Source organism: Mesorhizobium sp. WSM3873 (assembly GCF_001672445.1).
Taxonomy (GTDB): Bacteria; Pseudomonadota; Alphaproteobacteria; order Rhizobiales; family Rhizobiaceae; genus Mesorhizobium.
The window spans coordinates 1-44,465 of sequence record NZ_LYTM01000029.1 but is presented as its reverse complement, the minus strand read 5'-3'; the positions used below and the strand labels follow the sequence as shown (position 1 = coordinate 44,465).

General features: G+C 64.7%; 45 protein-coding genes. 25 read left to right on the top strand and 20 right to left on the bottom strand.

Translation table 11 applies throughout. The features are described 5' to 3' along the window. Positions 1 to 281 precede the first annotated feature (281 nt). The 3 genes from A9K71_RS18880 to A9K71_RS18870 all read right to left on the bottom strand — a co-directional run bounded on the left by A9K71_RS18880 (position 282) and on the right by A9K71_RS18870 (position 2,963). The gene (locus tag A9K71_RS18880; RefSeq protein ID WP_066999070.1) at positions 282 to 629 is read right to left on the bottom strand and encodes a DUF488 domain-containing protein; all 348 of its coding nucleotides are present in this window, start codon (positions 627 to 629) and stop codon (positions 282 to 284) included. Between the two features lie 22 nt (positions 630 to 651). Beyond that, the gene (locus tag A9K71_RS18875; protein ID WP_066999089.1) at positions 652 to 1,908 is read right to left on the bottom strand and encodes an aminopeptidase; all 1,257 of its coding nucleotides are present in this window, start codon (positions 1,906 to 1,908) and stop codon (positions 652 to 654) included. 140 nt (positions 1,909 to 2,048) lie between these two features. Next, entirely contained in the window at positions 2,049 to 2,963 is a 915-nt protein-coding gene (locus tag A9K71_RS18870) for a LysR substrate-binding domain-containing protein (protein ID WP_066999068.1), read from the bottom strand. A 93-nt stretch (positions 2,964 to 3,056) separates the two neighbouring features. Between A9K71_RS18870 and A9K71_RS18865 the strand changes: the two genes are divergently transcribed. The 3 genes from A9K71_RS18865 (at position 3,057) to sbmA (ending at position 5,869) form a co-directional block, all read left to right on the top strand. After that, the gene (locus tag A9K71_RS18865) at positions 3,057 to 3,254 is read left to right on the top strand and encodes a hypothetical protein (RefSeq protein WP_066999065.1); all 198 of its coding nucleotides are present in this window, start codon (positions 3,057 to 3,059) and stop codon (positions 3,252 to 3,254) included. 72 nt (positions 3,255 to 3,326) lie between these two features. Then, entirely contained in the window at positions 3,327 to 4,487 is a 1,161-nt protein-coding gene (locus A9K71_RS18860; RefSeq protein ID WP_066999062.1) for a YbfB/YjiJ family MFS transporter, read from the top strand. 122 nt (positions 4,488 to 4,609) lie between these two features. Beyond that, on the top strand, positions 4,610 to 5,869 hold the full coding sequence (gene sbmA / locus A9K71_RS18855) for a peptide antibiotic transporter SbmA (protein WP_066999060.1): 1,260 nt from the start codon (positions 4,610 to 4,612) through the stop codon (positions 5,867 to 5,869). A 69-nt stretch (positions 5,870 to 5,938) separates the two neighbouring features. On the opposite strand, the gene A9K71_RS18850 is transcribed toward sbmA, so the two are convergent. Then, positions 5,939 to 6,943: a polysaccharide deacetylase family protein gene (locus A9K71_RS18850; RefSeq protein ID WP_066999058.1), complete on the bottom strand. Its 1,005-nt coding sequence runs from the start codon at positions 6,941 to 6,943 to the stop codon at positions 5,939 to 5,941. A 201-nt stretch (positions 6,944 to 7,144) separates the two neighbouring features. Here A9K71_RS18850 and A9K71_RS18845 point away from each other — a divergent pair, with 201 nt between their 5' ends. Both A9K71_RS18845 and der read left to right on the top strand, forming a co-directional pair. Then, on the top strand, positions 7,145 to 7,810 hold the full coding sequence (locus A9K71_RS18845; RefSeq protein WP_066999055.1) for a tetratricopeptide repeat protein: 666 nt from the start codon (positions 7,145 to 7,147) through the stop codon (positions 7,808 to 7,810). A 6-nt stretch (positions 7,811 to 7,816) separates the two neighbouring features. Next, positions 7,817 to 9,244 carry a ribosome biogenesis GTPase Der gene (der, locus tag A9K71_RS18840; protein ID WP_066999051.1) on the top strand — a complete coding sequence of 476 codons (1,428 nt, stop codon included), beginning with the start codon at positions 7,817 to 7,819 and terminating at the stop codon, positions 9,242 to 9,244. Between the two features lie 108 nt (positions 9,245 to 9,352). Here the strand turns inward: der and A9K71_RS18835 are convergent, their stop codons facing one another. Further along, on the bottom strand, positions 9,353 to 10,270 hold the full coding sequence (locus A9K71_RS18835; RefSeq protein WP_066999086.1) for a LysR substrate-binding domain-containing protein: 918 nt from the start codon (positions 10,268 to 10,270) through the stop codon (positions 9,353 to 9,355). A gap of 118 nt (positions 10,271 to 10,388) precedes the next feature. Here A9K71_RS18835 and A9K71_RS18830 point away from each other — a divergent pair, with 118 nt between their 5' ends. From A9K71_RS18830 to A9K71_RS18800, 7 genes are all read left to right on the top strand, one after another. Further along, the gene (locus A9K71_RS18830; protein ID WP_066999083.1) at positions 10,389 to 11,663 is read left to right on the top strand and encodes an MFS transporter; all 1,275 of its coding nucleotides are present in this window, start codon (positions 10,389 to 10,391) and stop codon (positions 11,661 to 11,663) included. A gap of 140 nt (positions 11,664 to 11,803) precedes the next feature. Next, positions 11,804 to 12,985: a cell wall hydrolase gene (locus A9K71_RS18825; RefSeq protein WP_066999048.1), complete on the top strand. Its 1,182-nt coding sequence runs from the start codon at positions 11,804 to 11,806 to the stop codon at positions 12,983 to 12,985. 290 nt (positions 12,986 to 13,275) lie between these two features. Next, complete coding sequence (locus A9K71_RS18820) at positions 13,276 to 13,668, top strand: AtpZ/AtpI family protein (RefSeq protein WP_066999046.1); 393 nt, start codon at positions 13,276 to 13,278, stop codon at positions 13,666 to 13,668. A 65-nt stretch (positions 13,669 to 13,733) separates the two neighbouring features. Further along, a complete protein-coding gene (locus A9K71_RS18815; protein WP_066999043.1) occupies positions 13,734 to 14,495 on the top strand; it encodes a F0F1 ATP synthase subunit A in 762 nt (253 codons plus the stop codon). Positions 14,496 to 14,574: 79 nt separating this feature from the next. Next, complete coding sequence (locus A9K71_RS18810) at positions 14,575 to 14,799, top strand: F0F1 ATP synthase subunit C (RefSeq protein ID WP_066999040.1); 225 nt, start codon at positions 14,575 to 14,577, stop codon at positions 14,797 to 14,799. Positions 14,800 to 14,861: 62 nt separating this feature from the next. Then, on the top strand, positions 14,862 to 15,443 hold the full coding sequence (locus A9K71_RS18805; RefSeq protein ID WP_066999038.1) for a F0F1 ATP synthase subunit B: 582 nt from the start codon (positions 14,862 to 14,864) through the stop codon (positions 15,441 to 15,443). A 10-nt stretch (positions 15,444 to 15,453) separates the two neighbouring features. Then, positions 15,454 to 15,945, top strand: a complete 492-nt coding sequence (locus tag A9K71_RS18800) for a F0F1 ATP synthase subunit B (protein WP_066999035.1) — start codon at positions 15,454 to 15,456, stop codon at positions 15,943 to 15,945. A gap of 220 nt (positions 15,946 to 16,165) precedes the next feature. On the opposite strand, the gene A9K71_RS18795 is transcribed toward A9K71_RS18800, so the two are convergent. Next, entirely contained in the window at positions 16,166 to 16,864 is a 699-nt protein-coding gene (locus A9K71_RS18795) for a ribonuclease HII (protein WP_066999032.1), read from the bottom strand. 254 nt (positions 16,865 to 17,118) lie between these two features. After that, positions 17,119 to 18,273: a PA0069 family radical SAM protein gene (locus A9K71_RS18790; RefSeq protein ID WP_066999029.1), complete on the bottom strand. Its 1,155-nt coding sequence runs from the start codon at positions 18,271 to 18,273 to the stop codon at positions 17,119 to 17,121. A 148-nt stretch (positions 18,274 to 18,421) separates the two neighbouring features. Here A9K71_RS18790 and A9K71_RS18785 point away from each other — a divergent pair, with 148 nt between their 5' ends. After that, complete coding sequence (locus tag A9K71_RS18785) at positions 18,422 to 18,925, top strand: glycosyltransferase (protein ID WP_066999026.1); 504 nt, start codon at positions 18,422 to 18,424, stop codon at positions 18,923 to 18,925. Positions 18,926 to 19,120: 195 nt separating this feature from the next. Next, positions 19,121 to 20,095 carry a hypothetical protein gene (locus tag A9K71_RS18780; RefSeq protein ID WP_066999080.1) on the top strand — a complete coding sequence of 325 codons (975 nt, stop codon included), beginning with the start codon at positions 19,121 to 19,123 and terminating at the stop codon, positions 20,093 to 20,095. Positions 20,096 to 20,109: 14 nt separating this feature from the next. Here the strand turns inward: A9K71_RS18780 and moaB are convergent, their stop codons facing one another. From moaB to A9K71_RS18750, 6 genes are all read right to left on the bottom strand, one after another. Further along, positions 20,110 to 20,658, bottom strand: coding sequence for a molybdenum cofactor biosynthesis protein B (gene moaB, locus A9K71_RS18775; RefSeq protein ID WP_066999023.1), 549 nt, complete (start codon positions 20,656 to 20,658; stop codon positions 20,110 to 20,112). Beyond that, the gene (locus A9K71_RS18770; RefSeq protein WP_066999020.1) at positions 20,658 to 21,539 is read right to left on the bottom strand and encodes a 4-(cytidine 5'-diphospho)-2-C-methyl-D-erythritol kinase; all 882 of its coding nucleotides are present in this window, start codon (positions 21,537 to 21,539) and stop codon (positions 20,658 to 20,660) included. The genes moaB and A9K71_RS18770 overlap by 1 nt, the downstream gene beginning before the upstream one ends. Positions 21,540 to 21,565: 26 nt before the next feature. Beyond that, the gene (locus A9K71_RS18765) at positions 21,566 to 21,751 is read right to left on the bottom strand and encodes a hypothetical protein (protein ID WP_066999017.1); all 186 of its coding nucleotides are present in this window, start codon (positions 21,749 to 21,751) and stop codon (positions 21,566 to 21,568) included. 83 nt (positions 21,752 to 21,834) lie between these two features. Beyond that, positions 21,835 to 22,692 carry a S49 family peptidase gene (locus A9K71_RS18760; protein ID WP_066999014.1) on the bottom strand — a complete coding sequence of 286 codons (858 nt, stop codon included), beginning with the start codon at positions 22,690 to 22,692 and terminating at the stop codon, positions 21,835 to 21,837. Positions 22,693 to 22,800: 108 nt separating this feature from the next. Then, complete coding sequence (locus tag A9K71_RS18755; RefSeq protein WP_066999011.1) at positions 22,801 to 23,595, bottom strand: methyltransferase; 795 nt, start codon at positions 23,593 to 23,595, stop codon at positions 22,801 to 22,803. After that, entirely contained in the window at positions 23,595 to 23,819 is a 225-nt protein-coding gene (locus A9K71_RS18750) for a DUF2007 domain-containing protein (RefSeq protein ID WP_066999078.1), read from the bottom strand. The genes A9K71_RS18755 and A9K71_RS18750 overlap by 1 nt, the downstream gene beginning before the upstream one ends. A 162-nt stretch (positions 23,820 to 23,981) precedes the next feature. On the opposite strand from A9K71_RS18750, the gene A9K71_RS18745 reads away from it, so the two are divergent. From A9K71_RS18745 to A9K71_RS18725, 5 genes are all read left to right on the top strand, one after another. Next, a complete protein-coding gene (locus A9K71_RS18745; protein ID WP_066999009.1) occupies positions 23,982 to 24,995 on the top strand; it encodes a polyprenyl synthetase family protein in 1,014 nt (337 codons plus the stop codon). A gap of 107 nt (positions 24,996 to 25,102) precedes the next feature. Beyond that, entirely contained in the window at positions 25,103 to 25,768 is a 666-nt protein-coding gene (locus A9K71_RS18740; RefSeq protein ID WP_066999005.1) for a GntR family transcriptional regulator, read from the top strand. Positions 25,769 to 25,980: 212 nt separating this feature from the next. Beyond that, complete coding sequence (locus A9K71_RS18735) at positions 25,981 to 26,589, top strand: biotin transporter BioY (RefSeq protein WP_066999003.1); 609 nt, start codon at positions 25,981 to 25,983, stop codon at positions 26,587 to 26,589. Continuing rightward, positions 26,586 to 27,002 (top strand): DUF1284 domain-containing protein, encoded by a 417-nt coding sequence (locus tag A9K71_RS18730; protein WP_066999000.1) that lies wholly within the window; start codon positions 26,586 to 26,588, stop codon positions 27,000 to 27,002. The genes A9K71_RS18735 and A9K71_RS18730 overlap by 4 nt, the downstream gene beginning before the upstream one ends. Before the next feature lie 187 nt (positions 27,003 to 27,189). Beyond that, positions 27,190 to 28,965 carry a tetratricopeptide repeat protein gene (locus A9K71_RS18725; protein WP_066998997.1) on the top strand — a complete coding sequence of 592 codons (1,776 nt, stop codon included), beginning with the start codon at positions 27,190 to 27,192 and terminating at the stop codon, positions 28,963 to 28,965. A gap of 50 nt (positions 28,966 to 29,015) precedes the next feature. Here A9K71_RS18725 and A9K71_RS18720 read toward each other — a convergent pair whose 3' ends face one another. Next, positions 29,016 to 29,477: a GNAT family N-acetyltransferase gene (locus A9K71_RS18720; protein ID WP_066998995.1), complete on the bottom strand. Its 462-nt coding sequence runs from the start codon at positions 29,475 to 29,477 to the stop codon at positions 29,016 to 29,018. A 172-nt stretch (positions 29,478 to 29,649) separates the two neighbouring features. On the opposite strand from A9K71_RS18720, the gene A9K71_RS18715 reads away from it, so the two are divergent. Beyond that, positions 29,650 to 30,594, top strand: coding sequence for a glycine--tRNA ligase subunit alpha (locus A9K71_RS18715; protein ID WP_082980591.1), 945 nt, complete (start codon positions 29,650 to 29,652; stop codon positions 30,592 to 30,594). Here the strand turns inward: A9K71_RS18715 and A9K71_RS18710 are convergent. Then, complete coding sequence (locus tag A9K71_RS18710) at positions 30,591 to 30,773, bottom strand: hypothetical protein (protein ID WP_066998989.1); 183 nt, start codon at positions 30,771 to 30,773, stop codon at positions 30,591 to 30,593. The two genes, A9K71_RS18715 and A9K71_RS18710, sit on opposite strands and share 4 nt — an antisense overlap. Before the next feature lie 218 nt (positions 30,774 to 30,991). Here A9K71_RS18710 and glyS point away from each other — a divergent pair, with 218 nt between their 5' ends. Further along, entirely contained in the window at positions 30,992 to 33,304 is a 2,313-nt protein-coding gene (gene glyS, locus A9K71_RS30620; RefSeq protein ID WP_082980589.1) for a glycine--tRNA ligase subunit beta, read from the top strand. Between the two features lie 57 nt (positions 33,305 to 33,361). On the opposite strand, the gene A9K71_RS18695 is transcribed toward glyS, so the two are convergent. Further along, entirely contained in the window at positions 33,362 to 33,844 is a 483-nt protein-coding gene (locus tag A9K71_RS18695) for a hypothetical protein (protein ID WP_066998986.1), read from the bottom strand. 276 nt (positions 33,845 to 34,120) lie between these two features. Between A9K71_RS18695 and A9K71_RS18690 the strand changes: the two genes are divergently transcribed. The 3 genes from A9K71_RS18690 to A9K71_RS18680 all read left to right on the top strand — a co-directional run bounded on the left by A9K71_RS18690 (position 34,121) and on the right by A9K71_RS18680 (position 37,343). Next, the gene (locus tag A9K71_RS18690; protein ID WP_066999076.1) at positions 34,121 to 35,083 is read left to right on the top strand and encodes an L-threonylcarbamoyladenylate synthase; all 963 of its coding nucleotides are present in this window, start codon (positions 34,121 to 34,123) and stop codon (positions 35,081 to 35,083) included. 78 nt (positions 35,084 to 35,161) lie between these two features. After that, positions 35,162 to 36,592 carry an FAD-binding oxidoreductase gene (locus A9K71_RS18685; protein ID WP_066998984.1) on the top strand — a complete coding sequence of 477 codons (1,431 nt, stop codon included), beginning with the start codon at positions 35,162 to 35,164 and terminating at the stop codon, positions 36,590 to 36,592. 184 nt (positions 36,593 to 36,776) lie between these two features. Then, positions 36,777 to 37,343 (top strand): DUF6101 family protein, encoded by a 567-nt coding sequence (locus A9K71_RS18680; protein WP_066998980.1) that lies wholly within the window; start codon positions 36,777 to 36,779, stop codon positions 37,341 to 37,343. A gap of 163 nt (positions 37,344 to 37,506) precedes the next feature. On the opposite strand, the gene ubiA is transcribed toward A9K71_RS18680, so the two are convergent. Continuing rightward, positions 37,507 to 38,490: a 4-hydroxybenzoate octaprenyltransferase gene (gene ubiA, locus A9K71_RS18675; protein WP_066998977.1), complete on the bottom strand. Its 984-nt coding sequence runs from the start codon at positions 38,488 to 38,490 to the stop codon at positions 37,507 to 37,509. A 404-nt stretch (positions 38,491 to 38,894) separates the two neighbouring features. Between ubiA and purD the strand changes: the two genes are divergently transcribed. Further along, positions 38,895 to 40,175 carry a phosphoribosylamine--glycine ligase gene (gene purD / locus A9K71_RS18670; RefSeq protein WP_066998973.1) on the top strand — a complete coding sequence of 427 codons (1,281 nt, stop codon included), beginning with the start codon at positions 38,895 to 38,897 and terminating at the stop codon, positions 40,173 to 40,175. 101 nt (positions 40,176 to 40,276) lie between these two features. Here purD and A9K71_RS18665 read toward each other — a convergent pair whose 3' ends face one another. The 3 genes from A9K71_RS18665 to A9K71_RS18655 are packed head-to-tail and all read right to left on the bottom strand — an operon-like array spanning position 40,277 to position 44,431. Further along, positions 40,277 to 41,644 carry an alpha-glucosidase/alpha-galactosidase gene (locus tag A9K71_RS18665; RefSeq protein ID WP_066998970.1) on the bottom strand — a complete coding sequence of 456 codons (1,368 nt, stop codon included), beginning with the start codon at positions 41,642 to 41,644 and terminating at the stop codon, positions 40,277 to 40,279. Between the two features lie 20 nt (positions 41,645 to 41,664). Next, the gene (locus tag A9K71_RS18660) at positions 41,665 to 43,335 is read right to left on the bottom strand and encodes an ABC transporter ATP-binding protein (protein ID WP_066998967.1); all 1,671 of its coding nucleotides are present in this window, start codon (positions 43,333 to 43,335) and stop codon (positions 41,665 to 41,667) included. A gap of 10 nt (positions 43,336 to 43,345) precedes the next feature. Then, a complete protein-coding gene (locus tag A9K71_RS18655; protein ID WP_066999072.1) occupies positions 43,346 to 44,431 on the bottom strand; it encodes an ABC transporter permease in 1,086 nt (361 codons plus the stop codon). Between the last annotated feature and the right edge of the window lie 34 nt (positions 44,432 to 44,465).

Here is a 44,465-nt window from a genome sequence, read left to right as displayed (position 1 = left end):
CAGGGACCATGATGACGTCGGGCGTTACCCGATCCTAGGGACGGTCGCCTGCCGCCGGGACTGCTGGCTGTGATGGGCCGCAGTCCCGGCCGCCAAACTACCCGATCCTTCTCAAACAATCCTAGGGCGGAGCAAGGAGCGAAGCGGCGCGCGCAGACCCTAGGATCCATGCCGCGACGCTAGAGCGTTGTGCGGTTAAGAGTTCTGCTCCGTTGCGTCCTTCGGTGACAGTCACGGCATGGATCCTCGGGTCAAGCCCGAGGATGACGACGAGAGAGAGGTTACTCCCTCCGCAAATACCCCATCAACGCCACCGCATTGTTATGCGCCTCGTCATGCGCGCCGAAGAGCAGCGTCACCTTGCCGTGGCGCAGCAGTTCTCGCAGCTGCGCCACAGCCTCCTCGTTGCCGTCCAGCTCGGCGCAGTACCGCTTCTGGAACTCCGGCCATCGTTCGAGATCATGCCCGAACCATTTGCGCAGTTCGGTGCTCGGCGCGATCTCCTTCAGCCAAAGGTCCAGCGCGGCGTCCTTCTTGGAGACGCCGCGCGGCCAGACGCGGTCGACAAGCACCCGCTGGCCGTCGCTCCTCTCCGACGCGTCGTAGACGCGCTTTACCGCTACGTCCAAGGCTGTCTCCGCGTCGGGTCTCTCAGGCCCACTCGCCCTTGCGCATCACCGGCACGCGGCTGCCGTCCTTGCCGACGCCGTCGATGTCGATCTTGTCCGAGCCGATCATCCAGTCGATGTGGATGAAACTCTTGTTGCCGCCGCGCTCGGCAATCTCGTCCTGGCTGAGCGAGGCGCCGTTGACGAAGCACTTCGAATAGCACTGTCCCAGCGCGATGTGGCAGGCGGCGTTCTCGTCGAACAGCGTGTTGAAGAACAGCAGCCCGCTCTTCGAGATCGGCGAGGAATGCGGCACCAGCGCCACTTCGCCGAGCCGGCGCGCGCCCTCGTCGGTGTCCAGCACCTTTTTCAGAACGTCCTCGCCCTTCGAGGCCTTGGCCTCGACGATCCGACCGACCTCGAAGCGCACCGAGATCTCGTCGATCAGCGTGCCCTGGTAGGAGAGCGGCTTGGTCGAGGAAACATGGCCTTCGACGCGCCTCGCATGCGGCGTGGTGAAGACTTCCTCGGTCGGGATGTTCGGATTGCAGGTGATGCCGTTCTTCGCCGTCGAAGCGCCGCCCATCCACTCATGACCTTCCGCCAGGCCGACGGTGAGGTCGGTGCCCGGTCCGGTGAAATGCAGTGCGTCGAAATTGTGCTCGTTCAGCCATTTCGTGCGCTCGGCCAAGGCCGCGTTGTGCGCCTTCCAGTTGCCGATCGGATCCTCGACATCGACGCGCGAGGCCGAGAAGATCGCGTCGGCGAGCCTCACCACCGCAACATCGTCGGGCTCGCCCGGGAACACTTGGCGAGCCCAGGCAACATCCGGATATGCGACGATGTTCCAGTTGATGTCGAAACCGGTGATTTTTTCGAGCGCCGGCTGGTACGCCATCGAATTCGCCTTGTTGGCGCGCGCCACCCTGGCCGGGTCCTGCGCCGACAGCAGAGACGGATCCTCGCCGCGCACCGCAAGCCGTGCCGCATTGTTGGCAAAGGCTTTCGCCATGCCTTCGTAAAGCCAGCCGGCGGCGCGGTCGAAGCCGGCGTCGGCGCCATAGCGGAAACGCGCCAGCGTGATCTCGTCGTCGTTGAAGATCGGCGTCACCAGCCCGGCGCCGGCCTTATAGGCATGCTCGACGATGCGCCGGGTCAGCGGCAGCGCCGCGATCGAGGACGTCAGCACCAGGTCCTGTCCCGGCTGCAGCTGCAGCCCGACCTTGACGGCGACTTCGGCCAGCCTGTCGAGCTTCACCGGGTCGATGGTTGCCGAGACGCCGCGCGAATGTGTGGTCATGATCCTGCCTGCCATGTTTTTGGGGTCTGGTCCTTACATAGACCGCTGCGCCTGGCCTTTCCACCGCGATCAACTGGGCCTCCAGGCATGATCGCGAAAAGTGCATGGCGGTGTTCGGACAAGATCATGCTCAAACGAGCTCAGGCGGCGCTGTCGAGCGCCCGGATCTGCGCCATGGTCGCTTCGATCTCCTCGCGGACCCAAGCCTTGAAGTCGCGCACCTTTCGGCTTTCGCTTTTGGTGGCCGAGGTCACCATCCAGTAGCCGAGCCCGCTTTCAGCTCGCACCCCGAAGGGGGCGACCAGCCGGCCATCGGCCAGCGCATCGGCGGTCAGCAATTGCCAGGCGAGCATCACGCCATGGCCGGCGATTGCAGATTCCAGGCAGAGCATCGGATCGGTGAAGCGCGCGCCTTTTTGGAAAGTGACCGGGTCGACGCCGGCCGCCTTGAACCAGCTATCCCAGCTGATCATTGCCCGCTCGTCGGTGATGGCGCAGGTCCGCGCCAGGTCCTCGATCGAGTTCAGCTTGGCCGCGATCGCTGGTGCGCAGACCGGAAACACTTCCTGCGCCAAAAGCAGTTCCGCGTTTACTCCCGGCCAAGCGCCGTCGCCCATCCGAATCGCAATGTCGATATCGGAATGGTCGAGATCGGCGAGCCTGCCTGAAGCGTCTATGCGCAAGAGCACGTTGGGATGGCGGGCAAAATGCCGCGACAGCCTGGGCAACAGCCATTTCGAGGCGAAGGCGGGCGCCACCGACACAACCAGGGTGCATTCCGTTGCCTCGCCGGCCAACGCCACCGCTTGCGCAAGCTCGCGGAAGCCGGCGCTCAGCCGGGCCGTGAAAACGACCCCGAATTCCGTCGGCACGAGTCCGCCGGACGTCCGCTCGAACAGCGCCTGCCCCAGCTGGTTTTCCGTGCGCTTGATCTGCTGGCTGACGGCGCTGACCGAGACATTGAGTTCGGCAGCCGCCGCGGCAAGCGATCCAACGCGGACAACGGTTTCGACGGCACGCAAGCCATTGAGGTGGACACGGTTCAGGATCGTCATCCAGTTTTTCTAAACTGGCTGGTTCCAAATCTCAATTGAAACGTGCCAAAAAAGCGGATTCTAGCGAGGCAAACCGGGCTTTGGAACAGGTCGATGAAGATTTTCTCTTTGCTGAAGGGGCTTTCCGGCGCTGAGCCAAGACAGGCTTGGCAGGAGGACGGCGAGATCGCCCGCTGGACGGTCGATCCTCTGTCGCATCCGGTGCTGGACGCCATGTCGGAGCGCGAGCTCGGCGATATGCCGTTCCGGCTCACGGCCGGCCGCACGGTGTACGAGACGGCTTGCCGCTGAAGGCGGGCCAAGCCGGCCTGGCCCAACGCAATCGCATTGTTTCGCACGTGCACACATTTATGCTGCGCTGCAATGAAAGCCGCTTCGCCATCTCCCTTGCGCCTTGCCCTCGCCGGCATGACGGCTCTCGCCGTCGCCATGGGCATCGGCCGCTTCGTCTACACCCCGATCCTGCCCGGCATGATGGAAGAGTTGCACCTGACGCCGGCAGACGCCGGCTGGATCGCTTCCGCCAACTATCTAGGCTATCTCATTGGCGCGCTTGCCGCAGCCGGCGGCTGGGCGCATGGCCGCGAGCGTCTGCTGATGTTCGCAAGCCTTGCCGCGAGCGCCGTGCTCGCAGCTCTGATGGGACTGAACGAGACGATGGCCGCTTTCCTCGCCATTCGTTTTCTCGCCGGCCTGGCCAGCGCCTTCGTCATGGTTTTCATGTCGTCGATCGTCTTCAGCCATCTTGCAAAGGCAGGCCGCGGCGATCTGCAAGCGCTGCATTTCGGCGGTGTCGGCCTGGGCATTGCGGCGTCCTCGGCGCTGCTGGCCATCCTCGTCACGGCCCATGCCGGCTGGCCCGCGGGCTGGCTATGGTCGGGAGCAATTTCCGCTGTCGGCCTGCTCCTCGTCGCGATCCTCGCGGGCTCCGCCACGCCCGCCAATGGCGTCGATGGGCCTGAACCGGCGTTGCCGAAGGATAGATCGCTGACGAAGATAATCCTTGCCTATGGGCTGTTCGGCTTGGGCTATGTGGTGACGGCCACTTTTCTGGTCGCCATCGTTCGCCAGGACGGCGGCGGACGTGTCTTCGAGGCCTCGGTCTGGATGATCGCCGGTCTTGCCGGCTTCCCCTCGACCTGGTTCTGGCAAAAGCTCGCCGGCAGGATCGGGCTTTATACGGCCTATGCCGTGAGCTGCATGGTCGAAGTGGTCGGCGTCATCGCCAGCGTCGTCATCAAAGGTTTCAGTGGGCCGCTTTTGGCTGCTATATTGCTCGGCGGCACGTTCATCGCCATCACCGCGTTCGGCCTGCAGGCGGCAAGGCAGCTTGCGCCGCAGGCGCCGCGCCGCACCTTCGCGGTGATGACCGCCGCCTTCGGCCTCGGCCAGATCATCGGTCCGATTGCCGCCGGCTTGCTCGCCCAGGCCTCGGGCAATTATGTGCTCGCCTCGACGATGGCGGCTGCCGCTCTGCTGGTCTCCGGCGTCGTTGCCTGGTCGGCTGCACCAAAATCGCCATGATTTGTGGTCTTGTTCGGTGCCGGGCGCCGGGCCGGGCATTTTCTTTCCCAGTAATGTGTGACCTTATGCCCGCCGAACAGCAACGCCGCTGATTTGCGGTCAGACCGAGGAAACCCGCCACAGTGTTCGTATCCTTCTTCCCGCAGCCGAAGCTTTTCTTCACCTCGGCCGCCCTCTGGAGCCTTGCGGCGATCCTGTTCTGGTTCTTCGGCGGCGAACAGCTGGGCGCCATCCTCGGCATGCCGCCGGCGGCTGCGGGTGCGCCGCCCATCATCGGCATCGCGGTTCTATGGTCGAAGCCGTTCTTGTGGTTCTACATGTACTTCGTGGCCTGTGTGGCGATCTTCTACGCGTTCTGGAGCTGGTATGCTCCGCATCCGTGGCAGAACTGGTCGATCCTGATGACCGCCGTCATTCTCTTCTTCATCTATTTCAACGTGCAGGTCAGCGTCGCCGTCAACAACTGGTACGGACCTTTCTTCGATTATGTCCAGGGGCTGATGTCGGGAACGACGCCATCAACTGACATCGAGTTCTACAGGGGGTTGGCCGACTTCTCCTGGCTGGCGCTGGTCGGCATGAACGTGCAGGTGGTCAACGCCTTTATCGTCAGCCACTGGATCTTCCGCTGGCGCACGGCGATGAACGACTACTTCATGGCGAACTGGGGCCGGCTGCGCCACATCGAGGGCGCTTCGCAGCGCATCCAGGAAGATACGATGCGCTTCTCGCAGATCATGGAGGACCTGGGCTCGAGCTTCGTCCAGTCGATCATGACCCTCATCGCCTTCCTGCCGGTGATGATCCAGCTGCAAGCGCACATCACCGAGTTGCCGATCCTGGGCGCGGTGCCGCAGCCCCTGGTCGTTGCCGCGCTGGGGTGGTGCATATTCGGCACGGCCTCGGTGATGCTCGCCGGCATCAAGCTGCCGGGCCTCCAGTTCCGCAACCAGCGCGTCGAGGCCGCCTATCGCAAGGAACTCGTCTACGGCGAAGATCATCCCGACCGGGCGCAGCCGGCGACGACGACGGAACTGTTCGACAATGTGCGCCGCAACTACTTCAGGCTCTATTTCCACTACATCTATTTCAACGTCGTCCGGTACACCTACCTGCAGGCCGACAACATCTTCTCGCTGCTGATCCTCGGGCCCTCGCTGGTTGCGCACAAGATCACCTTCGGTGCGCTGAACCAGATTTCGAACGCCTTCGGCAAGGTGACGAATTCGCTGCAGTTCCTGTTGAATTCCTGGTCGACCATCGTCGAGCTGCAGTCAGTGCACAAGCGCCTGCGCGCCTTCGAGGCGACGCTGGAAGGTGAGCCGCTGCCAGACATCGACCAGCGTTATCTCGCGCGGCAGAGCGCGGAGGATCCGGCCTGAACTCGGAACAATTGCGGAGCGCCTTTCCGTCCGGAATTGCGCCCAGGCAAGAGATTGGAAGTGGGCGGCTCAGCCGCCCACGGCAACCCGTGCATCGCCGCCGCGCTGCCGCTCGATATAGTCGCGGAAGCTGATGCATTCGACCTGCTCCATGACGCAGACTTCACCGGCAAAGCGCTCCAGCGCGTTCCAGTAGGCGCCGGCATTCATCTGCGTGAAGTGGAAGCCGAGCTCCAGCGGAAGTCGTTTGCCGTTGTATTGCGCATCGAAGGCTGCGCGGAACGCCCGATAGGCGCGGTCGGCGAACTCGCCCGCCATCGACGGCTTCTCGAAGCCGCCCGAATGGCGGACATAGAGGTTGTAGTCCATCGCTACCACCGGCTTCGACTTCGGCCCTTCCGGAATCTGCGGCAATGCAAAGCGGGTGGTGCCGTTCTTTGCGCGCGGCAGGGCAGGGCCGTTCGAGACACCGCTTGCGTCATATTGGAAGCCCGCCTCGGGCAGCGCTTCGTAAAGCGCCTTGCCGGTCGAGAGGTACGGCGCGCGAAAACCGATCACGGCATGGCGGGCGAATTCACGCCAGCCAGAGGGCTCGGGCGAAATGCCGTTGATCGCATAGGCGTTTTCGAGGACGCGGCGGAACGCCGAGAACTCGGCCAGCCAGTCGGCCTTGCTCCAGCCCTTGCCGTCGAAATGTCCGCAGGCATGACTGCCGATGTCGTGACCTTCGGCGGCCGCGAGCCGGATCTGTTGCAGCCGGTCCGCGACATCCTGCTCCGAGGCGGCGAAGCCGATATTCGATTTGCCGGCACCCTTGCCGGGCGCGACGTACTCGGCGCGCGTTTTCGGCGAGAGCAGGAAGACGCAGGACAGAAAATACGTGAAATGCGCGCCGGTGCGCTTTGCCAGCGCGCGGCTGCGCTCCCATTGCGAGATCTCGCGTGCGCTGTCGAAGGAGATAAGCACGATCTGCTTTGGTTTCGCCGCCATCGGTTTCGGCGGATCGGCAAGCGCCGTGCCAACGGAGCCAAGCCAGGCGAGGCTGAACGCAAGGACGCGGAACGAACGTGGCACTGGCAACCTTTTGGGCAACCTTGGGGCTGTAGGAAAGCCGTCTATCGCCCAAATGTAGCATCGATGCGTTCCGGCAAGGCCTGTGGGGCACTGGGAGCCTCCGCCGATTTTCCGGCGATCCCCCTTCCATGCCGACGAAATTTCGCTAAAACGCGGGGCTCAAGAAGCGCTCCGTTCCGGGGCCGCAATGGTTTTTGATTGATGTCGGACGACAGTTTTATCCGCGAAGTCAACGAAGAGATTCGTCGCGAGCAGGCGCAGGCGCTGTGGGACCGCTTTGGTCCGGCCCTGCTCGGTGCCGCGATCCTGATCGTGGTGGCGACTGCCGCCTTCGTCGGCTACCGCTACTGGGACGAGACCCGCGCCAACCGGTCGGGCGATGCCTTCTCGCAGGCGCTCAAGCTCGCCAATGACGGCAAGAACGACGAGGCGATCGCCGCTCTCGATCAGCTGGAAAAGGATGGCTATGGCGCCTATCCGCTGCTCGCCCGCATGCGGGCGGCGACCGTCAAGGCCGACAAGGGAGACGTCGACGCCGCCGTCAAGGATTTCGATGCGGTCGCGGCCGACAGCGCCATTCCCGCAGGCATCCGCGACATGGCGAGGCTGAGAGCGGCGCTGCTGCTGGTCGACCACGGCTCGTTTGCCGATGTCTCCAGCCGTGTCGAGGCGCTCACCGCCGACACCAATCCGCTGCGCAGCTCGGCGCGCGAGGCGCTCGGCCTTGCCGCCTGGAAGGAAGGCAAGTCGGCGGATGCGCTGAAACTGTTCGACCAGATCGCTTCGGATGACGGCGCCCCGCGCAATGCGCGCCAGCGGGCGCAGTTGATGTCCGAGCTGATCCGCGGGTCGGGCAACGCTTCGTGACCCCGGATGACGTTCAAAGTCGCCATCATCGGCCGGCCTAACGTCGGCAAATCGACTCTTTTCAATCGGCTGGTGGGAAAGAAGCTGGCGCTTGTCGATGACACGCCGGGCGTGACGCGCGATCGTCGCGTCCATGCCGCCAAGCTTTACGATCTTCACTTCGACGTCATCGACACCGCCGGCTTCGAGGATGCGGCGGCCTCGACGCTGCCCGGCCGCATGCGCCAGCAGACCGAGATCGCCATCCGCGAGGCCGACCTGATCTTCTTCACTGTCGATGCCAAGTCGGGCCTGATGCCCGACGACCGCACCTTCGCCGACGTGGTCCGCAAATCCGGCAAGCCGGTGGTGCTGGTGGCCAACAAGGCGGAAGCGCGAGGCGCGCAAGGCGGCATGCTGGAAGCCTGGGAGCTCGGCCTCGGCGAGCCGATCCCCGTCTCGGCCGAGCATGGCCAAGGCATGCCCGATCTGCGCGATGCGGTGATCGCGGCACTCGGCGAGGAACGCGCCTTCGGCGACGCGCAACAGCCGGGCGATGAGATCGCCGTGAGCGAGGTGCTTATCGGCGAGGATATCGCCGACCCCGACGCCGAGCCGGCCTATGACGAGACCAAGCCGCTGCGCATAGCCGTGGTCGGCCGCCCCAATGCCGGCAAGTCGACGCTGATCAATGCGCTGATCGGCGAGGAGCGGCTGCTGACCGGACCCGAGGCCGGCATCACCCGCGATTCCATCTCGGTCGACTGGGACTGGCGCGGCCGCCGGATAAAGCTGTTCGACACCGCCGGCATGCGGCGCAAGTCCAAAGTCCAGGAAAAGCTCGAGAGGCTTTCGGTGCAGGATGGCCTGCGCGCCATCCGCTTCGCCGAGATCGTCATCATCGTGCTCGACGCCACCATCCCCTTCGAGAAGCAGGACCTGCAAATCGCCGACCTGATCATTCGCGAGGGCCGCGCGCCGGTGATCGCCTTCAACAAATGGGACCTGATCGACAACCCGCAGGAGCTTCTGGCCGAGCTGCGCGAAAAGACCGAGCGGTTGCTTCCCCAAGTGCGCGGCATTCAGGCGGTGACGGTCTCTGCCGAGACCGGGCGCGGCCTCGATCGGCTGATGGACGCCGTCATCAAGACGCACAAGGTCTGGAACAGCCGCGTCTCGACCGGCAAGCTCAACCGCTGGCTGGAAGGCATTCTGGCGCATCATCCGCCGCCCGCCGTCGCCGGCCGCCGGCTGAAGATCAAATATGTCACGCAGGCAAAAACCCGGCCGCCGGGTTTCGTCGTCTCCTGCTCGCGCCCGGACGCGATGCCGCAATCCTATGTCCGCTACCTGTCGAACAGCCTGCGCGAGGCTTTCGACATGCCCGGCGTGCCGATCCGCATGGCGCTGCGCACGTCGGAGAATCCTTTCGCGGGTCGGGCGAAGAAGCGCTGAGCCCTTTGTGGGAAAGGGTCGGCAGCGCCCCCTCCCGTCGTCATCCACGGGTCTGTGCCGTGTCGCTTCGCTCCTTGCTCCGCTCGAGGATGAAGAATGGCTTGGAACCTACGCGACCGCTCGCAACCCCTTACCGATTCGCGCTCCCTCCGGCAGCGTATCCAGCGCCGCCTCCAGCAATATCTCTGCCAGCCGTGCCGCCACCGGATCGAGCTCGGCATCCTTCTGGTGCAGATGCAGCGCCATCATCGGCAGGGGCGGCAGGCCGAGCACGCCCGGCGCGATCGCCCTGACAGTGGCCGGCAGGCCGATATCGGTGCGGATCGTCAGCCCGAGACCCGCCGCGACCGCCGCCCAGATGCCGCCGAGGCTGGGACTCGAGAACGCCATGCGCCAGGCGAGGCCGGCGCGGTCGAGCGTCTCGGTCGCCACGGTGCGCAGCAGGCACGGCGCCTCGAACAACACCAGCGGCAGCGCTTCACCATCTTGGCCGGCTTGCATCGGTTTCGCCGGGCCGATCCAGCGCGCCTGCACCTCGGCGACATGCCGGCTGTAGGGCAGGATCGTGCCGTCGTGCCAGGCCAGCGCGATGTCGAGGCTGCCTGAGACGACGCGCTCGGCGAGCTCATGGCTGCGTCCGATCCGCGCTTCGATCCGGACCTTGGGATGCGCACGGGCAAACCGGCCGAGCACCTCCGGCAGCACGGCCTCGCCGAAGTCCTCCTGCAGGCCGAGCCGCACCCAGCCTTCCAGCTCGACGTCGCGGATAGCTGAGGCCGCCTCGTCATTGAGCTCGATGAGACGCCGCGCATAGCCGAGCATCGTTTCACCAGCTTCGGTAAGCGCCAGGCCGCGCCCCGCCTTGCGGAAGACCGGGGTCGCCGCCTGTTCTTCCAGCTTCTTCAGCTGCGCGCTGACGGCAGAGGTCGAGCGGCCGAGCCGCTCGGCCGCCTTGGCGAAACTGCCAAGCTCCATGCCGGTGACGAAGGTTCTGAGCACGTCGAGGTCGAATGTGACACGTCGCATGAGATCGTCCTTATTTTCAGGATAATCGATCAAAAACTTGCTGATTTTCTGGATGAAGCTATGGCGCTACATCCGACCGGTCAAGACCGATCGACCGGCGCAGAGGGAATACGAGATCATGTCCGCCATCGTAACTCGCAACGATTGCCGGCGGCCCGCGGCAGGCGCCGCCGCTTCGGCTGGCCGCGCCTTCGGGCCCACCCATCGATGGAAAGTGCTCGGCATCGGCGTCGCCGCCAATGCCGGCTTCTCCGCTACCTTCTCCGGCATCCCGGCGATGGCTGTGGTGATGCGCCAGGGTTACCATCTCGACAATGCCTCGCTCGGCGCTGCGCTCGGTCTGCTCGGCCTCGGCGTGGCGCTCAGCGAACTGCCCTGGGGCGTGCTTACCGACCGCTGGGGCGACCGCCGCGTGCTGCTGACCGGGCTCGGCGCGACCGCCATGTGGCTTTTTGCCATGGCAATCCTCGTCGTGCCGACGAAAACAGCCGCTCCCGGTGTCGTGCTGCTTTCGGCCAGCCTGCTCGTTGCAGGCCTGCTCGGCGGCAGCGTCAACGGCTCCAGCGGCCGCGCCATCATGGGCTGGTTCGGCGAAGACGAGCGCGGCTTCGCCATGAGCATCAGGCAGACGGCGGTGCCGCTTGGCGGCGGGCTCGGCGCGCTCGTCCTGCCGTGGCTAGCCTTGGGCTTCGGCTTCGCCGCCGTCTTCGGCCTGCTGGCGGCTCTCTCCGCGCTCTCGGCTTTCTTTGCCTGGCGCTGGCTGCACGAGCCGCCGACGCAAGGCGACGCGCATGCCGCCGCCGTCACGAGCGGCCCGGCGCCGCTGCGCAACATCGAGGTCTGGCGCATCTCGGCAGCTATCGGCCTGCTCTGCTTCCCGCAGGTGGCGGTGCTCACCTTTGCCTCCGTCTTCCTGCACGACTTTGCCGGCATGGGCACATGGGTAACCAGCGCCACCCTCGCCGCCGTGCAGACTGGCGCCATGGCGACGCGCGTCTGGAGCGGCCGCTTCACCGACCGCCACCGCAACCGAAGGCCGTTCCTGAGGTTCTGCAGCGCGCTGAGCGCGCTGGCCTTCCTGGTGCTATGGATTCTGGCCATCGCTGCGGCCAGGCAGCCGTCGCTGCTGTTGCTCCTGCCCCTTATGGTGATCGTAGCCGGCATCTGCGTCTCGGCCTGGCATGGAGTTGCCTATACCGAGCTTGCGACACTTGCCGGAGCCGGCCATGTCGGCACCGCGCTCAGCCTCGCCAACACTCTGGTCTTTGTCGGCTTCTGCCTGGTGCCGATCGCCATTCCCTGGCTTCTGCTTCTCTTCGCATGGCCGGGCGTGTGGCTGGCGGCGGCGATCTGCGCGGCGATCGCATGGCCGATTTTTCTGCGCGCGGCCTGACGTTTTCGCCGGCTTTCCACAGCTGGCGGAGGCCGGCTTATCTGCAACATGAAAAAAACACGATCGGTGCCGTTAACCCCCCATCAAGGTTAATGCTTCATTTTGGCTCTCCGGGGTCAGTAGCGTTTCTGGAGAGTTCCGTGCATCGACGCGTTCTCACGCGGCTCGTCGCCGCCGCCGTTGCGAATAAACGTTCCTTCCTTCCTCCTTTGGTTCTGGGGCTCGGCTTCTGGGTCGGCTTTCCGTCCGTCGTCGCTTACCAGGATATGGCAAGCCTCGTGTCCGGGCTGGAGTCGCCCAGCCATCGCTGGAATGCCTATGTCGAAAAATCCGTCGCCGGCTCGGTGCACGCCGCCGAGATGCCGTTCGTCGATTCGGCCGCCACGGGCTCGATCTCCGGCTCCGGCGTGGACCTGCCTGGCGTTGGCACGGTGGCGCTCCGCGGCAAGGGCAATGTCGCCGGCGCTACGCCCGATGAGGACCGCGTCGTGCGCGCCGACAAGAAGGGCCGCCTCGTCCAGGTGTCGCCGGTTGCGCCGCCGAAGAATTTCAGCGCCGGCTCCATCTTCGAGCGTACCTCCTCGCTGCTCCGTCCGGCGATGGACAGCGGCCTGAAGCTGACTTTCGCCAAGCCCGGCATCAAGGGCAAGGAAATCCAGATCGCCCAGGCCTTCCACATCCGCGAGGACAAGAAGCCCGATCCGGATCTGCCGGCGGCTCTCATCGCTCTCGTCAACAACGACAAGCCGGACATCCTCGCCACCGCCTATGCCCAGTCGGCGCCGGACTATGCCAAGGCCTCGCCCTTTGAGGCTCTGCTGCAGGACGATCCGAATGACGGCCGCTTCATTCCGCCAATGGGCAAGGGGGATCACGCCTGGATGCAGAATCCGCTGCCGGCGGCCGTCTTCTCCAAGCCGGAACAGGAATGCCTCGCCAAGGGCATCTATTTTGAGGCGCGCAGCGAACCGGTGCGCGGCCAGGCCGCGGTGGCGCAGGTGATCCTAAACCGCGTCCGCAACCCTGCCTATCCGAAGACGATCTGCGGTGTCGTCTACCAGAACGACAACTGGTTCAACCGCTGCCAGTTCTCCTTCGCCTGCGACGGCAGGAAGAAGCGCATCAACGACGCGGTCGCGTACAAGACCGCCCAGGATGTCGCCATGGCGGTGACCGCCGGCAAGATCTTCATCCCCGAGGTCGGATCCTCGACGCATTACTACGCCAACTACGTTCATCCGGGCTGGGCGCGCGCCATGCAGCGCATGACCAGGATCGGCCTGCATATCTTCTATCGCACCTATGGCGGCGGCTGGAGCTGAGCCGTTTAGGCGGCTCGAACTGAGCCGCTTGATCGGCACCCCGCGGCAACGCTCTTTCTCGTTTGCTGCGCGCACCGATCGGAGCGGCTTGCCGCCCGGATTCGCGCCGAGTCCTCGCACAGGCGTGACGGGCACGATGTCGCACCCGAATAAGCCGTTGATTTGAAACGGAAAAATACATCGCCTTGAAGTTCGGCCCGTGGCTTGACGGGCGCGGACCCGCTAACTATGTTGCCGGCGACTTTAGAAGCGGACGGGCGGTGATCGTCTGCCCGGGCAGGGGGGTTGCGATGGCCGACAAAAACGGGCCAGACGGAACCGGAGAAACCGGCCGCGGCAGGCAGCCAGAAGCCACCATCCGCGACGACGAACTTGAGCGCCGCCGGCGCGAGCTTGAAGCATCGCTTGCATCAAGACGCACGGACCGGCTCGAGGGGAAAGACGAAGCGAAAGCTGCGACCGGTTACGGTCAGGCCCTGAAACTGTCCAGCGAGTTCATCGCCGGAGTGGTGGTTGGTGTCGGCCTGGGCTGGATCATCGACCGCTTGGCGGGAATCGCGCCCTGGGGTCTGATCGTCGGCCTGCTGCTGGGTTTTGGCGCCGGTATACTCAATGTCCTGCGTTCGTCGGGACTTGCATCGGAATTCGGCCAGGGCGGCAAGCCGCCCGAACCGAAGGACTGAAGTAAGGCGCCGCAAGGCGCGAAAGAAACTTAAGAAGCCGGTTGTGGCTTTGACGGGGATTTAAAGTGGCTGCTGCTGACCAGGTCGATCCGATCCACCAGTTCCAGATCCATCCGATCATCCCGCTTCATATCGGCGGCTACGACATTTCTTTCACCAACTCCGCTCTGTTCATGGTCGTGACGATCGCCGTCGCTTCCGCTTTCCTCTATATGAGCACCGCCAGCCGCGCCCTCATTCCGGGACGCCTGCAGTCGGTCTCGGAAATGGCCTATGAGTTCGTCGGCAACATGCTGCGCGATGCGGCGGGCAAGCAGGGCATGCAGTTCTTCCCGCTGGTGTTCTCGCTGTTCATGTTCGTGCTGGTCGCCAACCTGATCGGCCTGTTCCCTTATTTCTTCACCGTCACCAGCCACATCATCGTCACCTTCACGCTGGCGATCCTGGTCATTGGCACCGTCATCGTCTACGGCTTCGCCAAGCACGGCCTCGGCTTCCTCAAGCTGTTCGTGCCGCATGGCGTGCCTGGCTATCTGATGCCGCTGGTGGTGGCGATCGAAGTCATTTCCTTTGTCTCGCGTCCGGTCAGCCTCTCGGTTCGTCTTTTCGCCAACATGCTGGCCGGCCACATCACGCTGAAAGTGTTTTCGGGCTTCGTCGTCAGCCTCAGCGCACTGGGTGCGGTCGGCATCGCCGGCTCGGTCCTGCCGCTCGCCATGGCGGTTGCCCTGACGGCGCTGGAACTGCTGGTCGCCTTTCTGCAGGCCTACGTCTTCGCGGTGCTGACCTGCATGTATTTGAACGACGCTCTGCACCCGAGCCACTGATCGATTTTCACCGGCGCCCCGGCGCCAGCATACCCAACGTACCAACCGCAACGATTACGAAAACCACAGGAGTTTTGAAATGGACGCAACTGCAGCAGCTGCTATCGGCGCTGGTATCGCCTGCATCGGCATGGGCGGCGCCGGCATCGGCCTCGGCAACATCTTCGGCAGCTATCTCTCGGGTGCGCTCCGCAACCCGTCGGCCGCTGACGGCCAGTTCGGCCGCCTGATCTTCGGCTTCGCCGTGACCGAAGCGCTGGGCATCTTCTCGCTCCTCATCGCGCTGCTGCTGGTCTTCAGGTAAGAACCACGCGCTGACGAAAGGGGCCGCATGGTGCGGCCCCGCCGTATGGACAGGGGAATGAGATGTTCGTGACATCTGCCTTTGCGCAAGAATCCGCGCCGGCCACGGCCGAGGGCGATACGCATGCGGGCACCGCCGTGCCTGCCGAGGAGCATGGCACGTTCCCGCCGTTCAATGCCGAGACCTTCCCGTCGCAGATCCTGTGGCTCGTCATCACCTTCGGGCTCTTCTATCTGTTCCTGAAGCGGGTTGTGATGCCGCGCATCGGCGGTATCATCGATGTCCGCAACGATCGCATCACCCAGGATCTCGACCACGCCGCCAGGCTGAAGGGCGAGGCGGACGCTGCCGTTGCCGCCTATGAGCAGGAATTGGCGGAAGCCAAGGCCAACGCCAACAAGATCGGCCAGCAGGCGAGCGACGCCGCCAAGAGCGAAGCCGAAAGCACGCGCAAGAAGCTCGAGGCGGAACTCGAGAAGAAGCTCGGCGAGGCCGAGGCGAGCATCGCCTCGATCAAGGCCAAGGCGATGAAGGAAGTCGGCACGATCGCCGAGGACACCACGTCGGCCATCGTCGAGGCGCTGGTCGGCGGCAAGACCGACAAGGCCGAGATTTCGGCCGCGGTCAAATCCGCGACCCGGTGAGGAGGCCATCATGGACGCCACATCACTTGCCACGCTCTGGGCCACCATTGCCCTGATCATCTTCCTCGGCGCCGTCATCTATCTGAAGGTGCCGGGCATGCTCGCAAAGTCGCTCGATTCCCGCGCGGCCAAGATCAGCAGCGAGCTCGAGGAAGCGCGCCGCCTGCGCGAAGAGGCCCAGCAGCTGCTCGGCCAATACCAGCAGAAGCGCAAGGAAGCCGAGAAGGAGGCCGCCGACATCGTCGCCGCCGCCAAGCGCGAGGCCGAGCTCCTTGCTTCCGAGGCGCATAAGAAGACCGAGGACTACGTCGCCCGGCGCACGGCGCTTGCCGAGCAGAAGATCAGCCAGGCCGAGCGCGAAGCGATCGGCGAGGTGCGTGCCAGCGCCGTCGACATCGCCGTCGAGGCCGCCCGTGCGCTGCTTGCCGCCAAGGTCGACGCCAAGGCCGGCGCCGATTTGTTCAAGTCGGCGCTGCAGGACGTGAAGGCCAAGCTGAACTGAGCGGCTCTGCCGTTGCTGACATGAAGCCGCCTGGGCAACCCGGCGGCTTTTTTGTTTTGGGCGCGAATAATCTCCCCTCTTGAGGGGGAGATGTCGCCGAAGGCGACAGAGGGGGTCGTTGCGCGTAGAGCTCAACCCCTTGTACGACCAAAGAGGGCGTCGGTGCTTCACGCGCGACGACCCTCTCCGCCAGCCGGCCATTTCCCCCCGACGGGGAAGATTAATCTATTCCCTCGAAGCTCTCTTCCGCTTCCGCCACCTCGACGCCGCCAAACCGGAACGGTGCGAACGACGCCCTGTGCAGTCGCGCCACCGGGCCATGCGCCTCGATCGCGGTCCGGTGGCGGACCGTCGCGTAGCCCATATGCATTTCGAAGCCGTAATGCTCATGATGGCCGCCGCAGCCGCACATCATGCGGTCGCGCATCACCTTGGCGACGATCGAGGCGGCGGCGATAGATTGCGAGCGCTGGTCGCCCTTGATCAGCGCGCGTCCCTCGCAGGTGAGCCCTGGCGGCACGTCGCGGCCGTCCGCCAGCGCCAGTTTGGGCGGCAGCGACAGTCCGGCGGCGGCGCGGCGCATGGCTTCCAGGCTGGCTTTCAGAATGTTGCTGTTGTCGATGCCTTCGGCGCTGATCGAGGCCATCGAGACGCTGAGCGCCGAGCCCAGGATTTTGAGGAACAGCGCCTCGCGCTGCAGATGGGTGAGGCGCTTGGAATCGTCGAGCCCTTCGGGAATGTTGGCCGGGTTGAGCACCACGGCCGCAGCCACCACCGGACCGGCAAGCGGCCCGCGGCCCGCCTCGTCCATCCCCGCTACCGGCCACAGCCCCTCGGCCATCGCTTTCGTTTCAATCGAAAAGTCGGGCTTCTCGACCATTTCGAAGAGAAGCGGAGAATCGGAACGCGCGCGAGCCATGGTGCGGCGAGGTTCGCATCGGCTCCGATTCTCCGCAAGTCCCTCCGGGTCGGATGGGGCGTCGGACCGGGAGGGCACCGTCTCACGGCCGGGGGACTGGGCCGGACGGGATTCTTGAGCAATTCCAGCAAAAGTGCGTAGCGGGCTTTCCGTACGAAGTTACATCAAAACAGAGGGTTAGCGGATCGCAATCCGCGCGCAAAACTCTGCCTCCCGAGTTGCCTTGGCGCCGGCCTTCGCGGCCGGCATTGTCTTCACAGCAGCATCAACTGCTCGACGACGCCGGAGCCTGCGACGAATTGGTCGGTCCGAAGCTGCCGCCGCTCGGCATTGAGTCCGAGCCGCTTGGCGGCGATCTCGAAGCGCCGGCCGATCTGCCAGGCATAGGGTCCGGCGCCCTTCATGCGCTTGCCCCATTCCGAATCGTAGTCCTTGCCGTCGCGCATCGAGCGGATCAGCGACATCACATGCCGGTAGCGATCCGGATAATGGCGCAAGAGCCAGTCCTTGAAGATCGGCGCCACCTCGAGCGGCAGACGCAGCACGACATAGCCTGCCTCCCTGGCGCCGGCGGCGCGCGCCGAATCGAGGATGCGCTCCATCTCCGGATCGGTGAGGCCGGGAATGATCGGCGCCACCATCACCGAGGCGGGGACGCCGGCATCCGAAAGCTGCCTTATCGCTTCCAGCCGCTTTGTCGGCGTCGAGCCGCGCGGCTCCATGGTTCTCGCCAGCATGCGGTCGAGCGTCGTCACCGACAGCGCCACCTTGGCGAGGCCGCGTTCGGCCATGCGCGACAGGATGTCGATATCGCGCGTCACCAGTGCCGACTTGGTGACGATGCCGACCGGATGGCCGCGCGCCTCCAGCACCTCCAGGATCTCGCGCATGATGCGGTATTGCTTTTCGATCGGCTGATAGGGATCGGTGTTGGTGCCGATGGCGATGGTGCGCGGCTGGTAGCCGGGCTTCGACAATTCCCTGTCCAGCATTCGCGCCGCATCCGGCTTGGCAAAGAGCTTGGATTCGAAATCGAGCCCCGGCGACAGGCCCATGAAGGAATGCGTCGGCCTGGCAAAGCAGTAGACGCAGCCATGCTCGCAGCCGCGATAGGGATTGATCGAACGATCGAAGGAAATGTCCGGCGACTCGTTGCGCGTGATGATGGTGCGCGGCTTCTCGACCTGCACCTCCGTCTTGAACGGCGGCAGTTCCTCCAGCGAGTTCCAGCCATCGTCGAACACATGCCGGCTGACCGGCTCGAAGCGGCCGGACGGATTGATGCCCGCGGAGCGTCCGCGATTGCGGTCCGGCCGCACGCGCATGCCGCTCTGTTCTATCATTGCATTTGCCATCTCGGCTCTGCCTGCTCCGAAAGCGGCAATGTCGGCGCGCACGATCTGTTCCATTTTCGCCCTCTCCCAGGGACTGTCGGCAGGCTGTCGAATCGCTCTGTTCATGAAACTATTCCTATTTTACCAATGAGAACAAAGCAAGAACTTTCTCGTTCAGAACGCGCAACTGGCGCAGCGCCGCGCTTTCCGCTATTCGGCTAAAATGCTCAGCGTCCTCATCGAAACCAGGAACGACGAAGAAGGCCTTGCCCGCACGCTGGCCTCGCTGATCGGCGGCGCGGTCGAGGGCGTGGTGCGCGACGTCATCGTCTGCGACACCGGCTCGACCGACCAGACGCATCGCGTCGCCGAGCATGCCGGCTGCCACCTTGTCGCCGGCGGCATCGCAACGGGCATCGGCCAGGCCAAGGGCGATTGGCTGCTGCTTCTGGAACCCGGCGCCCGGCTCGCCGAAGGCTGGATCGACGACGTCGTCGCTCACGCGGCGAGGCAGACGATGCCGGCGCGTTTTTCACGCGCCCGCGGCAATCGCACGCCGTTTCTGGTCCGGGTTTTTTCGGGCAACCGGGCTCTGGAGGAGGGGCTTGTCATCAGCAAGCTCCAGGCCACGGCGCTGGCGAAAAGCGCCCGCAGCGCCGAAGCCCTGGCGCGCGGCCTCGCCACCAGAAGGCTGAATGCCGAAATCTGGGTGGCGCCGCCGAAGTGAGCGCACGCCCTCCTCCTCTCCAGAAGGCGAGAAGATAGAAGAGGTCGCCAAACTTTTGCCGGCCCATTCTATTGTGCATTGCACAAAAAACTGCGGTGAATTAGCATCTGCTTGAAGCGGGACAATCGGGATTGGGTGACGATGAAGCGGCAGACGGCTGGCGCTTCGATGGACGCCATGCATACGAGGAACCCGATGAACCTTGGTACTCCAGACAATTCAGGCGCGGCCAACCTCGAGGCGATCGCCCGCAATGGCAGCCTGTTCAGGCGCATCGCCGTGCGCATCCCAACCTATCTGAAAGATCTACGCGAAAATCCGGCTTGGCTGCCGATGTTCGTGCTGGCGCGCACCATGCCGGGGCGCCGCATGCACTGGCTAGTCGCCAGACGCGTCCGCCCGCTCGACAATGCGGGAGAGACGATGTTTGCCGGCGTCGATCGCGAGGCGGTGGTCGCGGCGCTTCGCTCCGATGGACTGTTTTCGGGGTTCACGCTGCCGTCGGCGATCCATGAGGAGATCGCCGTTTTTGCGCAGCGCACGCCCTGTTTCGGCAATTTCGACCGCCGTCTCGAATTCATGCCGGGCGACCATGCCGAGGCGGAGAAGCGTTTCGGCCGCTCGCTGCTCAGCGGGCATTATTTCGAACGCATTCTCGATTGCCCGGCGGCGCTTGCCATCCAGCGGGATCCGCTGCTCCTCGAGGTCGCGCAGCACTATCTCGGCGGCCAGGCGAAACTGATCACGACGCGCGTGTGGTGGAGCTTTCCGACCGGCAAGGCCTCGGATGCCGACAAGAATCTCGCCTCGCTCGGCAAATACCATTTCGATCTCGACGATTGGCGGATGCTGAAATTCTTCTTCTATCTGGTGCCGGTCGACGCCGGCACCGGCCCGCATGTCTATGTCCGCGGCAGCCACAGGCGCCGCGCGCTCAAGCACCAGCTCACGCTTCTGGTCGGCCACCCCGCGGAAGACGTGCTGGACGTCTACGGTCCGGAAAGCCCTGTGACGCTGACGGGCGAGGCGGGCCTCGGCTTCGTCGAGGATCCGTTCGGCTTCCATATGGGAACGGTGCCGGCGCATACGCCGCGGCTGATGATGGAAATCGGCTTCGGCGTCTCGCGGCCGTCGCGCCGCCGCTTCCACGGCGAGCCGGTCATCCGCTGAGCCGGACGGGGCCGCTACTCCGGCTTGCCGCGGCGCCTGAGGTGCTCGTCCAGCCGCGGCATGATCTCGACGAAGTTGCAGGGCATGTGCCGGTAGTCAAGCTGCGCCTTGATGATGCCGTCCCAAGCATCCTTGCACGCGCCGGGCGAGCCCGGCAGCACGAAGATAAAGGTGGCGTTGACGACGCCGCCGGTCGCCCGGCTCTGGATCGTCGATGTGCCGATCTTGTCATAGGAAATCCGGTGGAAGACTTCCGAAAAGCCGTCCATGCGCTTTTCGAAAATCGGCTCCAGCGCTTCCGGCGTTACGTCGCGGCCGGTGAAGCCGGTGCCACCCGTGGTGATAACGACGTCCACCGTTTCATCCCTCGACCAGGCGAGCACTTTTTCGCGGATCTTCTCGCGGTCGTCGGTGACGATGTCGCGAGCCACCAGTATATGGCCAGCCTCTGCGATGCGGTCGGCCAATATCTGCCCGGATTTGTCCTCGGCCAGGCTGCGCGTGTCGGAAACGGTCAGCACCGCGATGCGCACCGGGATGAAGGGGCGGCTTTCGTTGGCCATCAGTCGGTCTCCATGCTGCGCGTCGCGGCCACGAACCAACCGGGATGGCGGCGGCGGATGTCGATCGCCGCGCGCTTGGCGACATTGCCAGTCTCGAACAGGCCGAAGCAGGTAGCGCCGGAGCCCGACATGCGGGCAAAGGCGGCTCCCACTTTTTTCAGCGCCTTGAGCGCATCGCCAATCGCCGGTTGGATGGCGCGAGCGGCAGGTTCGAGATCGTTCCGCGTCGTGTCCAGCCAATTGCGTATGCCGTGAAAATCGAGCCGGCCGGGCAGCGGCGGCAATGCCGCATTGTCAGGTCCGGAAAGTGCCTTGAATACTTCGGGTGTCGAAACGGCGACGCCCGGGTTGACGAGGACCAGCGCCAGCGCCGGAAACTCCGTCAGCGGCGACACTTCATCGCCAATGCCGCGCGCAATGAGCGGCCTTGCCTTGAGGCACATCGGCAGATCGGCGCCGAGCGTCAGCCCGATCCGCGCCAGCCCCGCCTCCCCGATGTCGAGCTTCCAGAGGCGCGAAAGGCCGTTGAGCGCCGCCGCCGCGTCGCTCGAGCCGCCGCCGACGCCGGAAGCGACCGGCAGGTTCTTCTCCAGCCGGATGGCGACTGGTGGCGTCTGTTGCGCGCCGGCTTCCCGCCGCAACGCGTCGCGAGCTTTGAGTACCAGATTGTCGCCATCGATTGGCACGCCGGCGGCGAAGGGGCCAGACACCGAAAACGCATCGTCTTGGGCCAGCTCGATCTCGAGCCGGTCGCCAAAGCGCGTGAACACGGCAAGGCTATCGAGCAGGTGGTAACCGTCCGCGCGCCGTCCGGTGACATGCAGCGCGAGGTTGATCTTGGCGGGCGCAAGCCATGTCCGGGACTTGGCCTCGGCCTCCAGAATGTCGGCTGCTGGCGAGATGGTGTTCAGTCCTTGGCCAGACGGTACTCGCCGGTCTTCGGATCCTTGACCAGCGTTCCCATCGTGCCGTTGGCCGCCTGCTTCTCGGTGCGCCGGATCTTGGCCGTCACGCGCTCGGCCTCGCGTACGAAAGCGCGATAACCGAAATAGGCGGCGGCGCCGACGACAACGAAGAAAATGATCTGCGGCATCTCACAACTCCTCCCGCGTTCTCGCGGCAAGGCCGGCCGGATGGGTCGGTCAAGCGGCCATGCTAGACGCAATCATGGCTTTTTCAAAGCCCGAAGCGCGCCCACAGCGCGCGCTCTTCCGCCGCATCGATGACGCCGCTGGCCGCGGCCGCGGCGATGTCCGGCGCCGAAAAACGCGATCCGAACAAGCCGAAACGGCCGAAAAGCCCGCGCGGCGCGGTGATCAGCCTGAGCTGCGTCTTTTCGCCGAAACGGGTCTTGAGCACGCTGCGCATGTCGCCCAGCGCATCGACGAGGCCGAGCTCGAGACCCTTTTTGGCGGTCCAGAACAGTCCGGTGAACAGATCCGGGTCGTCCTTGAGCTTGGTGCCGCGCCGTTCCTTGACGAGATCGATGAAGGTCTCGTGCACTTCGAGCTGCAAGGCTTTCAGCCGCTCGACGTCTTCCCTCTTTTCCGGCTTGAAGGGGTCGAGCACGGCCTTGTTCTGGCCCGCGGTGTGGACGCGCCGCTCGATGCCGATCTTCTTCATCAACTCCGGGAAGCCGAAGGAGGCGGAGACGACGCCGATCGAGCCAACGATCGAGGAAGGATCGGCGAATATCTCGTCACCGGCGATTGCGATCATGTAGCCGCCGGAGGCCGCCACATCCTCGACGAAGACGAGCACTCGTCTGTCCTTCTCTGCCGCCAGGTCGCGGATGCGCTTGAAGATCAGCCGCGACTGCACCGGCGAGCCGCCCGGCGAGTTGATCGAAATCGCAACCGCCGGCGCGTCGAAGCCGAACGCCTTCTCGATGAGCCCGGCCGTCGAGGCGAGCGACAGGCTTGGCCGGAACTGGCCGCCGCCGGGCATGATCGTGCCATGCAGCCGGATGACCGGAATGGTGACGACTGTCGAGCGCCAGGATTTCGGCAGCAGGCGGTTGAAGAAGCGTTTCACGAAAGCTTGTCTCCACAAGAGATGCTAGAGCAAGGTCAGACCTCATCCTTGCTCCCGGGCATGTAGGAATTCGCCGCGCAACGGCAATGCCGCATCGCCGGCCTCTGATCAATCGCCGAACAGCGACGCCAGCCCGTTGTTGATCATTTCGGTCCGCTCCGTCGGCTCGTTGCCGGATGCGCCGTGCAAGGTGAGCGGAGGCCGGATCGACAGTTTTCCGCGCGCGCCGAGCACCGCCCTGACGACGATGCGGATCGCCGCCGCGTCTGGGCGTGGGTGCACGCAGAGCATCTCGGCATCGCCGAAGCGGCCTTCCATCGCATCCAGGATGGCGACAAGCTGCTCCGGCCGCGCAATCGCCGCCAGTCCGCCGCGCGGCTTGACGACGGCGGCCGCACTTCTGATCCAGCGCTCGAACAGGCCGTCCTCCGCGACATGCGCTTCTCTGCGCAGCGCGTCCGGCGTTGCGCGGTCTTGTGCCGCGTTGAAGGGCGGGTTCATGACGACGAAGTCGAACGAATTGTCGGCAAGTCCGGCTCCGTGCCGTGCCCGTCCGGCAAGCGTGACGTCGGCCTTAAGCACCGAGGCGCGGTCGCCGAGATGCGCGTTCCCGGGGTGGGCAAGCGTGGCCGCGGCAAAGGCCGCCATCTCCGCGGAACGCTCGACCAGAACCGCGTGTGCCAAAGGGCAGCGCGACAGCACGGCGAGCGTCGCCGCACCGGCGCCCGCGCCGAAATCGGCGAGCCGGCCGGAAAAGCCGGATGGGACGGCAGCCGCCAGCATCATGGCGTCCATGCCGGCACGGTGGCCTTGTCGCGGCTGCACCAGCCAGAAGCGCCCGCGATGGAAGGCGTCGACCGTGTGGGCCGGCGTGTCCGGGGCGAGGGCGGTTGATGCTGCCATTATTGCCGGCGGATCTCGTTCTCGATGCCGGCATCCTTCAGGATGCGCCGTGCGGCATCGGCTTTCTCGGCATCGACCATGACGCGCCTGGGCAGGATGCCGATCGATCCGTCGAGGACGCTCATGTTCTGGTCGGCGACGAAGCAGGCGATGCCGGCGTCGCGCATGAGCGATTCGACGAAGGAGATGAGGACGGCGTCGTTGGTGCGGACAAGCTCGATCATGGAATGAAAATCGCAGGTTGCGGCGCTCATGTAAACGCCGGGGCCGCCCAGCGCCAGCCAAACCGCGCCAATTCGCCTCTTGCCGTGCGCGGTTGTGCCGACCTAGAGTCTCACCGGGACCAGGGTGTTGTCGGGCGCGTCAATGAGACGGGAGTGATCGTGGTGGGTGTCGTTCTGAATATCGAAGGCAAGCGGGAACCTGCTTCCATCCAGGATCTCATCGACCTGACGGCAGCCGACATGGGACGGGTCAACGAGCTGATCCTGTCGAAGGCCGGCTCCGACGTCGAGATGATCCCGGAGGTCGCCAACCACCTGATCTCGTCCGGCGGCAAGCGGCTGCGGCCGATGCTGACGCTCGCCGCCGCCCAGATGTTCGGCTATGCGGGCGAGGGGCACGTCAAGCTCGCCACCGCAGTCGAATTCATGCACACCGCGACGCTGCTCCACGATGACGTCGTCGACGAGAGCGCGCTTCGCCGCGGCAAGAAGACGGCGCGCATGATCTGGGGCAACCAGGCGAGCGTGCTGGTCGGCGACTTCCTGCTCGGCCAGGCTTTTCGCATGATGGTCGAAGTCGGCTCGCTGGAGGCTCTCGACATCCTGTCGAGCGCCGCCTCCATCATCGCCGAGGGCGAGGTGATGCAGCTTGCGGCTGCCAAGAATCTGGAGACCACCGAGGACGAGCACTTCGCCGTCATCAAGGCCAAGACCGCCGCCCTGTTCTCGGCCGCCGCCGAGGTCGGTCCGGTGATCGCGCTCGCTTCCCGCACCGACCGGGCGGCTCTGCGCTCCTATGGCATGAATCTCGGCCTTGCCTTCCAGCTCATAGACGACGCGCTGGACTATGGCGGCTCCAGCAAGGACCTCGGCAAGAATGTCGGCGACGATTTCCGCGAGGGCAAGGTGACGCTGCCGGTGATCCTCGCCTATCGGCGGGGCACCAAGGCCGAGCGCACCTTCTGGAAGCGCGCCATCGAGGAAAATGCCGCCGACGATGCCGGGCTCGAAAAGGCGATCGGTCTGATGACCCGCCATGGCGCCATCGCCGATACGATCGGTCGCGCCCGTCACTTCGGCGAGATCGCCCGCGACGCGCTCGCGCCGCTGGAGGCGACGCCGCAGAAATCGGCGCTGATCGACGTCATCGATTTCTGCATCAGCCGCGTCAACTGAGCGCCTGTCGGTTCTCCTTGGCATCGCCTGGCGTCCGCCGGGCGGGCGCCTGTGATTCCGCTCTGGCCGTCTCGACAAACGGCAGCTCAGCAAATTATCTATAAAACATGGCCACCACAGAGGACACGATCGCCGTCCGCATCAGCAAGGAACTGGCGGACCGCATCATTTCGGGCGTTATCGAGCCCGGATCGCGGCTGCGCCAGGACCATGTCGCCGAGGAATTCGGCACCAGCCACGTGCCGGTGCGCGAGGCCTTCCGCCGCCTCGAGGCGCAAGGTCTGGCGATCAGCGAGCCGCGCCGCGGCGTGCGTGTGGCCGCTTTCGACCTCGGCGAGGTCAGGGAAGTGGCCGAGATGCGCGCGGCGCTCGAAGTGCTGGCGCTGCGCCACGCCGCGCCGCATCTGACGCCGGCGATCCTCGACCGCGCCGAGGAGGCGACCAAGGCGGGCGACAAATCCCGCGATGTCCGCTCCTGGGAGGAGGCCAATCGCACCTTCCACCGCTTGATCTTGACGCCCTGCAACATGCCGCGCCTGCTTTCCACCATCGACGACCTGCATGCCGCAAGCGCGCGTTTCCTGTTCGCCGCCTGGCGCTCCGAATGGGAGACCCGCACCGATCAGGATCACCGGGCGATCCTGAGCGCGCTGAGGCAAGGCAACACGGAATCGGCCGCCGCCACGCTCGGCCGGCATGTGCAATGGATCGGCCAAAAACCGGTCAAGACCGCTTCCGGCAGGACTCGCGACGCCTTCGCCATCGTCGGCTAACGCGAGAACACAGACACAGCTGCCTTTCTGCGCTCCGTAGCAGTCAAATGTCGGTTTGGGTGCCCCAATGCCCGGTGAATGGCTGAGCCTCATTGCTCCTGCGATCTGCCTCCGCAAGGCAGCGCTTGCCATCTCCGCAAAAATGTGGATTCGATAATAGATCGATTGCAGGAATTATCTATAATTTCAACTCAACCAGGGACCACCTCACCGTGACAAATATCGCCGTTTCGACCCGCCAGTCTTCCTTCAGCCCGCTCCAACTGCACAGCCGCTCCGTTGCCTGGCAGTTCGGCGCCGTCGTCCTCGGCTCGCTGTTCCTGGCGCTGTCGTCCTACATCGAGGTGCCGATGGTGCCGGTTCCGGTGACCATGCAGACCTTCGCGGTGACGCTGGTCGGTGCGCTCTATGGCTGGCGCTTCGGCGCGCTGACCATCACGGTCTGGCTTGTCGAGGGTGCCGCCGGCTTCCCGGTTCTGGCCGGCGGTGCGGCCGGCGTGCAGCATTTTATGGGCCCGACCGGCGGCTATCTCTTCTCCTTCCCGATCGTCGGTGCGATCGTCGGCTGGCTGGCCGAGCGCGGCTGGAACGGCAATCGGGTGATGCTTGCCTTCGCCGCCATGCTCATCGGCAATCTTCTGTGCCTGGTTCTCGGCACGGCCTGGCTTGCCGCCATGATCGGCGCCGAGAAGGCCATCACCTTCGGCTTCCTGCCCTTCATTGTCGGCGGCCTCCTGAAGTCGGCGCTGGGCGCCGCAACGCTGAAGCTCTTTTCCACCTATCGGGCCGAACCGCGCGACCGCTCGTCAAAGACGCAATGACTGTCAGGCTGCGCGCCCACCATCTGCTCTGCCTGCTGACCTATGTCGGCAAAGGCTACTCGCCCGCCTTCACCGCCAACTACGACAAGGTGGTGAAGCGGCTGGGCGACGGCGAGGCGGTCCTGATCGTGTCGGGGCCGGACGACATCTGCACCCCGATGCTGGTCGAGCCCGAGCCGCACTGCCTGGGCGAAGGCGCCGCCGAGCGCGACGGGCTCGCGGCGCGCGACGTCGGCGCTCTCCTCGGCCGGTCCGTCCAGGCCGGCGACCGGCTCGTGTTGGATGCCTCTAGCCTGGCGCCGATGCGCAAGGCGTTTTCCTCCGGCCTGACGCGTCAGGCGTGCTCGGGCTGCGAATGGTCCAACCTGTGCAGCGCGGTTGCCCTCAGCGGATTCCAAGATACGCGTCTTTAGGCGGCGCTGTCTGCGGCTTCCCGCGCCGGACTTTTTTGGACGCACGCCGTATTTTTTAAGCCGATGATTGCATTGTGATTCGCTGCGGATTGAAGCCTGACCCCAAAAAGGCCATGCTTTGTCGGGAAAACATCGACTCTGTGGGCGGTCCGCCAAGGGGGGATCGCGTCTGGCTGAAAGGGATACAATGCGGCAAGGACGTGCGCGCTGGCTGACGAGGCTGGCATTTTTAACGGGTGTGGCGCTGTCGGTGCTGCCTGCCCATGCCAAGGAAAACTCCCAACCGGTCCAGATCACGTCCTTTTCGGGCGCCTATCTTGCCGCCCATATTGCCGAAAGCGACAACGATCTCGACAATGCCATCGCCTATTACAAGCAGGCGCTGGCCTTTGCCCCCAATGACACCGAGCTGCAGCAGAGCCTCATGCTGGCGCTGGTCGCCCAGGGCCGCTTCGAGGAATCGCTGGTCTATGCCGACAAGCTCAAGGAAGTTCCCGATGTCGAGCGCTTCTCGCGTCTGGCGCTTGCCGTCGATTCCTTCCACAAGAAGGACTACGTCAAGGCTCAGTACTGGCTGAAGCTGTCGCTCGAATCCGATCTCGACCGGCTGCTCTCCGGCGTCATGGACGGTTGGGCCAAGGAAGGCGCGGGCGATGCCTCCGAGGCGATGGCTTCGATCGATAAGCTGAAGGGGCCGGACTGGTTCGGCCTGTTCAAGTCCTTCCATCGCGCCCTCATCGCCGACGCCGCCGGCCTTTCCCCCAAGGCCGATGAGATCTACGCCGCCACCCTGGCCGATACCGCCGCCGGCGGCTCCGCGCCCGAGACGTGGATGCGCAATGCCCAGGCCTATGCCTCGTTCCTCGCCCGCAAGGGCGACAAGACAAAGGCGATGGCGGTGCTGAACCAGGCCGAAGCCTTCGCGCCTGGCAAGCTCGAAATCACCACGCTGCGCGACAGGATCAGCAAGGGCGACAAGATCGAGCCCCTGGTCGCTACCCCGGCCGACGGGGCCTCGGAAATCCTGCTCGACCTCGCCACCGCGCTCAACCGTGGCGGCGGCGAGCCTTTCGTGAGGCTCTATCTGCAATATGCGCTGGCGCTGAAGCCGGACAGCGACGCCGCCCTCGTGCAGCTCGCCGCCGTCGCCGAGCAGCTGAAGGACGGCGAAGGCGCGATCGCGCTCTATCGGCGCATTCCGGCCTCCTCGCCATTGAAGGAGCTTTCTGAGCTGCAGCTTGGCCTGAACCTTGCCGACATCGACCGTCACGACGAAGCCATCGCGCATCTCAAGGGTTATGTCGATGCGCACCCGACCGACATGCGCGGCTACCTGGCGCTTGGCGGCGTCTACTCCTCGAAGGAGGACTACCGTTCGGCTGCCAATCTCTACGACAAGGCGGTCGAACAGCTGAAGACGCCGACCGCCGCCAACTGGAACATCTTCTACCAGCGCGGCATCGCCTATGAGCGGCTGAAGGAATGGCCGAAGGCCGAGCCCAATTTCCGCAAGGCTCTGGAGCTGCAGCCCGACCAGCCGCAGGTTCTGAACTATCTCGGCTATTCCTGGGTCGACATGAACATGAACCTCAAGGAAGGCCTGGCGATGATCCAGAAGGCCGTGGATCTCAGGCCAAGCGACGGCTACATCGTCGACTCGCTTGGCTGGGCCTATTACCGCCTCGGCCGCTTCGACGACGCCGTGCGCGAAATGGAGCGCGCCGTATCGCTGAAGCCCGAGGATCCGGTTCTCAATGACCATCTGGGCGACGCCTATTGGCGCGTCGGCCGCAAGCTGGAAGCGACCTTCCAGTGGACCCAGGCACGCGACCTGAAGCCGGACCCGGATGTGCTCGCCACCTTGCAGCAGAAGCTGCTGAAGGGCCTGCCGCCGATCGAGTCCAACACGGCGCAGGAAACGCCGAAGGTGAAACCGGTCCCGCCCGCGGCGCCGAAGGGCTGAGGCGCACAATTCTGCAGTTTGGCGGGGCCCTTTTGGGCCCCGCAACGTTTTCAAAACATCTTGCGGTAGACGACGAACCCCGAGCGCTCGCCGATCCTGTCATAGAGCTGCATGGCGGTGTGGTTGGTCTCATGCGTCAGCCAGTAGACGCGACCCGAGCCCGCGGCTTTGGCGCGCTCGTAAACGCCTTCGATCAGCGCCCGGCCGACGCCTTGGCCGCGCGCGGCTTGTGAGGTGAAGAGATCCTGCAGATAGCAGTTCGGCGCGATCGCCGTGGTCGAGCGGTGGTAGAGATAATGGACGAGGCCGAGAAGCTTGCCGTCGCGCTCGGCCACCAGAGCATGCACCGGCTCGTAAGCGTCGAAGAAGCGCGACCAGGTCATCTGGGTGATCTCGCCGGCAAGCGCGGTCTCGCCCGAGCGGCCGTAGAATTCGTTGTAGCCGTCCCAGAGCGGCAGCCACTGCTCGTAGTCCTGCTGGGTGACGGGGCGGACAGTGAGTTGACCAGGCATGGCGGGAACCTTTGTCGTTGCGGCTCACCGAAGCAAACGGCCCGCGTGGGCGGCCTTCAATGGGCCAGCCGCCGGCAAAGCGTTCAACCTCTCCTCGATGCGGCGCCGTGCCTTGACGCTTGCCGGCCCGGCAACTAGGGAAAGCCCACTCCCAGCGCTTTCCGAGGCCGCCGTGACCGTCGAGATCCCTGCCCACATGCATCCCAGCCGCTCCTTCCAGGGGCTGATCCTGACCTTGCACAACTACTGGGCAGCTTACGGCTGCGTCATCCTGCAGCCCTACGACATGGAAGTCGGCGCCGGCACCTTCCACCCCGCCACCACCTTGCGCGCGCTCGGCCCGTTGCGCTGGAACGCGGCCTACGTGCAGCCGTCGCGCCGGCCGAAGGACGGCCGCTACGGCGAGAACCCGAACCGGCTGCAGCATTACTATCAATATCAGGTGATCCTGAAGCCGAACCCGCCGAACCTGCAGGAACTCTATCTCGGCTCGCTGGAAGCCATCGGCGTGGATCCGCTGCTGCATGACATCCGCTTCGTCGAGGACGATTGGGAAAGCCCGACGCTGGGTGCCTGGGGCCTCGGCTGGGAGTGCTGGTGCGACGGCATGGAAGTGTCGCAGTTCACCTATTTCCAGCAGGTCTGCGGCATCGAATGCGCGCCGGTGGCCGGCGAGCTCACCTTTGGGCTCGAGCGTCTCGCCATGTATGTGCAGGGCGTCGACAATGTCTATGACTTGAACTTCAACGGCCGCGAAGGGCCTGAGAAGGTCACCTATGGCGACGTCTTCCTGCAGGCCGAGCAGGAATATTCGCGCCACAATTTCGAATTCGCCAACACCGCGATGCTGCTTCGGCATTTCGAGGACGCCGAAGCCGAGTGCAAAGCGCTGCTCGCCGCCGGCGCGCCGGCGTCGAACGACAATTCGTCGATGCACAGTCTGGTTTTCCCCGCCTATGACCAGTGCATCAAGGCCAGCCACGTCTTCAACCTGCTCGACGCGCGCGGCGTGATTTCCGTCACCGAGCGCCAAAGCTACATCCTGCGCGTGCGCAACCTTGCCAAGGCTTGCGGGGAGGCGTTCCTGCAGACGCGGGCGGGCGGCCTGGCGACTTAGCCCCAAGTCGCGCTGGCGATCTCGGCGGCGGCTGCCGTCGGCAACGTGATCTGGACTGTCGCGGCATCGATCGTCCGCAGTGCCTGTCGCACGCCCGGCATCGAGAATGTGCCATGCATCTGGGCGGCGAAGCAGGCGCTCAGCGCCAGGACCTGCAGGATTCTCGATGCCGTCTTCATGGTCGTTCAGCCAATAGTTCTCCGTCTGAGCGTTGGTCGCTTCAGCACTGCGTTTGGTTCATGGGGTGTCTGTTCTTATGACGGCTGGGCTCGCGTCGTCCCGACAAAGAACTGAAAATTTCCTGAAACAGCTCGAACTGCCGACCGGCAGGCAGGGTGACAGGCGCGAGCCGAGTTGCTATGCCGCGCCGGACCCTTCGCCAGCATGAGCTGACCCTATGCCTGACCTAGTCCTAGAACTCCGCTCGGAAGAAATCCCCGCGCGCATGCAGCGCAAGGCGGCTGGCGATCTTCGCAAGATGCTGACCGACGGCTTGGTCGAGGCGGGCCTGACCTATGAGGCGGCGCGCGAATACTGGACGCCGCGACGCCTGGCGCTGGACGTGCGCGGGCTGACGGCGCGCTCTAAGGACATTCTCGAGGAGATCAAGGGCCCCTCGACCACGGCGCCCGAGCAGGCGGTGCAGGGTTTTCTGCGCAAGGCCGGCCTTTCATCGATCGCCGAGGCGCATGTCCATTCGGATCCCAAGAAGGGCGACTTCTACGTCGCCCACATCTCCAAGCCGGGCAGGGCGGCGGAAGAGATCATCGCCGAGCTGGTGCCGGGCATCATCAAGAACTTTCCCTGGCCGAAATCGATGCGCTGGGGCGCGGCCTCGGCCAAGCCCGGCTCACTGCGCTGGGTGCGGCCGCTGCAATCGATCGTCTGCACCTTCGGCCCGGAGACCGAGGAGCCGGTGGTGGTCGACTTCGAGATCGACGGCATCCGCTCCGGCAACGTCACCTACGGCCACCGCTTCCACGCACCGGGCCCGATCACCGTGCGCCGCTTCGACGACTATGCGGCGAAGCTCGAAGCGGCCAAGGTCGTGCTTGATGCCGACCGGCGCAAGGAGATCATCCTGGCCGATGCCCGCAATGTCGCCTTCGCCAACGGCCTCGACCTCGTCGAGGACGAGGGCCTGCTGGAAGAGGTCTCCGGCCTAGTCGAATGGCCGGTCGTGCTGATGGGCGAGTTCGAGCAGGATTTTCTCACCATCCCGGCCGAGGTCATTCGCCTAACCATTCGCGCCAATCAGAAATGCTTCGTCACCCGGCCGCAGGGCGCGGGCGAAGATCTGTCGAACCGCTTCATCCTGGTTGCCAATATCGAGGCGAAGGACGGCGGCAAAGAGATCGCCTACGGCAATGGCAAGGTGGTGCGGGCGCGTCTCTCAGACGCCCTCTATTTCTGGAAGACCGACCAGGGCGATCTGCCCGACCTCGGCACGCTGCAAGAGTCGGCGGCGAAGTTCGAGCTGGATCTAAAGAAGCCGCTCGACCAGCGCATGGCGCGCCTTGACCATCTCAATGTGACCTTCCATGCCAAGCTTGGCACGCAGGGCGCCCGGGTCGAGCGCATCAAGCGCTTGGCCGAAGAATTGGCGCCGACGGTGGCGAAGTCGATCTCCCCCCTTGAGGGGGAGATGGCCGGCAGGCCAGAGGGGGTTGCTTCGGCTGGTGCGACGCATTCTGGCCTTTCGAAGAGGGAAGAGGTTGGCACTCCACGCGAGACGACCCCCTCTGTCGCCTCTGGCGACATCTCCCCCTCGAGGGGGGAGATTACCGCGCTCGTCGCCCGCGCCGCGGTGCTCGCCAAGGCCGACCTGCAGACCGAGGTGGTAGGCGAGTTCCCGGAATTGCAGGGCGCCATGGGCCGCAAATATGCGCTGCTCCAGGGTGAGCATCCGTCGGTGGCCGCGGCCGCCGAGGAGCACTACAAGCCGCAAGGCCCGTCCGACCGGGTGCCGACCGACCCGGTGTCGGTTGCTGTCGCGCTGGCCGACAAGCTCGATACGCTGACCGGCTTCTGGGCGATTGATGAAAAGCCGACAGGCAGCAAGGATCCGTTCGCGCTCAGAAGAGCTGCACTCGGCGTGGTCCGGATCCTGATCGAGAACCGCATTCGCCTCGGACTGACATCGGTCTTCGCCAAGGCCTTTGCGAGCTTCGCCGGCGACGTCGCACAAATTTCGGATCTCCTCGGCTTCTTCCATGACCGCCTCAAGGTATATCTCCGCGAAAGCGGTGCACGATACGATCTGATCGACGCCGTCATCACGCCGCAGTCCGACGACCTTCTGCAGATCGTTCGCCGCGTCGAGGCGCTGGGCAAGTTCCTCGACACGGAGGATGGCAAGAACCTCCTCGCCGGTACCAAGCGCGCCGCCAACATCCTGGCTGCCGAGGAGAAGAAGAAAACACGGGTCGCCGAGATAGTTGAGCCGGCGCTGTTCCGCGAAGATGCGGAAAAGAAGCTGTCGGCCGCGGTGAATCAGGCCGAGAAGGCAGCCGGCCAAGCGATTCAAAACGAAGATTTTTCCGCCGCCATGCTGACGCTTAGCGTTTTGCGTGAACCGGTTGATTCATTCTTTGAAGGGGTTCTCGTGAATGATGAGGATCAGGCCGTGCGCGCCAACCGCCTGGCCCTGCTTGCCCGCATCCGCGCCGCCACCGACCAGGTCGCCGATTTTTCAAAAATCGTCGGCTGACAGCCAGAATGCCGGTCGGAAGCTGAATGCTCCGTAAGGCGCGGGAGGCCGTCGCGCCTACATCGCCTTGCTGAAGCGCGGCGGCGTCGGGGCAGCTTCCGGTTGGACTTCCGGTTGGGTCTCGCCGTCAGACGCGGTTGCCGTCGTGGCGGGGTTGTTCTCGGAAGCTTTGGTATCGCCGTTGGCGGCAGCCTGAGCCGTGCCGTTGGGGGGCGTGGCCGCAGCCGTTCCGTTGGGAGGCGTGGCGGCGGGCGCGGTGCCGTTTGCCGGTGTCGCGGCCTCTTTGGCCGGGGCAGTCGCCGCGGGCGTCGCCGAGGCGCCGCCGACGATGCCGCCGCGAATGATCGTCGGCGTTTGCGCGTGCCTCTGTCCGGATTTCTCCGGGATCGCGGCTACTTTCTCATCGGTGACGGCTGGCACCGGCTCGCCGAGCGCCACAACTGACGGTGTAGCCTTGCCGGGCTCGATCGCGGCCAGCCTGACAATGGATGGCGTCGAGGTCGCCGCGCCGAGCACGACGATGGACGAAGCCTGTGCCAAGCCGCTCGTCGCCAGAAGACCGATAACGACCGCTCCTAGAGCAATTCCAGGAAAGCGACGTAACAGCTTTCCGTTCGCAATTGCATCGAAGCAAGACATACGCATCACGACAACTCTCCGCCCACCAACCGGAAATCCGCACCCTAGCGTCGGCGAATTGATGCCGGCTTGCGCGGAAACTTAACATTTTAGGGATTGATAAATCGCCAATGCGCGCCCTTGCCCCTGCTGCCATGCCGTATTACGGGACCGGCATGTTCAGGATCGGTGGTGAATTTGGCTGAGATACTTGGCGTCGGCGAGGCGATGGAAAGGGCGCTGGCGCTGCTCGAAGGCGGCGATGTTGTCGCCATCCCGACCGAGACCGTTTACGGACTGGCAGGTGACGCCACGAATGGGGCTGCCGTGGCGCGTATCTTCGAGGCCAAGGGTCGCCCGCGCTTCAACCCGCTGATCGCCCACGTCGCCGACCTCGCCATGGCAAACCGCATTGCTACATTCGATCTATTGTCAACAAAGCTGGCGGAAGCTTTCTGGCCCGGTCCGCTGACGCTGGTGTTGCCGCAGGGCGCGGAAAACGGCATCCATCCGCTCGTCACAGCCGGGCTTGACACGATCGCGCTGCGCATGCCGAGAGGCTTCGGCGGCGAGCTGATCGCGAGATTGGGCCGGCCGCTCGCGGCGCCCAGCGCCAATTCCTCCGGCAGGATCAGCGCCACGACGGCCGAGGCCGTGGCGGCTGATCTCGGCGAGAAGATCAAGCTGGTGGTCGACGGCGGCGCGACGCCCGTCGGCCTGGAATCGACGATCGTCAAGATCGAAGACGGCAAGCTGCGTCTGCTACGACCCGGCGGCATTGCTGCCCGGGACATTGAAGCGGTCGCCGACGTTGAGGTGATCCGCGGCGCTGCCGGAATCCAGGCGCCCGGCATGCTCGCCTCGCATTACGCGCCGGGCGCATCGATGCGGCTCAATGTCGGCAAGCTCGCCAGCGGCGAGGCGCTGCTCGCCTTCGGCCGCGCTCGCGCTGAAGGCTGGCGGGATGCCGTGGCGCTGCGCAATCTTTCCGAGGCGGGCGATCTGCGGGAGGCCGCCGCCAATCTTTTCGCCTATATGCAGGCGCTCGACCGCAGCGGCGCGGCCACGATCGCCGTCGAGCCGATCCCGGCCGACGGCTTGGGCGAGGCGATCAACGACCGGCTCGCGCGCGCCGCTGCCCCGCGCGACAAGATCGACTGACCTATCTCTTTGTTTTGACGCAATTCCGGACGGAAAACCGCTTCACACTTTTCCTGGAATTGCTCTAGGTTTGGGCGCATGAATGACCAGCCCTTCGACCTCGATCCTGCCCTCATCGAGCGCTTCGCTGCCATTGTCGGCGACAGATACGCGCTGCGCGATCAGGCTGACATCGCGCCCTACATCATCGAGCGGCGCGGCCTCTGGCATGGCCGGACACCGCTGGTGCTGAGGCCGGGCAGCGTCGAGGAAGTGAGCCGCATCATGCGGCTCGCGACCGAGACCGGAACGCCGGTCGTGCCGCAGAGCGGCAACACCGGGCTGGTCGGCGCCCAAGTGCCGGACAAGTCCGGCCGCGACATCGTGCTCTCGCTGTCGCGGCTGAACCGCATCCGCGAGATCGATGTCCTGTCGAACACCATCACCGCCGAGGCCGGCGTCATCCTGCAGACGCTGCAGGAAGCGGCGGACGCCGCCGACCGGCTGTTCCCGCTGTCGCTTGCAGCCCAAGGCTCCTGCCAGATCGGCGGCAATCTTTCTTCCAATGCCGGTGGCACCGGCGTGCTTGCCTATGGCAATGCGCGCGAGCTTTGCCTCGGCGTCGAAGTGGTGCTGCCGACCGGCGACGTGTTCGACGATCTGCGCAAGCTGAAGAAGGACAACACCGGCTACGATCTGAAAAACCTCTTCGTCGGCGCCGAGGGCACACTCGGCGTCATCACCGCCGCGGTGCTGAAGCTCTTTCCGAAGCCGAAGGGCAGGGAGGTTGCCTTCGCCGGGCTGTCGTCGCCCAAGGCAGCGCTCTCGCTGTTCACCTTGGCGATGGATCGCGCCGGTGCTTCGCTCACGGCTTTCGAGCTGATCGCCAAACGGCCTTACGACTTCACGCTGAAGCACGGGCAAGGCATCACCCGACCGCTGGCGGATGACTGGCCGTGGTATGCCCTGATGCAGGTCTCTTCAGGTCGCTCGGAAGAAGATGGCAGGGCGCTCATCGAGGAGATCCTGTCGGCCGGGCTCGAGCAGGGCATCGTCGGCGATGCGGTGGTCGCCGCAAGCCTTGCCCAGGGCGATGCCTTCTGGAACTTCCGCGAGACGTTGCCCGAATGCCAGAAGCCGGAGGGCGCCTCGATCAAGCACGACATCTCGGTGCCGATCGCCGCGATCCCCGAATTCATCGACACAGCGGCTGGCGTGGTCCAGACTGTCTGTCCCGGCGCCCGGGTCGTCTGCTTCGGCCACATGGGCGACGGCAATCTTCACTACAACATCTCTCGCCCGCTGGATTGGCAGGACGAGCCGTTCCTTGAGCTCTACCACCCGATGAACAAAGCCGTGCACGATGTCGTGCGCTCTTTCCACGGCTCGATCTCGGCCGAGCACGGCATCGGCCAATTGAAGCGCGACGAGCTGATCGCCACGGCGCCGCCAATGGCGATCGATCTGATGCGCCGGGTGAAGGCGGCCTTCGACCCGGCCGGCATCATGAATCCCGGTAAGGTTATCTAATTCTTCCAACATCTTGTGGCTGGTCGCATTCCGATAACCATCGGCTCCGATCAGCAAAATTTAACTGACTTTCTTAAGCGCGGCGGTAAGAAGCGAGCGCTAATGTTTCCCGCATAACGAGGCCGGAAAAACCGGCCCGGAGAGAACCGGAAAACGGCCCTCAGGAGAAACAGGAAGGCATTCGATGAACACTGGACTGAAGCCAGTCTGGGCGGGGCGCAACATGCGTCTCGACCCGTTTCGCCTGCCGCAGATGGTAAGCTATGCCACGCGCGACGACTATGGCGATGTAACCTTCACCATCGACCAGCGCGGCGCCGTTATCCGCCGCACGCTGGAGATGAGCGGCGTGCCGGCGATCATCGCGCTGCCCACCAATGCCTTCCGTGGTGTCGCCGCCCGCGCCATGGAGGATCCGGACGGCAATGTCACCGTGACCTTGGAACTTTTGCACAATGATCCGATGCTGTCGGTGCCGCTTTTGGTCGCCGACGATCTCGACGACGTCGCCGCCGATTGGCGCGCCTGGGCCGACGCCTATCGCCTGCCGATGCTTCTGATCGAGGCCGACGGCGTCGCCCGCACGCTGGAGGAATCGCTCGGCGCCGCCATCAAGGCCCTGCCGCCGCAGGACCGCCGCAAGGGCCGTGTCTCCAACATGCGCCGCCCGCGCTTCCTCGCCCGCCGCAGGACCGGCAATCTCGGCCTGCGTCTCGTCGTCGGCGGTGAGGAGATTATCGCGCGCGAATAGCCGCGATCCTTCCCTTCCCCCTGTGGGAGAAGGTGTCGCCGAAGGCGATGGATGAGGGGTTTTCCAGGGAACGCCGAGCTCTCACTCCGCTGGAACACCGTCAACCGTCTCGGCCCTGCGCGCCGAGCCACCTTCTCCCACGACAAAGGGAGAAGGAGAGGCGCTACACCAGCGGCTTCAGCACCACCCAAAACGCCCCGCCGATCAGCCCCAGAAAGATCAGCCAGCCGACCTGGTTGTTCGACTTGAACAGCTTCAGGCACTGATCGGGATCGTTGATGTCGAGCCGGATGATCTGGCGCGCCATATGCGCGCCGGCGGCGATCAGCCCGGCCAGCGCCGGCATCGGCACTTGAGCCGAGGCAAAGGCGATGGCGAAGCAGGCGAGCGTGCCGCCATAGAGCCCGGTGAGCCAGGTCTTGGTGTTGTCGCCGAAAAGCCGTGCCGTGGAGCGCACGCCGACGATGGCGTCGTCTTCCTTGTCCTGATGCGCGTAGATCGTGTCGTAGCCGATCACCCACAGGATCGAGCCGATATAAAGCATGATGGCGGGGCCATCGAGATCGCCGAACTCGACCGCCCAGCCCATCAGCGCGCCCCAGGAGAAGGCGAGCCCGAGCACCAATTGCGGCCAGTTGGTGATGCGCTTCATGAACGGGTAGATCGCGACAATCGCCAGCGAGGCGATGCCGAGCGGAATGGCGAAGCTGTTGAACTGCAAAAGCACTCCGAGCCCGACCAGCGCCTGGATGATCAGAAACGCCCAGGCTTGGCGGCGCGTCACCTTGCCGGCCGGCAGCGGCCGCGAGCGGGTGCGCTCGACCTGGTTGTCGATGTCTTCGTCGACGATGTCGTTGTAGGTGCAGCCGGCGCCGCGCATGGCGACGGCGCCGATGAAAAACAGGAACAGGTACCAGGGCGCGGGCAACAGCGTCAGCAGCGGATCCGTCGGCCGCGGATAGGCGCTGGCCGCAAGAGCCGCCGACCACCAGCAGGGCCACAAGAGCAGCTGCCAGCCGATCGGCCGGTCCCAGCGCGCAAGCTGCGCATAGGGCCACAGCCAGCGCGGCAGCACCCGGTAAACCCAATGGCCGCTCGGCGCGTCCGCGACGCGGCCCTGGGCTGCTTTCGACTGGATGGTTTCCATCGTGCTGGAGTGGCAGCAGCGATGGGCGCCGTCAAGCAGCCGCGTTGTCGCTCAGGCAGTGAAAACATCGTGACTGGCGAACCATGCTTTCGCTGTCTCGATGAAGGCGAGTGCCGCCTTCGATAGGCGCAGGCGCGCGTCGTGGGCGAGAACAATGCGCTGCATGGGAAGCACATCAAGCCCGGCCAGAAGTTGCGCGAGGACTGGTTCCCCATCGTTTTCCGGAGCTGAGTCGACTTTGGATTGGGCCGGGCGGGATCGGTTCCCTAGCCGGCAAATTGCCTCATTGCGTCTTGATGTGGGCAATCTTCCCGTGTGCAATCGCCCCCAAAACGCCAACACGCCTTGACCCGTCGCCCTTGGACCAATAGCGGGTTCGGGGAGACGATCAGCAAGAGGTGGCCATGAACGTTCTTCTTCTCGGCTCCGGCGGCCGCGAACATGCGCTTGCCTGGAAGATCGCCGCGTCGCCGCTGCTGACGAAGCTCTATGCTTCGCCCGGCAATCCCGGCATCGGCCGTTTCGCCGAACTGGTCAAGCTGGACATCGCCGACCACTCCACTGTGGCCGCCTTCTGCCAGGAGAAGAAGATCGACCTCGTCGTCGTCGGTCCGGAAGGGCCGCTGGTGGCTGGCATTGCCGATGATTTGCGCGCCTGGGGCATCCGCGTCTTCGGCCCCTCCAAGGCGGCGGCGCGGCTCGAAGGCTCGAAGGGCTTTACCAAGGATCTTTGCGCCAAGTTCAACATCCCGACCGCAGCCTATGGCCGCTTCGCCGATCTCGCGGCGGCCAAAGCCTATGTCGAAAAGGTGGGTGCGCCGATCGTCATCAAGGCTGACGGGCTTGCCGCCGGCAAGGGCGTCACCATCGCCATGACGCTGGAGGAGGCGCTTGCCGCGCTCGACGCCTGTTTCGACGGCGCTTTTGGCTCCGCCGGCGCCGAGGTCGTCGTCGAGGAATATCTGACCGGCGAGGAAGCGAGCTTCTTCTGCCTATGCGACGGCGCCACCGCGCTGCCCTTCGGCACCGCGCAGGACCATAAGCGCGTCGGCGACGGCGATACCGGTCCGAACACCGGCGGCATGGGCGCCTATTCGCCGGCGCCGGTGATGACGCCCGAGATGACCGCGCGCACCATGCGCGAGATCATCGAGCCGACGATGCGCGGCATGGCCAATCTCGGCGCGCCTTTCGCCGGCATCCTCTTCGCCGGTTTGATGATCACCGACCAAGGCCCCAAGCTGATCGAGTACAACACCCGCTTCGGCGATCCCGAATGCCAGGTGCTGATGATGCGGCTGAAGGACGACCTGCTCGTCCTGCTCAACGCCGCCGTCGACGGCCAGCTCGCGCATATGTCTGCGCGCTGGAGCGACGAGGCGGCACTGACCGTGGTGATGGCGGCGAGGGGCTATCCCGGCACGCCGGAAAAGGGCTCGGTGATCCGCGGTCTCGACGAGGCCGCCAGCGACGGCGCCGAAATCTTCCACGCGGGCACTGCCATCAACGGCGGCGCGCTCGTCGCCAATGGCGGCCGCGTGCTCAACGTCACGGCAACCGGCACCACCGTCGGGGAAGCACAAAAAAAGGCCTACGCGGCGATCGATCGTATCGACTGGCCGCAGGGTTTCTTCCGCCACGACATCGGCTGGCGCGCCGTCGAGCGCGAGCAGACCGGCAAATAGGACATCTCACCGTTTCACGGAAACGGCGAAATCTCCCGTCTATTTGTTTTGACGCAGTTTCCGACGAAAACCGCTTCACACTTTTTCTGAAATTGCTCTAATCAGGCAGCCTTGCTTTTGCCCGGTCGCGCCCAGGCCGGCAACCAGTCGCCATGCGCTGCAAGCAGGTCGTCGACCAGCGACCAGATCTGATCGAGATCGAGCTCGGCCGCCGTGTGCGGGTCCATCATCGCCGCGTGGTAGATGTGCTCGCGGCTCTCGCTCATCAGCGCCCGCACCGTCAGTTCCTGAACGTTGATGTTGGTGCGGATCAGCGCCGTCAGCTGCGGCGGCAGCTCGCCGATATAGGTCGGCTGGATGCCGGAAGCATCGACCAGGCACGGCACTTCCGCCGCACAATCGAAAGGCAGCGAGGTGATGCAGCCATTGTTGCGGACATTGCCGTAGATCACCGAGGGCTCGCCGGTCCACACCGAGTTCATGATCGACGAGGCGTATTCCTTCGACTGCGTCACCTCGATCCGGTCGGCCGAGCGGTAGGCCTCCGCCTGGCCCTTCCAGCGCTCGATCTGCTCGATGCACCGCTTCGGATATTCGTCAAGCGGGATGCCGTATTTCTCGATCAGATCGGGGCGGCCTTCCTTGATGAAATAGGGCGTGTATTCGGCGAAATGCTCCGAGCTTTCGGTGACGAAATAGCCGAGCCGGGTCAGCATCTCGTAGCGCACCTTGTTGGGGCAGCGCGGGTTCCAGCCGGGCTTCGGCGCGCGGCCCTCGCGATAGGCGCGGACAAGGTCGGGATAGAGGTCGCGATAGGAGCCGTCCGGCTGGCGATGCTCGAACTTGAGGTAAAAGGCCATGTGGTTGATGCCAGCTGCGCGGTAGCGGATCTCCTCATAGGGAAGGTCGAGATCGTGCGCCAGCTCCATCGCCGTGCCCTGCACGGAATGGCAGAGCCCAACCTGCTTGATCTGGGGGAATTTCGCGGCGATCGCCCAGGTGTTGATCGCCATTGGGTTGACGTATTGCAGCATGATCGCGTCGGGGCAGACGGCGAGCATGTCCTCGCAGATCCTCCACAGATGCGGCACCGTCCTCAGGCCGCGCATGATGCCGCCGACGCCGAGCGTGTCGGCGATCGTCTGGCGCAGGCCATATTTCTTCGGCACCTCGAAGTCGGTGACGGTGCAGGGCTCGTAACCGCCGATCTGGAAGGCGACGACGACGAAATCGGCGCCGGACAGCGCCTTGCGTTGGTCGGAATAGGTCTCAGCCTTCGCCTTCACGCCGAGGGTCGCGATCAGCTTGTTGACGACGACCGCGCTCTCTTCCAGCCGCTGCGGGTTGATGTCCATTAAAGCGATCGTCGCGCCCGACAGCGCCGGGCGCTGCAGCACGTCGCCGACAATGTTCTTCATGAACACCGTCGAGCCGGCGCCGATGAAGGTGATCCTGGGATTTCTTGCCACTGTGAGCCTCCGGAATATGGTCACGCCACGTCGAAAGCGGCCCGGACGAGCCGTTCGGTGTAGGCGGTCTTGGGACTGGTGAGGACCTCGTCTACGGGCCCCTGTTCGACGATCTTGCCGTGCTGCATGACGATCACGCGGTGGCAGAGCGCCCGCACCACCTTGAGATCGTGCGAGATGAAGAGATAGCTCAAGCCGCGCTCGTCCTGCAGCCTGCGCAGCAGGTCGATGATTTGCGCCTGCACGGAAAGATCGAGCGCCGATGTCGGCTCGTCGAGCAGGATGAACTCGGGCTCCAGCGCGATGGCCCGCGCGATCGCGATACGCTGCCGCTGGCCGCCCGAAAATTCGTGCGGGAACCGTGACAGGATATCGCCGGGCATGCCGGCGCTGACCAGCGCCTCACGCACCCGCTCGATCCGCTCGCGCCGTGTGGCCCCGATCCTGTTGACGACCAGCCCTTCCTCGATGATCTGGCCGATCGTCATGCGCGGGTTGAGCGAGGAGAACGGATCCTGGAAGACGATCTGCATGCGCGAGCGCAGCGGCCGCATCTCGGCGCGCGTGAGATCCTGGATCGGCTGGCCATCGAAACGGATCTCGCCGCGCCTCGCGTCGAGCAGCCGAAGCAGCGCCTGGCCGAAAGTGGTCTTGCCGGAACCGGATTCGCCGACCAGGCCCAGCGTCTCGTGACGGCAAAGTTTGAGGTCGAGATCGTCGACCGCGACCAGCTCGCGCCAGTCCGGCTTCAGGAACGTGCCGTGCCGCAGCGTGAAACAGACGCGCACGCCGTTCGCCTCGAGGATCGTGCTGGACTTTTCGGGCAGCGGCTTCGGCCGGCCGTGTGGTTCCGATGCGAGCAGCCGCTTTGTGTAGGGATGCTGCGGATCGGCGAAGAGCCGCTCGGTGACGTTATGCTCGCGCATCTCGCCATGCTGCATGACATAGACATAGTCGGAGAACTTGCGCACCACGGTGAGATCGTGCGTGATCAGAACCACCGCCATCCGCATTTCTTTCTGCAGATTGCGGATCAGGTTGAGGATCTGCGCCTGGACGGTGACGTCGAGCGCGGTGGTCGGCTCGTCGGCGATCAGTACATCGGGCTCGTTGGCCAAAGCCATGGCGATCATGACGCGCTGCCGCTGGCCGCCGGAGAGCTGGTGCGGATACTGCTTGAGGCGTGCTTCGGGTTCGGGAATCTGGACATGGCGCAAAAGCTCGAGCGCTCGCGCCCAGGCCTCTTTGCGGCTCACCTTGCGGTGCACCCGGATCGCTTCGACGATCTGGCTGCCGACCGAATAGATCGGGTTGAGCGAGCTCATCGGCTCCTGGAAGATCATCGAGATGCGGTTGCCGCGCAGCTTGCGCCGGGCGCTCTCGGCGAATTTCAGGATGTTTTGCCCGAGATAGTCGACGCTTGACCTCGGCGATACGGTCGCCCGCCGCGACAAAAGCCCCATGACGGTGCGCGCGGTCACCGATTTGCCGGAACCGGATTCGCCGACGATCGCGATCGTCTCGCCGCGATAGAGCTGGAACGAGACGTCCTTAACCGCCTCGACGACGCCGTGCTCGACCTTGAAGGCGACTTCGATGTTGCGGGCGTCGATGACCGGCTGGTCGTGGCGTCCGTCATGGTCGAGCCGGACGGCGGGTGCGAAGGATTGGGCAAGCGCGATCGTCGTCATTCCTGCCACCTCAATAGGGATCGACGGCATCGCGCAGGCCGTCGCCCAGCGCGTTGAAGGCAAAAACGGTGACCAGCACGAAGCCGACCGGCGACAGGATCCAGGGATAGGTGCCGATGACCGAATAGGTCGCGGTGTCCTGCAGCATCAGGCCCCACGAGATCAGCGGCGGCTTCACCGCGAAGCCGAGGAAGCCGAGGAAGGATTCCAGAAGCACCACCGTCGGGATCGCCAGCGTCACGGCGACGATCACGTGGCTCATCACATTGGGAAAGATGTGCTGGATGATGATCCGCCGATCGGTGGCGCCCACCGCCATGGCCGCGCGCACATAGTCGATGCGCGCCAGCGCCAGCGTCTTGCCGCGTACTTCGCGCGACATCTGCGCCCAGCCAAGCGCCGACATGACGATGATAACGAAGGCGAGAAAGACATTGGTCGGCGCGGTGACCGGGATCAGCGTCGTCAGCGCCAGGTAAAGCGGCAGTTGCGGGAAGGCGAGCACCAGTTCGACGAAGCGCTGCATCCAGACATCGAACCGGCCGCCGAAATAGCCGGACACCATGCCGACACTGGTGCCGATCACGGTGATTATGAAGACCACCGTCAGCGCGATCATCAGTGAGACGCGCGAACCATGGATGGCGCGCGAAAGCACATCACGGCCGAACTTGTCGGTGCCGAGGAAATGCACCGGCTGGCCGTCCATCGAGCCGAAGAAATGCCGGTTCGCCGGGATGAGGCCGAAGAGTTTGTAGGGCGCGCCCTCGACGAAGAAGCCGAGCAGTCGTGGATGATCGTAATCGGGGCCGACGATCGGCTGGAAGGTCACCGGGTCGAGGTCGGTCGATTCGGCCAGCGCGTAAATTCTTGGCCGCGCGACGAAGTTGCCGTCCTTGTCGTGAAAGCTAGCCATCTGCGGCGGCGCGAAGGCGATATCGGTCGCTTTCGGGTCAAGAGGCGCGAGGAATTCCGCGAACAGGGTCATGAGAAGCAGCAGCACGACCAGGCATAGCCCGGCCATGCCGGTCCAGGAGCGCTTCAGCCGGCGCCAGACAAGCGCGATGTAGCTCTCGTTGCCATGCGCGGCCGGAATCGCGGCTCCTTCGGCGGGTGGCGGGGGTGAGGGA

Coding starts and splice junctions, on each gene's coding strand:
- A9K71_RS18875 (WP_066999089.1), bottom strand. CDS start 1,908: ATGACCACACATTCGCGCGGCGTCTCGGCAACCATCGACCCGGTGAAG.
- A9K71_RS18870 (WP_066999068.1), bottom strand. CDS start 2,963: ATGACGATCCTGAACCGTGTCCACCTCAATGGCTTGCGTGCCGTCGAA.
- A9K71_RS18865 (WP_066999065.1), top strand. CDS start 3,057: ATGAAGATTTTCTCTTTGCTGAAGGGGCTTTCCGGCGCTGAGCCAAGA.
- A9K71_RS18860 (WP_066999062.1), top strand. CDS start 3,327: ATGAAAGCCGCTTCGCCATCTCCCTTGCGCCTTGCCCTCGCCGGCATG.
- A9K71_RS18845 (WP_066999055.1), top strand. CDS start 7,145: ATGTCGGACGACAGTTTTATCCGCGAAGTCAACGAAGAGATTCGTCGC.
- der (WP_066999051.1), top strand. CDS start 7,817: ATGACGTTCAAAGTCGCCATCATCGGCCGGCCTAACGTCGGCAAATCG.
- A9K71_RS18835 (WP_066999086.1), bottom strand. CDS start 10,270: ATGCGACGTGTCACATTCGACCTCGACGTGCTCAGAACCTTCGTCACC.
- A9K71_RS18830 (WP_066999083.1), top strand. CDS start 10,389: ATGTCCGCCATCGTAACTCGCAACGATTGCCGGCGGCCCGCGGCAGGC.
- A9K71_RS18820 (WP_066999046.1), top strand. CDS start 13,276: ATGGCCGACAAAAACGGGCCAGACGGAACCGGAGAAACCGGCCGCGGC.
- A9K71_RS18810 (WP_066999040.1), top strand. CDS start 14,575: ATGGACGCAACTGCAGCAGCTGCTATCGGCGCTGGTATCGCCTGCATC.
- A9K71_RS18805 (WP_066999038.1), top strand. CDS start 14,862: ATGTTCGTGACATCTGCCTTTGCGCAAGAATCCGCGCCGGCCACGGCC.
- A9K71_RS18800 (WP_066999035.1), top strand. CDS start 15,454: ATGGACGCCACATCACTTGCCACGCTCTGGGCCACCATTGCCCTGATC.
- A9K71_RS18795 (WP_066999032.1), bottom strand. CDS start 16,864: ATGGCTCGCGCGCGTTCCGATTCTCCGCTTCTCTTCGAAATGGTCGAG.
- A9K71_RS18790 (WP_066999029.1), bottom strand. CDS start 18,273: ATGGAACAGATCGTGCGCGCCGACATTGCCGCTTTCGGAGCAGGCAGA.
- A9K71_RS18785 (WP_066999026.1), top strand. CDS start 18,422: ATGCTCAGCGTCCTCATCGAAACCAGGAACGACGAAGAAGGCCTTGCC.
- A9K71_RS18780 (WP_066999080.1), top strand. CDS start 19,121: ATGAACCTTGGTACTCCAGACAATTCAGGCGCGGCCAACCTCGAGGCG.
- moaB (WP_066999023.1), bottom strand. CDS start 20,658: ATGGCCAACGAAAGCCGCCCCTTCATCCCGGTGCGCATCGCGGTGCTG.
- A9K71_RS18765 (WP_066999017.1), bottom strand. CDS start 21,751: ATGCCGCAGATCATTTTCTTCGTTGTCGTCGGCGCCGCCGCCTATTTC.
- A9K71_RS18755 (WP_066999011.1), bottom strand. CDS start 23,595: ATGGCAGCATCAACCGCCCTCGCCCCGGACACGCCGGCCCACACGGTC.
- A9K71_RS18750 (WP_066999078.1), bottom strand. CDS start 23,819: ATGATCGAGCTTGTCCGCACCAACGACGCCGTCCTCATCTCCTTCGTC.
- A9K71_RS18740 (WP_066999005.1), top strand. CDS start 25,103: ATGGCCACCACAGAGGACACGATCGCCGTCCGCATCAGCAAGGAACTG.
- A9K71_RS18730 (WP_066999000.1), top strand. CDS start 26,586: ATGACTGTCAGGCTGCGCGCCCACCATCTGCTCTGCCTGCTGACCTAT.
- A9K71_RS18725 (WP_066998997.1), top strand. CDS start 27,190: ATGCGGCAAGGACGTGCGCGCTGGCTGACGAGGCTGGCATTTTTAACG.
- A9K71_RS18720 (WP_066998995.1), bottom strand. CDS start 29,477: ATGCCTGGTCAACTCACTGTCCGCCCCGTCACCCAGCAGGACTACGAG.
- A9K71_RS18710 (WP_066998989.1), bottom strand. CDS start 30,773: ATGAAGACGGCATCGAGAATCCTGCAGGTCCTGGCGCTGAGCGCCTGC.
- glyS (WP_082980589.1), top strand. CDS start 30,992: ATGCCTGACCTAGTCCTAGAACTCCGCTCGGAAGAAATCCCCGCGCGC.
- A9K71_RS18685 (WP_066998984.1), top strand. CDS start 35,162: ATGAATGACCAGCCCTTCGACCTCGATCCTGCCCTCATCGAGCGCTTC.
- A9K71_RS18680 (WP_066998980.1), top strand. CDS start 36,777: ATGAACACTGGACTGAAGCCAGTCTGGGCGGGGCGCAACATGCGTCTC.
- ubiA (WP_066998977.1), bottom strand. CDS start 38,490: ATGGAAACCATCCAGTCGAAAGCAGCCCAGGGCCGCGTCGCGGACGCG.
- purD (WP_066998973.1), top strand. CDS start 38,895: ATGAACGTTCTTCTTCTCGGCTCCGGCGGCCGCGAACATGCGCTTGCC.
- A9K71_RS18660 (WP_066998967.1), bottom strand. CDS start 43,335: ATGACGACGATCGCGCTTGCCCAATCCTTCGCACCCGCCGTCCGGCTC.